Genomic DNA, 57,671 nt, shown 5'->3' on the forward strand with positions numbered 1-57,671 from the left:
GCCAGCGTGCGGCCGTGGAAGGCGCCTTCGAAGGTGATGACGCGGAAACGCTCGGCATGGCCGGTGACGAACTGGTAGCGGCGCGCCGTCTTGATCGCGCACTCCAGCGCCTCGGCGCCCGAATTGGTGAAGAACACCTTGTCGGCAAAGGTCGCTTCGACCAGCCGTTCGCCGAGGCGGCGCTGTCCCGGGATCTCATAGAGATTGGAGACGTGCCAGAGCTTGTCGGCCTGGTCCTTCAGCGCCGCAACCAGATGCGGATGACCGTGACCCAGCGAGTTGACGGCAATGCCGGCGGCAAAATCGAGGTATCGGTCGCCCTTTTCCGTCACCAGCCAGGAACCCTCTCCTCGCTCGAAAGCCAGGGGTGCACGGGCAAAGGTCTCGTAAAGCGCCGAACCGCTCATTATATGCTGCTCCGGTACTGAAAAAATAAAAGCCGCCCAAGCGGCGGCTATTGGCAGCTTATCGTGTTTTTCAGCCATGAAGTCAACGAAAAGCTCTTTTACAGCACCGCCTGGACCAACCTGTTTCAGCTGGCGGAATTTGAATGTCGAAAATCGCTGGCGCAGCCAAGTTGGGGAAAACTGCGAAATCCGATTCGTGTTGCAGTTGGGACTCTTGTCACCGAGTCAGCGCATCGGTAATTGTGAATGAGAAATAGCTAGATTTCGTACGGCGGATCCAATCACCCCAGATATGTGGTGCCCGCCCGGCGCGAGCCGGAACGATTTTGGATTCTGAAAACACCGGACGGTTCAAAGGAGCGCGGTCTTATGAACTGGACTGACGAGCGAGTAGAACTCTTGAGGAAACTGTGGTCGGAGGGTCTGAGCGCAAGCCAGATCGCGGCCCAGCTCGGCGGAGTGAGCCGCAATGCGGTCATTGGCAAGGTACACCGGCTGAAGCTGTCCGGTCGTGGTCGCACCACGGCCGCACCGGCACGGCAGAAGAAGGCGCCAGCCGCCAGCGGTGCTTCGTCGACGAAGTCGACGACACGCGCTGCCGCCAGCACCTCGCATCGCCATGTCACTGCCTCGATCGGCGCGACCGCGCTGCAGGTGCAGTTCGACGCCGAGCCGGTGGCGCGCCAGTATCTGCGCCCGGTGGAAAATGTCGTGGTGCCGATCTCGCGGCGCCTGCAGCTCACCGAGCTGACCGAGCGCACCTGCAAGTGGCCGAACGGCGACCCGCTGACGGAGGAATTCCACTTCTGCGGCAACGATGCCGGCGAAAGCGGTCCTTACTGCGCCTATCACTCGCGCATCGCCTTCCAGCCTGCCTCGGAACGCCGCCGGCTGCGCTGAAGGCAGGGAAACAAGGGATTAAGCATCAGGGCAGCAGGCGACCACGCCGCTGCCCTTTTTCTTTGTCCTGCTGCCTGTTGCCTTCCTGCCCTGGATCAATACGGGAGCCGCTCGTGAGCACAACAACCCAACTTGCGGTGATCGGGCGCGGCCTGATCGGGTCGGCAGCCGCGCGTCATCTTGCCAGGATGGGGCACGATGTTGCGCTGATCGGACCGGATGAACCGGCTGACTTTTCGCGCCATGATGGCGTCTTTGGCAGCCATTACGATGAAGGCCGGATCACGCGGCGGCTCGATTCCCAGCCGTTCTGGCTGCAGATGAACTGCGCCGCACTTTCGCGATATGACGAAATCGCCGCGGCGAGCGGTGTGGACTTCTATCACGAAGCCGGAGCCCTGCATGTCGGCCTCGCCGAGGACCCCGACGTCACGTCGATCGGCGACATCGCCGCCGCGGCAGGAATTGCCTGCGAGTCTTATGCGGGCAGCGCACTGGCGGAACGCTTTCCGTTCCTGAAGTCGACGACCGGCATGCTGGGATTCTTCGAACCCCACGATGCCGGATATATCAGCCCGCGCCGCCTGGTCCGGGCGCAGACGATCGCGGCCGAGCGCGCTGGGGCCAGGATCGTCAACGAAGCGGTCCTCGGCATTTCCGAGCATGGTTCCGGTGTGACGATCCGCACGCGATCGGGCGATATCGATGCCGAACGTGTTCTCGTCGCGGCGGGCGGACACACCCAGTCGCTGCTCGGCAGATCGTTCGGCGCGACCGTCTATGCACGAACCGTGGCCCTGTTCAGGCTCGACGCGGCCGAGGTCCGGCGCCTCGCCGGAATGCCGTCCATGCTCTGCATCGGCACCAAGGGCGACGATCCCTACATCCTGCCGCCGGTGCTCTATCCCGATGGCCAGTACTGGCTGAAGCTCGGCGGCGATCCGGTCGATATCGCGCTCGAAAGCGAAGCCGACATCAGGGACTGGTTCCGCTCGGGCGGATCGATACAAGTGGCCGACCGACTCGAGACGCAGATCCTCGAGCGCATTCGCAGCCTCACATTCGAGGAACGCCGCGTGGTGCCCTGCATGACCACCTACGGCAAGACAGGACTGCCCCACATCGGTCCGCTTTCCGATCGCGTATCGGTTGCCTTCTGCTGCTACGGCAGGAGCGCGAAATGTTCGGACGAACTGGGTCGGCTGGGTGGCATGGCCCTGCTCGGAGAGGTCAGGCCGGAACTGGCGCCCTGAAGGTCGGGAATTAAGGTAGCAGGGGATCAAGGCATTAGGCAGCAGGCGATTTCGCCGCTGCCTTTTTCATTGCCTACTCCCTTATTCCCTTATTCCCTTATTCCCTTATTCCCCCGCCATGCTTTCCCGCAGCCGATGCCGGCGGAAATTCAAGGCCACGGCGATCATCAGGACGATGCCGACGCAGATGAGGAGAACGGCGCTGCGCAGGCCGTCGGCGGTGGCGGCAAGACGCAGCGCACCGGTCAGCTCGCCGACGGGCGCATTGGCGATCGGCACCAGCATGGCAAGGCCGAGCGCATAACCGATCTGCTGGGCGGTGGAAGCCAGCCCCGACGCGATGCCCTGCTCGCGCTGCAGCACATCCGTCGCCACGGCGGCGAACATGATGGTGAATGTCGCGCCCATGCCGAGACTGAGGATCACCAGCGCGGGCAGCAGGGCCGGGAAGGTGCTGTGCGCCGACAGCACCGCGCCGTACATCAGCGTCCCGGCCAGCCCGACGACGAGGCTGCCGATCAGCGCCACACGCACGCCAAGCCGCGACGCCAGCGTGCCGCCGATCGACGAGCCGACGAAGATCCCGGCATAGGGCACGAGATAGGCCAACCCGGTCTGCAGCGCGCTGTATTGCAGCACGACCTGGAAATGGATGGTCAGGAAGTAAAGCAGCGAGCCGAAGGTGATCGTGTAGAGCAGGATGGTGGCGATGCCCGTCGTCAGGTTGCGGTTCCTGAGCAGGTGCAGCGGCAGCAGCGGGTCGCCGCTGCGGTATTCGACCGCCACAAAGATGGCAAGCAGGATGGCTGCCGCGGCCAGGCTGGCAAGGATCACCGGCGAGCTCCAGCCGGCTTCCGGCCCCTGCACCAGCCCGAAAACCAGCAGCGTTATCGCAGCCGTCGCAGTCGTCGCGCCCGGCAGGTCGAAATGCCGTGCCTGCGCCGAATGCCTGTCCGGATGGATCAGCATCAGGGCCAGGACGATGCCGATCAGCGAAAGCGGGACAACGACGAAGAACACCGCCCGCCAGCCCCAGGTTTCGGTGAGCACACCGCCGAGCAGGGCGCCGAGCGCCATGCCGCTGCCGCCGACGCCAGCCCATATGGCGATGGCGCGATTGCGCTGCGGCCCCTCATGGAACAGCGTGTTGATCAGCGACAGGGTGGCCGGGAACAGGAAGGCGCCGCCGATACCCTGGACCGCACGGGCGGCGACCAGCAGGGTGGAATTGCCGGCAAGGCCGCCGGCGAGCGAGGCCACCGCGAACAGCAGCAGGCCGAGGATGAACATGCGCCGCCGACCGAGCAGGTCGCTCGCGCGCCCGCCAAGCATCAGCAACCCGCCATAGGGAACGACGAAGGCACTGATGATCCATTGCTGGGACTGCGCCGAGAAGCCCAGGCTGCCGCCGATTTCGGGAAGCGCCACGAACACGATCGTATAGTCGATCGAGATGATCAGATGGGCGAAGGCGAGCAGGGCCATGACCGCAGGCAGGTTGCGCTTTTCCGGCATGGCCGTCTCTTTGTGGGTATCGGTCGACATTGCGTGCTCCATGAAATGAGCCGCGCTGCGTGAAGAGGAGCGCGTTTTGCCGACCGTTACCCCTCGTATCCGGAGCTTCACACCTAACAATTTCGCAGCGCCTCCCTACAATTCTGTATGCCGCTTTCGCAGACTCACGGAGATCACATGGATTGGGACGACCTGAAACTGGCGCTCGCCATCGCCCGGCATGGCTCGTTGACCGCGGCGGCGCGCGCGCTGGGTGTCAGCCAGCCCACCGTCGGCCGCAGGCTGGAGAGTTTCGAGCGGAAGATCGGCGTCAACCTCTTCGACCGCAGCCTGGAAGGCCTGAAGCCGACGACACTGGGCGCCGCACTTTTCGACAGCCTGTCGATGATGGAGGAAGGCGCGCTCTCCGTCGAGCGGCGCATCGCCTCGCGCAACACCGGACTGGAGGGCCCGATCGTGGTGACCAGCCTCGACTGGCTCGCCGATTTCCTGACCGCGCCGATCGTCGCCCGTTTCGCTGCCCTGCACCCGCTGGTGTCGATCGAGCTGCTCAACGACACAAGGGTCTTCAACCTGTCGCGCCACGAAGCCGACATCGCCTTCCGCTTCGGCAAGTTCGAGCAGGAGGACCTGGTGGTGCGCAAGGTGGCGGATGTCGCCTACGGGCTCTATGCGTCCAGCACCTATCTCGAACGCATGGGGCTGCCTGATATCGAGGCAGGCTGTCCGGACCACACGATCGTCATGCTGCACCAGGCGGCCGGGCATGTCTGCTACCGGGACTGGCTGGCGGCGCTCGCGCCCAACGCGCATGTGCTGATGCGGACGAATTCCGTGCAGTCGCATATCGCGACGGTGGAAGCCGGCATCGCCATGGGGGTGCTGCCGCGTTATGTGGCAGACCAGAGGGACGGCCTGATCCGCATCGAGACCGGCCGGCACGAGCCGGTGCAAAGCGTGCAGATGGGGGTGCATGCCGACATGCGCGACAATCCCCGCGTCCGCGCACTGCTGGACTTCGCCGCGCGGGAGTTCAGGCAGCTTTCCTCGCTGCTGGCCCCGGGGTGAGCAGCGCCAGCGTCTGTATCTCCCCCTTGCGGGGGAGAAAGCGATGTCAGCATCTTAGACGAGCACGCCCTTTAGGGCGGCGCAGGCTAAGTGCTAGAAATCCAAGAGAGGGGATTTGCCGGCACACCGCTCGCAGGCTGTTGTCCTCTGTCCCCCAAACACAGGCCTCTCAGCTGAAAATCCCCTCTCTTGGATTTTCTACGACTTAGACTGCGCCGCAAGGGGGGAGATAAGGTCGCGCATCCCGCCCCCATACGCTTTCGCATGCCCCCTCTGCGATGCTGGCGGATAGACGGCGGCGGGCCACTGTCTGCACGATAATCCTGATTGTCCCTTTTGCAGGATCCTGAAATGCGTCAGCCGAACCCGTCGCTGCTTGCCCGCAGCGCCCTCATTGCCGCCGCGATGACGGCCGCTGCCATGACAGCCACGCCGGCGTGGTCGGCCGCGTGCACCGTCAAGGTCGATCACGACGTGCCAGCCAGAATGCGCGATGGCACGACCCTGCTGGCCGATGTCTATCGCCCTAACGAAGCCGGCACCTATCCGGTGCTTTTGATGCGGCTGCCCTACAACAAGAGCGATGCGCAGGCCTTCGTCTATGCCCGGCCGGAAGCCTATGCCTCGCACTGCTACATCGTCGCCATCCAGGACGTGCGCGGCCAGTACAAATCCGAGGGCACGTTCTATCCGTTCCGCAACGAGGGTGCCGACGGCTATGACAGCGTCGAATGGGCCGCCGCCCTGCCCGGTTCGAGCGGCAAGGTCGGCATGTATGGCTTCTCCTATGTCGGCGCCACCCAATGGCTTGCTGCCGCCGAACGGCCACCGCACCTGGTGGCAATCGCGCCAGCGCAGACCGGATCCGACTATTTCAACGGCTGGACCTATGAAGGCGGGGCGCTGTCGCAGGCCTTCGTGCAGTCATGGCCGCTCACATCGGTGGCGTTGTCGGCGTCGCGGCGGCTCGGCAACCAGCAGGCGCTGAACGACATCCAGGCTGCCGCCGGCAGGCTTTCGTCGGTCTATGCCCAGTCGCCGCTGTCGCGGCTGCTGCCCGCGTCGCAATACGAAGACACGGTTGCGCCCTACTACGGCGACTGGATCACCCACAACACCTGGGATGCCTACTGGAAACCCTGGAGCATCCGCGCGCGCTATGACCAGGTCGCCGTGCCCGCGCTCAACCTCGCCGGCTGGTACGACGTCTTCCTGCGCGGCGGCGTGGAGAACTATTCCGGCATGCGGGAAAGAGGCGGCTCGGACGCGGCGCGTTCGGGACAACGCCTGGTCATCGGGCCTTGGAGCCACATGCCATGGCTGCAGAAGGTAGGCGAACTGGATTTCGGCGCCGAGGCGAGCAATCCGATCGACGCGCTGCTGCTGCGCTGGTTCGACCATTGGCTGAAGGGCGAGGCCAACGGGCTCGACGCCGACAAGCCGGTCCGCATCTTCGTCATGGGGGCCAATCGCTGGCGCGAGGCCGACAGCTGGCCGCCGGCGGAAGCCAAGACCGTATCGTTCTACCTGCAGAGCCGGGGGCAGGCCAACACCCGCTTCGGCAATGGCAGCCTGACGGCAGAGAAGCCCGAGGAGCAATTCCAGCAAAAGTGCGCAGCGGTTTTGCGTCCGGAATTGTGTGAAAACAAAGAACCAGAGCGTTTCCGCGTTTCCGTGAAAAACGGAAACGCTCTGGCCGAACAGGCGGCCGACCAGTACCGCTACGATCCCGCCGATCCGGTGCCGAGCGCCGGCGGGCACTCATGCTGTTCACCCGACAGTGCGCCGATCGGCCCGATGGATCAGGCGAACATCGAAGACCGTGCCGACGTGCTTTATTACGCAACGCCACCGCTGGAGCAGGACATGGAGGTGACGGGGCCGGTCACGGTCGAACTCTACGCGAGCTCGTCTGCCGTCGACACGGATTTCACCGCCAAGCTCGTCGACGTCCATCCCGACGGCAAGGCCTACAACCTCGCCAATGGCATCATCCGCGCCAGCATGCGCGAAACCCTCGAGCGCCGCACGCCGATCGAACCGGGCAAGGTCACCAAATATACCATCGACCTCGGGCCGACATCATCGCTGTTCCAGCGTGGCCACCGCATCGCGCTCGAAATCTCCAGCTCCAATTTCCCGCATTACGACCGCAATCCGAACAACGGCAAGCTCGACGGTACCGGAGCTCCTGTGGTGGCCGAGCAGCGGGTCCTGCACGACACCGCAAACCCCTCACGGCTGCTGCTTTCCGTCATGCCGAAACCGATCAGCGCTGCGCCGTGAGGCGCGGCGATTTCGCGAAACCTCAAGACAACCGGACCACGACACCATGAGAATAGATGTACACGCCCATGCCTGGAGCAGCGACTATCTGGACCTGCTCGAAGGTTTCGGCAGAAGCGAAGTCGCGGCATACCGCCAGCTGGGCGCCGGCGTGACCGACGATGAACTCGCCACCCGCTTCGCCATGCTCGATGCCGTCGGCATCGACCTGCAGGTGCTGACGGCGACGCCGCTTTCCCCGCATTTCGAGGATGAGGCAACCGCAATCGCGGCGGCGCGGAAGGTCAATGACGACTATGCGGCGCTCGTCAGGCAACACCCCAACCGGTTCCGGGCGATCGCTTCGCTGCCCCTCCCCCATATCGACGCTTCGCTTGCCGAGCTCGACCGGGCGATCTCGGAGCTCGGCATGCTGGGCGCCTGCATCACCACCTCGGTGCTCGGCCGTTCGATCGCCGACGCGCAATTCGAGCCACTTTACCGCGAACTCAACCGCCGGCAGAGCGTGCTGTCGGTGCACCCTGCCGGCCATGGCGCGCATTCGCCGCTGATCACGGAGCATCAGCTGACCTGGTCGATCGGCGCGCCGGTCGAAGACACGGTCGCCGCCATGCAGCTGATCCTGAAGGGCATCCCGAGCCGCTTCCCCGATATCAAGATCATCATCCCGCATTTCGGCGGGCTGCTGCCGCTGACGCTGGAAAGGATCGACCAGCACGTCGCCTGGGAGGCGCCCGGAACCCCGGAAAAGCCGAGCCTTGCCGCGCAACGCCTGTGGTACGACACGGTCGGACACGACCACGTACCGGCGCTGCGGGCAGCAGTCGAAACGTTCGGCGCCAATCGGCTGCTGTTCGGCACGGACTTCCCCTTCCAGCCCGGCGAATTCTTCGCAACCACCGTCGACTACATCGAGCGGGCCGGGCTGGCCCGGCGGGATGTCGAGGCGATCCTCGATCGGAATGCGGGACAGCTTTTCAAGCTGAGTGAGTAGCGAATAGTGAAGTAGCAGCGGGTGCTCGCTACCTCACTAATCACTACTCCCTCCCTCTACTCCGCCACGAACTCCACCTTGATGCGGTCCGGGTCCTCGACGAACAGGGCGTAATAGTCCTTGCCGCCATTGGCGAAGGGATATTTCTCGTCATAGAGGCAGTGGATTCCGTTCTCGATGCAGTATTGCCGGAGCGCATCGACGGCTTCCCTGCCCTTGACCTTGAAGGCGAGATGATTGAGGCCGACACCGCAGCGGTGGTAGCGGTGTTCCTTATGTTTCTCGGCGACCTGCACGAAGGTCAGGTAGCCGTCGTCGCCATGATCGAGCGTGAATCCGTCATCCCAATGGCCGGTTTCCTCATAGCCGATCCGGGCCAGGATGCTGGCCCAGAACGCATGCGAGGCCTTGATGTCGGAGACGTAGATTTCGACGTGGTGAAGCATGGGGGTCCCTAGGCAATAGGCAATCGGCAGTCGGCAGTCGGCAGTCGGAGGCAAACCAGCAAACGGGAGATGGTGCAGCCGTTGTCACCCTACTGCCGACTGCCTATTGCCGACTGCCTACATCTCACAGCCAGCCATTCTTCCTGAAGCGCCAGTAGAGGAAGACGCAGATGCCGGCGATCGCGGCCAGGACGGTCGGGTAGCCATATTCCATCTTCAGTTCCGGCATGTCGTTGAAGTTCATGCCGTAGATGCCGGCAAAAGCTGTCGGCACCGCCAGGATGGCGGCCCAGGAGGCGAGCTTCTTCGAGATCGCCGTCTCCTGGCTCTGGCCGACGAGCAGGCTCGCCTCGAAGGCAAAGGCCAGCACTTCGCGCAGGGAATCGATCTTTTCCTGCACCGTGCGGATGTGGTCGGTGACGTCGCGGAACAGCGGATGCATGTCGGCGTCGATCTGCGGCAGCTCGGAGCTGGTCAGACGGCGGCAGACCTCCACCAGGGGCAGTGCCGCGTTGCGCAGGCGCAGGAGGTCGCGCCGCAGCATGTAGAGGCGCTCGATCGCCTTGGCGTCCATGGGCTTGACCAGCACGCCGTCCTCGATCTCCTCGACCTCGTCCTCGATCTGCTCCAGCACCGGGAAGTAGTTGTCGACGATGAAATCGAGGATGGCGTAGAGGACGAAATCCTCGCCCTTGGCCAGCGACGTCGGGCAACTCTCCCAGTGCTGCCGCACCGTGGCGTAGGAGGTGGAAGGGCCGTGGCGGACACTGACCAGATAACCCTTGCCGATGAACAGATGCGTCTCGCCGAAGCTGACGCGCTTGTCCACCAGCTGTGCCGTGCGGGCGACAATGAACAGGGCCTCGCCATATTGCTCGAGCTTCGGCCGCTGATGCGCGTGCTCGGCATCCTCGATGGCCAGATCATGCAGGCTGAACTGCGCCTGCACGCGCCGCAACAGGTCGCGGTCGGGTTCGAGCAGGCCTATCCAGACGACATGGTCCTTCTTGCGGGACCATTCGCCGGCTTCCTCGATCGGGATATCGGCAACGCGTCGCCCGGCGACATAGACGCTCGATGCGACGATGCGGGAATCCTGCGGCCCCGGCGTGAAATCGCGAACATGGTCCATCGTCGCCTCCCGAGGAACCTCAGTCTTCGGCGTAGAGTGAACCTGGTGTGGCGGGATGGCAAGGGAATAGGCAGTCGGCAGTCGGCAGTCGGCAGTCGGCAGTCGGCAGTCGGCAGTCGGCAGTCGGCAGTCGGCAGTCGGCAGTCGGCAGTCGGCAGTGAGCCGTGCGTCAAACCACCAAATTCGCAATGGGTTTTATTTTCGACTGCCGACTGCCTATTGCCGACTGCCTACTTAGCCACTTCAGGCTGCTGCATCACCACCCGATCGGTCTTGTCTTCCTTCGGACGGTCGGCCGGCATCTGGTCGCCGGTGACGATGTAATAGATGGTCTCGGCGATGTTGGTGGCGTGGTCGCCTATGCGCTCGATGTTCTTGGCGCAGAACAGCAGATGCGTGCAGGAGGTGATGTTGCGCGGATCTTCCATCATGTAGGTCAAGAGCTCGCGGAACAGCGAGGTGTACATGGCGTCGATCTGCTCGTCGCGGTCGCGCACCAGGCCGATCTTGTCGACCGAGCGCGAGGCGTAGACGTCGAGCACTTCCTTCAGCTGGATAAGGGCGAGGTTGGCCAGCGCCTCCAGCCCGCGATAGAGGCTTGTGGCGTCGCGGCCGTCCGTCACCGACATCACCCGCTTGGCGACATTCTTGCCGAGGTCGCCGACGCGTTCGAGGTCGGCGGAGATGCGGATGGCGCCGACGATCTCGCGCAGGTCGGTCGCCATCGGCTGGCGGCGCGCGATGATGAGGATCGCCTTGTCGTCGATCTCGCGCTGGCCTTCGTCGAGCACGATGTCGTCGCGGATCACCTTCTGGGCGAGATCCTGATCGGCATTGACGAGGGCAGCCACCGCCTGTTCGACCATGCGTTCCGCGTGACCGCCCATGGCCGCAATGCGCTTGGCCAGGAACTTCAGTTCCTCGTCATAAGCGCTGACAATATGCACGGACTGCATGGGCATTGCCTTCTGGAATGTGCGGTGATTCGCTTGTCAATTGACTGCTGATACGCCAGCCATGTGACAGTACGACGAAACGCTTTCCCCAGAGATAGTCTGCATTTGCGCTAAAATCTAGTTTGCTGGCAAATGGACCGTGAAAGCAGCTCCTTTGCCGAGTTCCGAGCGGATCGACATGCGCGCGTGATGGCGGGTGAGGATGTGCTTGACGATGGAGAGGCCGAGGCCGGTTCCCTTCTGGGCGCGGCTGGTTTCGACATCGACGCGATAGAAGCGCTCGGTGATGCGGGGAATGTGTTCTTCGGCGATGCCGGGGCCGAAATCGCGAATGGTGACGTCGATGGTCGGCTCGGCGGCATTTCCTCCGGGCGCCACGCTGACCGCGACACGACCGCCGGACTGGCCGTACTTGCAGGCGTTCTCGAGCAGATTTTCGAACACCTGGAACAGTTCGTCGCGATCGCCCGGCACGGCGAGCTCACCGTCGGCGAAGTCGCGCTCGACGACGAGGTTGCTGTCCCTGGCCAGGGGGCTGAGGGAATCGATGACGCTTTCCAGCGTCTGGCGCAGATCCACCCGCGCGCCGGGCTTGAGATAGGGTTTCATCTCCAGCCGCGACAGCGACAGCAGATCGTCGATCAGGCGCGCCATGCGGCTGGTCTGGTTCTGCATGATCTGCAGGAACTGCTCGCGGGCGGCGGGATCGTTGCGGGCCGGCCCGCGCAAGGTTTCGATGAAACCCGAGATCGAGGCGAGCGGCGTGCGCAGCTCGTGGCTGGCGTTGGCGATGAAGTCGGCGCGCATGCGATCGATGCGGCGAGCCTCGCTCTGGTCCTTGAACACCAGAACGAACAGGTCGGTGCCGTGTCCGACGGAGGAAGCGCTGACCCGGTAGACGCGCTCGACCGGCAATTTTTCGAGATAGTCGAGTTCGTCGGAAGCGACCTTGCCGGAGACGACACTGTCGAGCAGCGCCTGCATTTCCGGCGCCCGGAACTTCAGCGGCAGCGACAGGCCGGGCGACATGCCGCCGAAAGCGACAAAGGCTGCGGCATTGGCATGCACCACCGTGGTGTTGCGGTCGAAGATGATGAGCGGATCGGCGACGGCGGCGGCCAGATATTCGCCGGAAAGGCGCTGCAGGCCTTCGGTTTCCACCTCCCTCGCCTTCTCGGCGATGCGCGCGCTAGGCTTGGCGCTGAAAAGCGCTGCAAACAGAAGCAGGACGGCCAGTGGCAGGGCCCAGGCCCGGCCCGGCCCGAAGCCGTAGGCGACCGTCACGGCCGCAAGACCCGCCAGCAGATACCAGCGTGCCTCCCACAGCCTGACCGTCAAGCTCGTCCTCGAATGGCGATCCTCACCCGCAACGTCGCTCATATGCACTCCAATCCATCCGGGCGGCCTACCGCAATTCCAGTAAAAGTTTGTGACGGTTTACCGTCCGGAATTGCATAATAAAGAATAGAGCGTTTCCGCATTTCCGTGAAAAACGGAAACGCTATCGTGCCAACTTCCCGCTGGACCCCATTACTGGCTCCCCATAGCATGAGTCTGAAAGTTGGAGAGGTTCGTATCGATGAAAAAAGAAAAGCCCACCGCCCCGGTTGCCAGCATTCCGATCCCGGAACCGCTGAAGATCCAGATCGACGGCAAGGAGCGTCTGTTCGACATCGATGCGCCGGAACTGCCGGAATGGATCGAGGAGAACAAGCTGTCGGCGGGCGGTTATCCTTACGACAAGAAGATGAAGAGCGAGGATTATGCGCAGACGCTGGAACAGCTGCAGATCGAACTGGTGAAGGCGCAGGCCTGGCTGCAGGCGACCGGGCAGCGGGTGATGGCGCTGTTCGAGGGCCGCGACGCCGCCGGCAAGGGCGGCACCATCTTCGCGCTGCACCAGTTCCTCAATCCGCGCAGTGCGCAGAACGTGGCGCTGACCAAGCCGACCGAGACCGAAAAAGGGCAATGGTACTTCCAGCGCTACGTCAACCATTTCCCGACCGCTGGCGTGCTCGTGTCGTTCGACCGCTCCTGGTACAACCGCGCCGGCGTCGAACCGGTGATGGGCTTCTGCACGCCACAGCAGCACGAGGACTTCCTCGACGAGGTGCCGCATTTCGAGAAGATGATCGTCAATGACGGCATCCATTTCTTCAAGATCTGGCTCGACATCGGCCGCGAAACGCAGCTGGCGCGATTCCACGACCGCCGCCACAGCCCGCTGAAGAACTGGAAGTTCTCGCCCATCGACATCGCCGGCGTGAACAAATGGGACGACTACACCAAGGCACGCGACGAGATGTTCAAGCGCACGCATGCCAAGCACGCGCCGTGGATCATCGTGCGTGCCAACGACAAGCGCCGCGCCCGCCTCGCCGTCATCCGCCGCATCCTGCTCAGCCTGCCCTATGAAGGCCGCGACCTCGAAGTCATCGGCAAGGAGGACAAGAAGATCATCGGCGAAGGGGCAGGATTTGTGAAGAAGTGAGTTCAGGCAACAGGGATTAGGGCATTAAGGGACCAGGGGAGTCGAAATACGCTTTTCGCGAAAACGCGCGCAATAATTAGAAAACATCGCCCCAATGCCCTTCTGCCTTACTCCTTTGTTCGCAGCCTCCCCTAAGTTCAGCGTTTCGGCCGTTAACCATATTTCATGAGTTATACCAGTTTCCACTGGAATTCCGGGGTCGACCATAAAGGTTAATTTAACTTTTAAGCGATTTTTCACGAATTAAACCATAGATCGACGCGTTCGCCGTATATTTCTTTAACGATATCAAGACGCTGTCGCAAAAACAGCGCGTGGGAACGCGTCGCATGGTTGGGGGCTGGATAGGCTGGCTGAGACAGAGGTTCGCTGCCGAACACGCGCCTGGCACCCCGCTGATCGTTCAGGGCAGGCGTCGCGCTCCGCGCCGCCGGGTGGTCTTCATCACGGCCGGTTTCGTCGCGGTCTACGCAGCGATGAGCGGCCGCCTCGTCTATCTGGGCATGCAGAACCCGCCGGAAAGCGGCGGCCCCGCCGTCCGCCCCACGGCATCCCGGCCGGACATCCTCGACCGCAACGGCGCATTGCTGGCAACCGACATCAAGATGTCTTCGCTGTTTGCCGAGCCGCGACGCATCGTTGACGCGGATGAGGTCATCGAAAAACTGTCGACAGTGCTTGCCGATCTCGACGTGGAGGACACCTATGCGAAGCTGAAGAGCGGCAAGGGTTTTGTCTGGCTGCGCCGCCAGCTCACCCCCAGACAGCAGGGCGACATCATGGCCCTCGGTCTGCCTGGCATCGGCTTCCGTACCGAGAAACGGCGCTTTTATCCCGGCGGACCCGTCACCTCCTACATTGTCGGACTGACCAATCTCGACAATCGCGGCATTTCCGGCCTGGAAAAATACATCGACGATCAGGGGCTGGCCGATCTGCAGCAGTTGGGCATGGCAACAGCCGCAAGCCTTACCCCGGTCAAATTGTCCGTCGACCTGCGCGTGCAGCACATCGTGCGTGACGAGGCGCTCCAGGCCATGACCCGCTTTCGCGCGCTTGCCGCCGGGGCTGTCGTGATCAATGCCAAGACAGGTGAAGTCGTCGCCATGGCGTCGGTGCCCGACTTCGACCCGAATGACCCGTTCGATGCCCAGAGCCCGGACAAGCTGAACCGCATGTCCGCCGGGCTTTACGAAATGGGTTCCACCATCAAGAGCTTCACCACAGCGATGGCGCTGGACTCCGGCAAGGTCGACCTCAACAGCACCTTCGACGCCAGCCAGCCACTTCGGATCGGACGCCAGATCATCAGGGATTTTCGCGGCAAGGGCAGAGTGCTGACCCTGCCGGAAGTCTTCCTCTATTCATCCAACATCGGTTCGGCACGCGAGGCGGATGTGGTCGGCATCGAGGGGCATCGCGAATTCCTGAAGCGCCTCGGTCTGCTCGACCGCACGCGCACACAATTGCCGGAGGTCGCCCAGCCCACCGAGCCGCGCGTATGGAAGAAGGTACATTCGATCACGGCAGCCTTCGGGCACGGTTTCTCGACAACGCCGTTGCAGACCGCCGTCGGCGTGGTTGCGCTGATGAATGGTGGCCGGCTGATGCCACCGACCTTCCTGCCGCGAAGCCTGCAGGAAGCCCTTGCTGTTTCCGAACAGGTGGTCAAAGACAGGACCAGCCGGGACATGCGCTACATCTACAAGCTGAATGGCGAAAAAGGGTCCGGCAGGTCCGCGGCGGTTCCCGGTTATCGCGTTGGCGGCAAGACCGGCACCGCGGAGAAGGTGGTCAATGGGCGCTATTCCAAGGACAGGAATTTCAACGCCTTCGTTGCCGCACTGCCCATGGATGATCCGCAATTCGTGATCCTGACCATCGTTGACGAACCGAAGCGGGAAAACTCAGACCGCGCGGCCACCGCCGGCTTCAGCGCAGGCCCAATGGCAGCCAACATCATCCGCCGCGCGGCACCAATGCTCGGCGTGATGCCGGAATTCACGGTCGAGGCGAAGGCAGAGGATATTCTGGTTGAGTGAGGTGGCGAATAGTGAGTAGTGAAATAGCGAGCAGCCAGTAGGGCAACAGGGTGCGGCGCTACAGGTGTTCCTCTGCTCCCCGTTGCCTGCTCGCCAAACAGGAGTTTCGATGTGACGCCGCGCGGTTTGGCCCTGACTGTTCTTCTGGCAACGCTGGTTTGCGGTCCGGCCGCGCGCGCGGCGGAGCCGCAGCCGCCGATGCTGTGGGACGCCAATGAGCGGCTGCCGAAACCGGACCTCACGAAACTGGCGCGCCTGCGTTTCCTGACGACCACCGATTTCCCGCCGTTCAACTTCCTGGACACGGCCGGAAAGCTGTCCGGCTTCCATGTCGATCTTGCCCGCGCCATCTGCGCCGAACTTGCCGTTGCCGACAAATGCCAGATCCAGGCGCTGCCCTGGGCCGAACTTGATGGCGCACTGACCAAGGGCGACGGCGAAGCGATCATGGCCGGCGTCGCGGTAACGCAGGAGAACCGTGAGAAGTATGCTTTCTCGCGCTCCTACCTGCAGTTTCCGGCACGCTTCGTCATGCCGAAGGCGAAGGCCGTGACCGAACCGCTTTACGAGAAGCTCAAGGGCAAGCGTGTCGGCGTGGTGGCAGGCTCCGCGCATGAACGCATGCTGCGTGACGATTTCCCGGAGGTGACCGCGGCGCCCTTCCCGACCGAGGCAGCGCTGTTTGCCGACATCAAGGCCGGCAAGATCGATGCAGCCTTCGGCGACGGCATGCGCTTCGGCTTCTGGCTGGCAGGCTCCGATGCCGCCGACTGCTGCCGCTTCGCCGGCGGGCCTTATCTGGCACCGGAGTATCTCGGCACGGGCCTCGCCATCGCGGTCAAGCCGGACGACAAGGACCTCGCTGCGGCATTGGACTATGCGCTGCAGCAGATCGCGCTGAAGGGCACCTTCGCCGAACTCTACCTGCGCTATTTCCCGGTGAGCTTCTACTGAGCCCCCGGGAACGCGGCCGTTCATCCGGCAAGCGCCAGGCCACCATACCGGCTGATTTCGCCTTCGATCTCCTTCACCAGCGTATCAAGGGCGGGATTGCGTACCTTGCGGCCACGGCGCACGACGTAGACGAGCGGGGGCGGCGGAGGCAGGCTGCCCGCGATGATCTGCATTTCCGGGCGCAGGTGCCGCTCGCTCAGCAGCGCAATCCCCATCGCCGCGTTGACCGCCGCGACGATACCCGCAGCGCTTGAGCACTCGAACACGGTCTCGAGCACGATGCCCGCGTCCTGGCCGATATCGAGCGCCCAGCGGCGATAGAAACATTCATCGTCAAAGGACAGGAAAGGTATCGGCCCGCCTTCCGGCAGATCGAGATCGTGATGCTTCACCCAATGGAGCTTCTCTTTCATGAGAACGAGATCGGTGGGGCGCACTTCATGCGCAAACACCTGGATGATCGCCGCGTCGATTTCGCCCCGCTCCAGCATCGATCTCAGCACCAGGCTCATGCGAACCCTGGTGCGGACGCTGACCTGCGGGTGAAGCCGGCGGAACCTGCCCAGGATGCGGGAAAGCGCCGTGCAGGTCGTGTCTTCGGTCAGGCCGAGCGCAATGCGTCCCGCGAGCGTCGTCTTCGACAGGCTGAGCAGCGCCTCGTCATGGAGCCCGAGGATGCGCCCGGCATAATCGAGCAGGTCGCTGCCTGCTGCGGTGAACGCGGTCGATCCCGGCGAACGGTTCAAAAGTTCGCAGCCAAGGCTCGTCTCCAGCCTCTTGATCTTGTGGCTGACGGCGGATTGGGAAAGGCCAAGCGCTTCGGCGGCACGCGTGACCCCGCCATGATGGCGGATGGCGAGCAGCGCCCGTAGCGCATCGATTTCCAAACGCCGGCTGTTGAGGTCGGTCATCTTGCTGGCTCGCAGTGCATCGCGACCATCTACGCATGACGGGCTCGGAAAGGCAATTTCTCATGACCCGATAGCCAACTCTGTCATGCATCGATCGAAATTTGTCATGAGCATCGGTTCGCCCATTGCTGATAGCTGCCGGCGAACAACCCGAATGACAGCCGATGATCGACCAGCCGCAGACCCTGCCCGTCCAGAACCGAAACCGGTTTGTCTGGCCATTGATGGCCTCGCTCCTCATCCTGGCATGGAGTTCCGGCTTCGTCGGCATCCGCTATGCGAACGAAGAGGCAAGCGTCGTGACCATCCTGTTCTGGCGCACGCTCCTCTCGGGCTTGATCCTGCTGCCGTTCGCCCTGGCCATCGGTCCGAGGATGACGCCTCGCGCGGTACTCGACCAGATGTGGTTCGGAGTGATGTCCGTCTTCCTCTATCTCGGCGGCTTTGCCCTGGCGATCGAGCAAAGGGTTCCGACCGGTCTTGTCGCACTGACGTCCGATCTGCTGCCGCTGGCAATCGCTGTGCTGTCGCAGCCGGTGCTGGGCGAACGGCTCGGCGCGCGGCAATGGCTGGGCACGGCAATCGCGGTTGCAGGGGTGCTGGTCGTATCGTTCGACAGCCTGAGTTTCGGCACCGCGCCGGTCTGGGCATATGGCCTGACGATCGGTTCGATGCTCGTCTTCGCACTGGCATCCGTTCTGCACAAACGGCGGCGGACCGGACACATGCCGGTTCACCAGAGCCTGTGTATCCATACGCTGACGGGCGCGGCGCTGTTTGGCGCCTGCGCGCTGCTCACGGGCAGCATCGCGCCGCCGATGACCAGGACCTTCGCCATCGGGATGGCATGGCTGGTCCTGATCGCGACCTTCGCAGCCTATTCCGTCTACTACACGGCGCTGCGGCTGTTTCCGGCGGCGAAAGTCAGCGCAGCGATCTACCTCAGTCCGCCGGTGACGATGCTGTGGTCATGGGCGCTGTTTTCAGAACCGTTGACGGTCACGATGTTCGCTGGCCTGGGGGTTACGCTTGTCGGCGTCTGGATGACGTCACGCGGCTGAAAGTCCCAGACCCCACGTCGAGACACCATCTTCGGCGGCGGCATGCGTCTGGGGCGCAATTCCGGACGGAAAACCGCTACGCACTTTCCCGAGAACTGCTCTGGGTCTGGGTGAGCTTCAGCGTGCCAGATGCAAGGCCGAGTTCGCGTTCGCTCGCATCGATGACCATCTCGCTCAGGATACCCAGGCGGGATCGCGAGAAGCTGATGACGTGGCTGGCGAAACTGTCGAGCAGGGCGGAAATGTGGATGGCGGCCGTCCTGGGATCGTGCGGGCGGAAATCGCCCTTCTCGACGCCTTCCCTGATCACCTTCTCCAGCTCGTCGTCCCAGCTGTCCAGAAAACGTACCACGACATCGCGCAGCAATGGCTGATCGCGCCCCAGCAGGCAGGCGTGCGCCCAGAGCAGATATTGGCTGTCGCGCTCTTCGTCGAGGTTCAGACGCAGGAACATGCGCATGCGGCCAACCGATGTTTCCTGCGCGCGGACCGTCTCGAACATGTCACGCATCTGGGCTGTCATCGCCTGCTCGAATGCCTCCGCCAGAAGCAGCTCGACCGTAGGGAAATAGTGGCTGACCAGTCCCGGCGTGACACCTGCGGCCCGCGCCACCTGCCTGAGCGTGACACCGCCAAATCCCGTCTCGCCGGCCAAACGGCTGGCAATCGCGACGATCTCGCTTCTGCGTTCGCTCGGTATCTTTCTTTGTCTTGTCTGCGGTTTCATCTCGCCGTGCCGAACAGCAGCACCAATTGGTCCGACGATCAATAACAAAGGGAAAAACCCAATGGCAAGCCAAGGTGACAAGCTGGCCAATCCTTGCCAACCCGAAATCCGCGAGACCCCTATTGAACACATGAACAATAGTCGGTAGCTATTGGTCAAAAGACCAATAAGGGAGGGATCGTGGTGGGAACACGGGCGAAGGAGATACAGACCGGCGGCGTCGACCGTTTTGGGATGATCGAGACACGCGGCATTGACTATGTGCCCAGGGCGGAGCGCCATGGGCATCCACGCGAACTGTTCTCGATCTTCGCCACGGCCAGCATCAGCTACAGCAACATCATTGTCGGCGGCCTGCTGCCGATGTTCGGCCTCAGCCTCTGGCAATCCATCCTGGTGGTGTTGCTCGGGAACCTGACCTGGCTGCTCGTCGGCATACTGGCATGCAGCGGTCCGAGTGCCGGTACGCCATCGACGATGATCACACGCTCGATGTATGGCGTGCATGGAAACAAGATCAATGTGGCCTGGACGTCCTGGGCGATCTGCCTGGCGGCGCAGGCGGTCTGGCTCATCTTCGCGGTGCAGACGGTTCTTGCGCTTTTCGCCCTGTTCTCCGTGCCGACTCCACCGATGGCGCAGTTCCTGATCCTGTGCGCGATCGCACTGCTGACGCTGACGATCAGCGTCTACGGCCACGCCACCATCGCGCGCCTGTCCGGGCTGTGCGCCACGGTCCTGGCGGTGGGGCTGGTGCCGCTCGTGGCGTCGCTGGCGCCACACATCACCATGCCGTTGGAGGCAGCGTCGACCCCGTTTTCGCCCGTCGCCTTTTCCACGGCACTGGTGCTCATCGCGTCTCAAGGCATATCGTGGTGCAACAGCGCCGACTACGCACGCTATCTGCCGGCCGAGACGTCGCGATCCGCCATCATCTTCTGGACCGCGCTCGGTGGCGCCGTGCCGGCCGTCCTGCTCCAGATTTTCGGCGTGCTGGCAAGCTCCGCGATCGACATGACAAATTTCCAGCTGGCGCTTGCCGCAGTCCTGCCGGCATGGTTCTACCCTGTCTTCCTGCTGCTTTTCCTGACGGGCACCGTCTGCGGCAGCGCACTGGTCGCCTATGCCTCGGGACTGGCCTTGCAGGCCATGGGCGTGAAGATCCGCCGGGCCAGAAGCGTGGTCGTGGACGGTCTCGTGGCAGTCGCAATCACCTGCTACGCGCTTTTCGTTTCGGACCTGACCAGCACGATCACCAGCGTGCTGGAGATGATCGTGGTTCCCCTGGCACCCGGGATGGCGATCTACCTGACCGACATGGCGCTGCGCCGCAACCGCTACGACGGGCCCGGGCTCAACGACGACACCCCGGCGGGTCCTATCTGGTATCGCAATGGTTTCAACTGGACCGGCCTGTCGGCCCAATTCGCCGGATCGGCGGCTGCGCTGCTCTTCCTGAACACGCCGATCTTCACCGGTCCGCTTGCCAACGCATTGGGCGGACTGGATCTCTCGATCCCGGCCGGCATGCTGGTGGCTGCGATGGTCTATGCGGTCACCTTCCAGCGTGGCCGCGTGGGCATGCGGGCGACCGCCCTTCCCCAGCAAAGCTGAGCTGGAGTCAGGCACGTGAGCGGCAAGGCGGATCTGATCGTCTTCAACGGACGCATATTGACGATGACCGGTGCGTGCACACCGGTTCAAACGGCAGTGGCGGTTGCCAACGGGAAAATCTGCGCCATTGGCACGGACGACGATGTGTTTTCCATGCGCATGCCGACAACGACACTGGTCGACGCGCGCGGCGGTTCCATCCTGCCGGGCTTCAACGAAAACCACATGCATCTCTTCTTCGGAGCGACGAAGCTTTCCCATCTCAATCTGTCCGAGGTGACGGGCTATGAAGCCCTGGCGAAAGCCACAAAGGCCTTCGCGGCGATGCATCCGGATCTGCCGCTGATTTCCGGCGTCGGGGTCGCCTACGACGTGCTTGGCGACGGCAGAAAGCTCGACCGCCATATCCTCGACAGTATTCTTCCGGAGCGGCCAATCCTGCTGGCGGCACCGGACTTCCATGCCGCCTGGGCCAAATCCGCCGCATTGAAGCAGGCCGGCATCTTCCACGGCGCACGGCTGGCGCCGGGCAATGAGATCGTGATGGAGCCGAGCGGCACGGCGTCGGGGGAATTGCGCGAGAATGATGCGATCAAGCCAGTCGAAGCGCTTGGCGGCGGTCGCGAAACGCTGGCACTGCACGGCATCGAACCATCCCCCACACCTTCAGAACGAGCCCTCGACAAGGCGATCCTGCGCCGCGGCCTCGACCATTGCGCACGGCTTGGCATCACCAGCATCCAGAACATGGACGGCAATTTATACCAGGCCGAACTTCTCGAGGAACTGTACAGGGAAGGTCATCTTTCGTGCCGGGTCAGGCTGCCGTTCAGCTTCGTGCAGTCGATGGATGTCGCAAGCCTGGAAAAGGCCGACTGCATGCACCAACGCTACAGGTCGGACTGGCTACGCTCGGGTCAGGTCAAGCTGTTCATGGACGGCGTCCCGGAATCCTGGACCGCGCTGATGCACGATGACTACGCTGACAAACCCGGATGGCGAGGCGAGCCGCGCTTTACCGAAGAGGGCTTCAACGCCGTTGTCAGGGAAGCAGACCGACGCGGCCTGCAGATTGCCGTGCATGCCATTGGCGACGAAGCCGTCCACCGGGTCCTGAACGGTTTCGAAGCGGCACGTCACCGCAACGGTGCACGCGACAGCCGCCACCGTGTCGAGCATGTCGATATCGCGCTGGATGACGATGTCGATCGGTTTGCCCGTCTTGGAGCGATCGCCTCGTTCCAGCCGCTGCACGCGCCGGGACATGGCCTGCCGAGTGAACCTGTTCTCAGCCGTTTCGGCCGCAACAACTGGCGGCGCGCCTATGCCTGGAAGCGCTTCCGCGATGCCGGCGTCGGCATGGTGTTCTCGTCGGACTGGCCCGTCGTGTCGGTGGATCCGCTGCAGTCGATCCATTGCGCCATGACATGTCCACCACTGGCGGACGATCTGCCCGACAACCGCCAGACATTGGATCAGGCACTCGCGGCCTACACATGCGACGCAGCCTATGCCGAGTTCACCGAGAACCGCAAAGGCCGGCTGGCGGTGGGTTATCTCGCGGACATCGCCGTCCTCGACAGGGACATCACGGCGGTCGAGCCGGAGGCGATCGCCGGAATGCGCTGCCTCGCCACGATCTGCGGCGGGCACATCACACACCGCGATCCCGCGGTATGATCGGCACAGGCCGTAAAGCACCCGCGCACGAAAACCGCCCGTCCGACTAGGTCAGCATGCGATGCCTTGCCTTGGCCGAGCGCTCGATGGCGGCGACGGTGAGCGTGTCGAGGTCGAGCGCGCGGCGGATGAGCTGCAGCACGCGCACCTCTTCCATGCGCATTTCGAGATCGACGGCGGCAACTTCGAAGGCTGCCGCATAGGCGGTGTCATGCAGCCGTTCCGGCAGGGCCTTGGCCGCCTTGGCGAGAACGCCGTCGAGACCGTCCTTCTCGTGCAGCAGCTTCTGGCACTTCTGCGCGATCGCAACCAGCTTGTTGTGGCTGAAATCCTCGAAGACCGGCCATGAGCTGACCACGCTGCCGATCCGCGCGAGTTCCACGTCGGTCATGTCGCGGTCGGAAGCCGAGGTGATCACCATCAGGTGGATCAGGGCTTCATGCGGATTGAGGCCGGGCATCATGTCTCCATTCGGTTTGCCATTGGCTGGCTCGAAACCAGCAACAGTAACTGAGCTAGGAACGAAGAAAGGCAGCAACAAGGAAAAATACCCGAAATCGTCGGCGTCGTTTGATAGCATGGCAAGAAGCTTGGTTTTCAGGAGACTGCGCGAATGATGCGAGCTTTCGATCCCGACAGGGTGCTTTCCCTGCCGCTGATGGCGAACCTGGCGACGGTTGCCGATGACGGCGCGCCGCGCAACGCGCCGGTCTGGTTCATCTGGGAAGAGGGCGTGCTGTGGATGCTCGGCGACGAAGGCGGCAGCTCGGTCGCCCGCCTGCAGAGGGACCCCCGATGTGCGGTGGAGATCGTGCATTTCGACAATGCCGCCGGCGTGCTGCTGCATTGCGGCCTGCGCGGACCGGCCACGATCGAGGCGTCGTCGCCGGCCCGGTTTCGTCGCCTGCTCCTGAAATATCTCGGCCCGCAGGAACACTGGAATGAGTGGTTCATCGCCACCATCGCCAAGACCGAGGACCCGGCGAACCGGATGATCAGGCTGGTTCCCGATAGCATCTTCACCAACAATGTATCGTTTTTCAGGACCGGCCCGGACTATGCCTGGTCATGACAGGCGTTCGGGTCGAAAACCATCCAAGCTCCAACAGGAGGAAACGTGGCCATACAGCATGATCCCGACCTCATCCGCGGGCTGGAGGAGGAACTGTTCAGGCAGAGTGTTCGCGCCTCCCCGGCGGCGGTCGGCGCGCTTCTGACGGACGACTTCGTGGAGTTCGGCCGATCCGGGCGGGTCTACGACAAGAAAGAGATCGTGCTCAGCCTTGCCGCGGAGGCAGGCGACCCTCCCCTGGAACTGGTGGCGAGCGGGTTCGAACTGAAATCCCTTGCCGACGATGTCGTCCTGCTGACCTACAGGACACGCAGGCTCGACGGCGATCGGCCCTTGCACACACTGCGAAGCTCGATCTGGAAATTTTCCGACGGCACCTGGCGGATGATGTTCCACCAGGGCACGCCGACGAGCGAGACCTGAATGCAACCGGAACCTCTCCCGCGACCGGATCCGGCGTTGCAGCCTCTCGATAGCGCAAGTGCCCTGATATTCGAGGCGGAGCACTGGCTGATCACGCACAGGCTCAACTCGGCATTGCCGGGCTATCTGATGGTAGGAGCCAGGACCGCGACGCCCGATCTGTCAGGATTGTCGACGGAAGCCCTGTGCGATCTCGGTCCACTCCTTGCGAAGGCGCAGACAGCCCTTCGTGGGTTGGCCGCCCGGCGGGTCTACATCGGCAGATACGGCCATGATTCCGGCTGGCCGGTGCATTTCCATGTCATCCCCATCTATCCATGGGTCGAGGAGCTGTTCTGGGGCGATGCCAGATATCGTGCCCTGGAAGCCTTTGCCGATCCGTCGATGGAGTCCGGCACCGATGGCGCCGAACTCACCCTGTTCGTCTGGCGGGAGTTCTGCGAACGAAGAGACCCGCCACCGATCCCCGGCCCGTCGGTTGCCGAGGCGATTTCACAGCTTCGCAAGCTGAAGTGGTAACAGGCTTGCAAGCCGCAACCGTGACTTCACGGGTGCCAGCTCTCCTCTCCCTCTCCGTTGTAGAAGAGGGTGCCTTCTGGCGTGCTGTCAGCACCCGGGTCCGCGCGCTTCATCTTGGCGAGGCTGTCCTTCGGCGGCTTGTTGCCGGCCGCATCCATCGAGAACTTCAGGTTGGGATCGTCCGGCGCGCGGCCGACGGCCGTCATCGCGGGGTCGGACCAGTGATACGTCTCACTCATGACATCCTCCTCTGTTGGCGGCGGGCCTCGCCCGGAAACCGGCTTCCCACGACCCCTGCCTTTTCGACGAGCAGATCAGCCTCGCCGACGCTTTGCGTCGCGCGGATGCGGACGGGGATCGACTTGTAGGCCGGCGTGCGGCTTTCCGGATCGTGGTGCTCGAGAGCGACAAGCGGCTGCGCTTCGGGATAGTAGGCAGCGCAGCATCCGTCGGGCAGGTTGTATTCGACAAGCGTCAGCCCGCGCACGATGCGATGATCGCCGGCATGGTCGAGCGCGGTCAGGATGTCGACGACGTCGCCCTCCTCGAAGCCGAGACGCTCCAGTTCGCGCCTGTTGATGAACAGCACGTCACGACGTCCGAACACGCCACGGTAGCGGTCATCGAGCGCATAGACCGTGGTGTTGAACTGATCGTGGGACCGCAGCGTGGTCAGGTTCAACACCGCAGGGTCGGTTGTCGAGACATCTTCCTGCAGGCCGGGTGCGACCAGGAAATTGGCCTTGCCGGTTTCAGTCTTCCACACGCGCTGTGCGGCCGCATTGGGCAGGTTGAACCCGCCGGGAACCGCGACCCTGGCATTGTAGTCGCGGAAATCCGGGAAGACGGCTTCGATCTTGTCCCTGATCAGGTCGTAGTCGGCGGCCATTGCGTCCCAGTCCACGGCGCCCTTCCCTTTCAGGGTCGCTTTGGCGATCTGCGCGACGATCCAGGGCTCCGACCTGACATTGTCGCTCGGCGGCCTGATGAAACCACGCGAGGCGTGAACCATCGACATGGAATCCTCGACCGTCACGAACTGCTGGCCGCTCGCCTGTTCATCGATGTCGGTGCGGCCGAGGCAAGGCAGGATGAAGCTCTCGCGGCCGACCAGCAGATGCGTGCGGTTGAGCTTGGTGGTGATGTGGGCGGAAAGGTCGAGCTTGCGGAACGCCTCGGCACAGGCCTGCGGGTCCGAAGAGGCGATGGCGAGATTGCCGCCCAGGCAGATCACCGCCCTGGAGGAACCGTCGCGCATCGCCGCGATGGCATCGATGACGGAATGGCCGTGCGCCCGTGGCGGCTCGAAACCGAACACCTGCCCGAGCCGGTCAAGGAAGGCTTCGCCCGGACGTTCCCAGATGCCGACGGTGCGGTCGCCCTGGACATTGCTGTGTCCGCGCAGCGGGCAGAGCCCGGCGCCGGGCCTGCCGATATTGCCTTTCAGCAGCAGCAGGTTGACCAATTGCTGGACGTTGCTCGTGCCGGTCCTGTGCTGGGTGATGCCCATGCCGTAGCAGATGATGGTGGCCTTCGATCGTGCGTAGGCCTCCGCCACGCTCTCCAGGTCCGCCCTGGAGAGACCGCTGGCCTTCTCGATGTCGGCCCAGCCTGTGGCCGCCACATCGTCGGCAAAGCCGTTGAAGCCGAATGTGTGTTCGTCGAGGAAGCCGTAGTCGAGGATCGGCTCAAGTCCGGCGGGCTGCGTCACCTGGTCCATCGCCAGCAGCGCCTTGCAGATGCCCTTGATCGCCGCGGCGTCGCCGCCGACCTTGACCTGGAAATAGGTGTTGGCGATGGGGGTCGAGGTCAGCGTCACCATTTCCACGACCGACTGCGGCGACTCGAACCGCTCCAGCGCCCTTTCCTTCAGCGGGTTGAGGACGATGATCTTGCCGCCCCGCTTCTTCACCTGCCGCAAGGTGGCCATCATGCGCGGGTGGTTGGTGCCCGGATTGTGACCGATCGACAGGATCAGGTCGGCATGGTCGAAATCCTCCAGGCTGACCGTGCCCTTGCCGACACCGATGGACTTCGGCAGGCCCACCGACGTGGCCTCGTGGCACATGTTGGAGCAGTCGGGAAAATTGTTGGTGCCGTAGAGCCGGACGAACAATTGATAGAGGAACGCGACCTCGTTGGAGGCGCGTCCGGACGTATAGAACTCGGCCTGATCGGGATGGTCGAGCGCATTGAGGCCGGCGGCGATACCGGCAAACGCCTCGTCCCAGCCGACGGGCTCGTAGTGATCCGTATCGGGATTGTAGCGCAGCGGGTCGGTGATGCGGCCCTGGTCCTCCAGCCAGTAGTCGGATTTCTTCCACAGCTCGCGCACGCTGTGCTGCCTGAAGAAATCGGGGCCGATGTCTTGGTGGTCGCCTCCCAGGCGACCGCCTTGGCGCCGTTCTCGCAGAATTCGAAGGACGCGGTGTGCTTGGGATCGGGCCAGGCACAGCTTGGGCAATCGAAGCCGTCAGGCTTGTTCTGGCTCATCAGCGCGCGTGCCCCGCGCGCGACCACCTGCTGGTCCTTGAGGGCGAGAGCCACCGCTTTCAGCGCACCCCAGCCGCCGGCCGGCCCCTTGTAGTCGGTTATGCCTTCGGGACGTTTTTTCGTCATTCAAGATCTCCAGGGGGCGGGCCTTGTCTTCCGCTCCGGGTTTTCAGTCACCTGATCATTTCGGCCACGGCATCTGCTCGCCTTGCTACGGGCCCTCCGATCCTACCTCGGCATTTTCCTGCTTCGGTTTCGAGTTGCCGCCGGCCTTCGCCTTCTTCGGCTCCGGCGACGGAGACTTGCCGGCATCCGGTGCCGCCGGGCGCGTCACCTTGAAGGCGACACCGGTTCCCTCCGCGTAGCTGCAGTCGACCGTATCGCCTTCCTGGACCCGGCCCGACAGCATCTCCTTGGCCAGCGGCGCTTCGAGGACGCGGCGGATTTCGCGCCGCAACTCACGCGCGCCGAACTGCGGCTGATATCCCTCTTCGGCCAGATGGCCGACAAGGCTCTTGTCGAAGCTCAGCGTGATGCCCTGGCCGAGCGCGACCTGGCGAACGAGGTTGAGCTGCAGTTCCACGATGCTGCCGATCTGCGTCCTGGAGAGCGGATCGAAGATGATGATCTCGTCTATCCGGTTCAGGAACTCCGGCCGGAAATGCTTGCGCAGCACCGCCATGACATCATCGCGCACCGCCTCCGACGAGATCGAACCGGCGAGGCTCGGACGGCCCATGATGACATCGGAAGCGAGATTGCTGGTGGCGATGATCATGGTGTTCTTGAAGTCGATGACGCGGCCCTTGCCGTCGGTCAGCCGGCCATCGTCCAGCACCTGCAGCAGCACGTTGTAGACGTCGGCATGCGCCTTTTCGATCTCGTCGAACAGGACGACGCTATAGGGACGGCGGCGGACACGCTCCGTCAGCTGGCCGCCCTCGTCATAGCCGACATAGCCCGGCGGCGCGCCGATCAGGCGGGAGACGGCGTGGCGCTCCATGTATTCGGACATGTCGATGCGGATGACGGCATCCTCGTCACCGAAGATGACCTCGGCCAGCGCCTTGGCGAGTTCTGTCTTTCCGACACCCGTCGGTCCGAGGAACAGGAAGGTCGCGATCGGCCGGTTGCCCTGCTTCAGGCCGGCCCTGGCCAGCCTGACCGCGTCGGAAACCGCCTGGATTGCCTGGTCCTGCCCGATGACACGCTGGTGCAGCCGCTCCTCCATTTTGAGCAGCTTTTCCTTCTCCTCCTGCGTCAGCTCGTTGACCGGGATGCCCGTCAGCTTGGAGACGATGTCGGCGATGTCGCTGACCTGCACGTCGGCGCTGCTCGACCCGATCTTCTGCTTCCACTGGTCGGTCTTGTCTTCGAGGTCCTTTTCCTGCCTGGCGATCTTCGCCTCGATGTCCTTGGCCTTGTCGAACTGCTTGCGCGACGTCGCGTAGGCCTGCTCGCGCTTGAGCTGGGCGAGCTCCGCTTCCGCCTCCTGCAGGTCGGCCGGACGCGATGTGGTCGACAGGTGCACCCGTGCCGCCGCCTGGTCGATCAGGTCAATCGCCTTGTCGGGCAGGAAACGACCGGTGATGTAGCGGTCGGACAGTTCGGCCGCGGCGACCAGCGCCTCATCCTGGATGATGACCTTGTGGTGCGCCTCCATGCGGTCGCGCAGGCCGCGCAGGATGTTGATGGTCTGGTCGACCGTCGGCTCCGGCACCATGACGGGCTGGAAACGGCGTTCGAGGGCTGCATCCTTCTCGATGTATTTCTGGTATTCGTTCAGCGTGGTGGCGCCGATCAGGTTCATCTCGCCGCGCGCCATCGCCGGCTTGAAGGTGTTGGCGATGTCGAGGCCGCCCTCGCCGCCGCCCTGTCCGGCACCGACGATGGTGTGGACCTCGTCGATGAACAGCACCAGCTCGTCCTGCTTCTCGGCGATCTCGTCCATCACCTGCTTGATGCGCTCCTCGAATTCGCCCCGGTATTTGGAGCCGGCGACCAGGGAATTGATGTTGAGCTCGATGAGCCGCTTGCCGCGCAGGACCTCCGGCACCTCGTTGTTGATGATGCGCTGCGCCAGCCCTTCGACGATCGCCGTCTTGCCGACGCCGGGCTCGCCGATCAGCACCGGATTGTTCTTCTTGCGGCGTGCCAGCACCTCGATCGTGGTCTCGATCTCCTTCGAGCGGCCGATCACCGGGTCGAGCTTGCCGTCGCGCGCCATCCGGGTGAGGTCGCGGCTGAACTTGTCGAGGTTGGGGGTGTTGGTAGGCGTGTCGACCTTGCCGTCCTCAGCGCCCTTGCCGACGACTTTCACGGACTGCTGGCGCAGTGCCTGGGCCGTCAGGCCGTATCGCTTGAGCAGCGTTCCGGCATAGCTGTCCGGCACCTCGGCCAGCCCGATCAGCAGGTGTTCGGGGCCGACATAGCTGTGGCCGAGTTCGCGCGCGGCGGTGTAGGCCCGCGCCAGCGCGCTCTTGACCCTCGGCGACACACCGACTTCTCCCTTGGGGTCGGCCTTGTCGCCTGATTGTTCGGGACTGTATTTATCGATCTCCGCCTGCAGATCTGCGGGCGATACCTTGAACTGCTTCAGGATGGTCTGGACGACATCGCTTTCGGGCAGCACGTAGAGCAGATGCTCGGTGTCGACTTCTCGGCGGCCGCTCTGGGCCGCCCGCTCGGCAGCCCGCTGCAGCATCTCCTTGGCCTGCTCGCTGAACTGCTCGATGTATTGCCGCTCGCCGGTCGTATCGGGTGCCGAGCCGCCACGGCGCGTGTTGAAGGCACCGGGAGAACTGTCCGCCAATCCGTCGGAGCGGTTGAAGAAATCCCCGAACGGGCTGTTGCCGAAGAGGGATTCGAAGGGCGAAAGATATTTCTGGTGACGCGTCAGCTGCCCGTAGTCGTATTCGCAGACATCCAGGTCTTCACGGGCTCCGTCCCTGACGACGGTGACACGGATTGCGGCCGGACGAACGCCACAGATCTCGCATAGCTTGGCTGCCATTGGATTACCCCTTGCCGGTTTCTGTTCCGAGCACGAAATCTTGCCTTTGGTGATGCCTTTGCCGTTGCTCGAAGCCCCATCGGGCAACCGCTGAACTCATTCTCCTTTGAAAATACGCTGTCGGCGCCGGCACTGGCATCCCAGCGCAGGCGAAGACAAGGCACGCTGTTCCGCAAGACGAACCCAGCGCCATCAAAAACGGGGGAACGAGAACCCTTGGCTGTCCGCTTCCAGCCCGGCCCGTGGTCTCTTCCTCGTCTGGAACATTTCCGGCGAAAATCGCCTTCAATGCCCCATCTCCTTGTTTGTAGGCAATTCCGGACGCAAACCGCTGCGCACTTTTGCCGGAATTGCTCTAACCGCCCCTGCATCCTGCCCATGATGGCGCGGCGACGCAACGCCAAAACGCGCTCGAAGCGAAAAACCTGCCGCATGCCGATTGGCGGCAAGGCTTTGGCCGAACGTCAAAATTGGGCCTCAGAGATAAACCACGCTGGTCGGAACAGTTCGGTTCGCGGCTGTCACCGCGCAGTGCTTTCAGGGGGATGGCTATGGTCGACGTATCGGGAAGATTGCGCATTGCGGTGCTGTTCGGCGGGCGCTCGGCCGAACATGATGTTTCGCTGCTTTCCGCTGCCAATGTGATGAAAGCCCTGGCCCCGGAAAAATACGATCCGGTTCCGATCTTTGTCACCCGCGATGGCCAATGGCTGCTGAGCGCCTACGAAAACGGCACGCTGGCGACGCCATCCAGCGGCACCGAGCTCTGCCTGCTGGCAGGAAGACACGGACGGGCGATCGCCCTGCCCAAGGACGACGTGCCCTACGAGGCACCCAAGATCGACATATTGTTTCCGGTCCTGCACGGCCTTCCCGGGGAAGACGGGGCGGTGCAGGGACTGGCCGAGGTGGCCGGCGTGCCGCTGGCCGGTTGCGGCATAGCGGGCTCGGCCAACGCGCTCGACAAGGACCTCGCCAAACGACTGTTCAACACCGCGGGCGTACCTGCCGCGCGCTCGGTCACCATCCGTCGCGGCGCCGCACCGGCCTTCGATGGATTGGAAAAGGCGCTCGGGCTGCCGATCTTCATCAAGCCGGCCCGCCAGGGTTCGTCTGTCGGCATCAACAAGGTCTCGACACAGGCGGAGTATGAGGCAGCCCTGTCCGAGGGTTTCCGCCATGACGACAAGCTTTTGGCCGAGGAGTTCATTCGTGGCCGCGAGATCGAATGCGCGGTACTGGAGAACCCCGACGGCACGCTGTTCGTGTCGCGAACCGGAGAGATCACCCCGGCCGAAAGCCATGGCTTCTATACCTATGATGCCAAATACATCGACGCCGACGGGGCGGCATTGAAGGTTCCGGCAGACATCCCCGGGGATGTCGAGGACGAGATCCGCGCCCATGCGGCGACGGCGTTTCGTGCGCTCGGCTGCGACGGCATGGCACGCGCCGATTTCTTCGTCACGGCGGACAGGCGCATCTTCATCAACGAGTTGAACACCATCCCCGGCTTCACCGACATCAGCATGTATTCCAAGGTGATGGGCGCCAGCGGGGTCAGCTACCCCGAGATCATCGACCGGCTGGTGGCGCACGGCATGGCGCGCGCGGGCCGCGCTTTGTGAGGGCTGGGGCGCGGAGCATTTTCGGCGAATGCCTCTCGTCCCCGCAGCAAGACAACCACATAGGTTGCTAGAGCCCCTCTCCGTCTCGGCTTCGCCGGCGGCAAAGCCGCCGTAGCCGAGCCACCTCTCTCAGGCCTCGGACATGCGCACCACGACCTTGCCCTTGGCGCGCCCGGCCTCCAGATAGGCGAATGCCTCGCCGATCGCAGCGAAGGGGAACACCCGGTCGATGACCGGCTCAAGCTTCTTCCGTTCGATCAAGTCGCCAAGCTCGGCAAGCTCGCTGCCGCTCGGATGCATGAACAGATAGCGATAGGAGACGCCGTGTTTCCTGGCTTCGGCACGCAGGCTGAAGGATGCGAGCCAGAACAGCGTGGCCAGCCCCATGCCCCGGCCAAGGTCCTTCAGTGCGGTGTGGGGCTCCGGCATGCCGGCGATCGAAACCACCTTGCCGCCGCGCTTCACCACCGAAAATGTCTGCCTGAGTGTCTCACCGCCGAGCAGATCGAAGGCGCCATCCATGTCGCGCACATGGTCCTCGAACTTCTGCGTGGTGTAGTCGATGACGACATCGGCGCCCAGCCGCTCGACGAGCGCCCGGCCGCGTGGCGACGCCGTGGTGGTGACTTCGGCGCCCAGATGTTTGGCCAGTTGAATGGCGAAGGTGCCGACGCCGCCCGCCCCGCCGGGAATGAAGATGCGGCTGCCCTTCCTCACGCCGAGCTCGTCGCGCAGCGCCTGCAGCGCGGTGAGCCCGGCCAGCGGAACGCCGGCGGCGCTTTCGAAATCCAGCCATGCCGGCATGAGTGCAACGAGATCGGCGGGAACGACCGCATGGTCCGCGAAGGCGCCCATGGCAGCCTTCGGCATGCGGGCGAAGATCCGGTCTCCCTTCGCGAACGATGTCACGCCCTCACCGGGTTCCTCGACGACGCCGGCCAGCTCGTTGCCCATGACGGCCGGCAGCGGATACCGCTGGATGACCTTCAGCTTGCCTTCGCGCGTCTTGAAATCGACCGGATTGAGACCGGCAGCATGAACACGCACCAGCACTTCGCCACGGGCGGGGCGCGGCCGCGGCATCTCGCGCAGCTCGGCGGCTTCGGCACCGCCATATCGCGTCAGAACAAAGGCCTGCATTGCGCACCCCATCGATCGTCGGCTCCTGCGCACTTCTAGCATGCGACGGGCTGGCCCAGAATGTCGGCAACATGTGATCAAGTGCCGGCCGGGACGGATCAGCCTCGCCGGATCATCAGGAAGGCCAGCACGGCAATTGCGCCGGCGGCGACGGCGAGGGCGAGCGAAGGGATGACCCCGATCCGGATCATGCCGAATGCCAGCGCGAACGGGGCGACTGCCGAGACGACGAGGCGCGCGGAATTCACCCTGCCCTGCAGCCTGCCATAGCCCTCGCTGCCGAACAGATGAAGCGGCAGCGTGCCCGAGACGATGCTGAGCAGCCCGTTGCCCAGGCCGAACAGGATGGCGAAAGCCATGGCACCGGCAACCGATGGCGCCGTCAGGGCGAGGACCAGCACACCCAGGGGCATCAGGGTCGCGGCGATGACGGCCAGCACCACCGGCGATAGGTTGCGCCCGAACCCCATGTTGATCAGGCGGCTCACCACCTGCGACGGACCGAACAGCGTTCCGATGAACGCCGCCGACGCCCCGAGACCAAGGCCCGAAAGCAACGGCACCATGTGCACCAGTATGCCCGCGCCGACCAGTGACTGCAGCGCGAAGCCGGCCACCATCAGGACGAAGCCTGACCGCCTGCCGCCTTCAGGCAATCGCCCAAGGACGGGAACTGGCGCCGTCGACATGGCGGCCCGGCTGCGGGCCAGCCCCGCCGACAACCATCCGTGCAGCGGCAGGCAGACGACCAGATTGAGCGCGGCAAAGACCAGATAGACTTCCTGCCAGCTCAGCTGCCGGTGCAGCGCGCTGGTGATCGGCCAGAAGACGGTCGAAGCAAAGCCGCCGATCAAAGTGAGATAGGTGATGCTGCGGGCCGCGACATGCGGCTGCAGCTGCACCAGGAGCGCAAAGGCCGCGCCGTACTGGACGAGGTTCGAGGCGAGTTCGAGAGCGATCAGGGCCGCGACGAAAACGGCACCGTTCGGAGCCGCGGCGCAAGCGGCAAGCGCTGCCGCGGCGAGCAGCGAGCCGGCCGACATCATGCGCCCGGCGCCATGGCGATCGATCAGCCGCCCGAACCAGGGCGCCGCGAACCCACCCGCCAGCAGCGCCGCCGACAATGCGCCGAACACCCATTCCGTCGACCAGCCGAGATCGCGGGCCATATCGGGCGCGAGGATCGAGAAGCTGTAATAAAGCGTGCCGTAGGCGATGATCTGGGTGAGGCCGAGGGCAAGGACGGCCGCGACCGGAATCCGCTCGCCGACTGTATTCACGGCTGGCCCTTGGCTGGATGGTGCACGACCTCGCCGTCTTCCTTGGTGAAGGTGGCAACGGGATTGGCGAGCAGGTCGAGGACGGCTTCGGACGGTCGGCAGAGCGCCGTGCCTTTCGGCGTCTCCACGATCGGCCGGTTGATCAGGATCGGGTGCGCCAGCATGAAGTCGATCAGTTCGTCGTCCGACCATTTGCCGTCGGCCAGGCCGAGTTCGCCATAGGGCGTGCCCTTCTCGCGCAGCAGCTGCCTCGGCGTGACCCGCATGGCCGCCAGCAAATCCAGCAGCCGCTGCCGCGATGGTGGCTCGATGAGATATTCGATGACCGTGGGATCGTCGCCGCTGGCCCTGATCATGGCCAGGGTGTTGCGGGACGTGCCGCAGGCCGGATTGTGATAGATGGTGACGGTCATCGCGCCTTTCCGGTTTCCGCGGCAGGAGCAGGCTTCAGGCCCCGCTCATACCAGCCTTTGCTGCGGTTCACGATCCAGACGACCGACAGCATCACCGGCACCTCGACCAGCACGCCGACGACGGTGGCGAGTGCGGCACCCGAGTTGAAGCCGAACAGGCTGATGGCCGCGGCAACCGCCAGTTCGAAGAAATTGGAGGCGCCGATCAACGCCGAGGGACCGGCGACGCAATGCTGCTCGCCGCTGATGCGGTTGAGCAGATAGGCGAGCCCGGAGTTGAAATAGACCTGGATCAGGATCGGCACGGCCAGCAGCGCGATGACCAGCGGCTGCGCGATGATCTGCTCGCCCTGGAAGCCGAACAGCAGAACCAGCGTTGCCAGCAATGCGACGAGAGAGACGGGCTGCAGCGTCGCGAGCAGCCGGTCGAGTGCCTGCTGCCCGCCTTTGACCAGCAGGCGCCGGCGCACGAACTGGGCGGCCACGACCGGGATGATGATGTAGAGCACGACGGAAAGCACCAGCGTGCCCCATGGCACGGTGATCGCCGAAAGGCCGAGCAGCAGGCCGACGACCGGGGCGAAAGCGACCACCATGATGGCATCGTTCAGCGCCACCTGCGACAGCGTGAAATGCGGTTCGCCCTTGGTCAGGTTCGACCAGACGAAGACCATGGCGGTACAGGGCGCGGCGGCCAGGATGATCAGCCCGGCAATGTAGGAATCGATCTGTCCGGCAGGCAGATAGGGCCGGAACAGCCAGCCGACGAACAACCAGCCGAGCAGCGCCATCGAGAACGGCTTGACCGCCCAGTTGATGAACAGCGTCACGCCGATGCCGCGCCAGTGGCGGCCGACTTCGCCGAGCGCGGCGAAATCGATCCTGAGCAGCATCGGCACGACCATCAGCCAGATCAGCACCGCCACCGGCAGGTTGACGCTGGCGATCTCGGCCGAGCCGACGAGTTGGAACAGGCCCGGGAAGAGATGGCCGAGCAGGACGCCCGCGACGATGCACAGGCCGACCCACAGGGTCAGGTAGCGTTCGAATGTGCTCATCGCTCAGGCTGCCGGCGCGTTCTGCTGCAGGACTGCCGGTGTCGCGCCCTCGGTCGAACCGATCCGTTTCAGATGATGCTGAAGGGCGAGCTGATCGATCGAGGCGTGCGGCAGGTTGAGGAAAGCGTCGATACGGTTCTTCATGTAGCGCGCGGCGGTGGAGAAGGCGCGTTCCCTGTCGATATCCGAGCCTTCGACGGCAGCCGGATCCTCGATGCCCCAATGCGCGGTCATCGGATTGCCCGGCCAGACCGGGCAGGCTTCGCCGGCGGCACTGTCACAGACGGTGAAGACGAAATCCATCTCCGGTGCGCCGGGCACGGCGAACTCGTCCCAGCTCTTGGAGCGGAACCCATCGGTGGGGTAATCGAGTGCGGCAAGCACCCTGAGCGCGAACGGGTTGACGGCGCCCTTCGGCTGGCTGCCCGCCGAATAGGCCCTGAACCGGCCGGCCCCTTCCTTGTTCAGGATGCTTTCCGCCAGGATGGAGCGGGCGGAATTGCCGGTGCACAGGAACAGTACGTTGTAGATGCGGTCGCTCATTGAACAATGTCCTTGGACGGGGTGCAGCAGGCAGCTGCGGTGACGACAGGGGCGCAGACTTCCGGATGGCCGCCGCAGCAATCCTCCATCAGGAACCGGATCAGGCCGGCCAGCGCCGTATATTCGGCGCTGTAGATGATCGAGCGCGCATCGCGCCTTGCGGTGGCAAGGCCTGCCCGCTCCAGTTCCTTCAGATGAAACGATACGTTGGAGGCTGACACTTCGGACTTCTCGGCAATGGCACCGGCGGCGATGCCGTCCGGGCCGGCCACGACCAGCATGCGCAGGATGCGCAGGCGGGTCTCCTGCGACAGGGCACCGAAAGCTGCGAGGGCTTGACGTTCATCCATATTTCAATAATCCTAAAAATATCGAAATGAGGATTAGCGCAGATGAATGCGATTGGCAACGTCAATGTTTCAACCGACGAAATCACCCTCGGTGAATTGCTGGAGGCGCTCGGACAACACCCGTCGAGCCTGCTCACCTTCCGCCATGAAGGCCGCCCGCTGCGCAAGGGCTATCACGTGACGGAGGTGAAGGCCGGCAGCTTTGCCGGGCTCGACTGTGGCGCCAATCCGGAAGCCTGGACGGAAATCTTCGTGCAGCTCTGGAATGTCGATGACGCACCCGAACAGATGACGGCCAGGAAGTTCGCCGCCATCATCGGCAAGGTCGCCGACCACCTTTCGCTCGACAGGAGTGCCCGACTGACCTTCGAGGTGAGTGATGGTATCCAGCCGATGCAATTGCATCGCGCCGCCGCCCCGGCGATAGGCGGCGATGAGATCGTCGTGGAGCTGTCGCCGCGCCCGGCAAGCTGCAAACCGCGCGACCGCTGGCTGGCTGAGCAGCAGGCCGCCAGTTCCTGCTGCGGACCGGCAGATTCGCGGTGTTGCCCGTAGCGACATCAAGGAAAAATGCCCGAAATCGTTGACGCTCCGGTGCTGCGCGGAGCACCTTGCGCATGATCTTGGTCCGAAAAGTCTTCAACTTTTCGGGATCATGCTCTAGAGCATGCCGTCCGGCAGCGTGGCCGGGCTTGTTTTCAGGGCATCCATAATGGCCATATCCAATTCGATCGATCTCAATCCCGAACTCCTTGCCGCCGCCGTCGAGAGCAAAGCATGGCCGTTCGAGGAAGCCAAAAAGATCGTCGAACGCTACAAAGGCCGTGAATTCCCGGAGACCGTGCTGTTCGAGACCGGCTACGGCCCGTCCGGCCTGCCGCATATCGGCACCTTCGGCGAGGTGGCGCGCACGACCATGGTGCGCCATGCCTTCCACGTGTTGACCAGGGGTGAGGTGAAGACCAAGCTTTTGTGCTTCTCCGACGACATGGACGGCATGCGCAAGATCCCGGAAAACGTGCCGGACCGCGCAGCGCTCGAGCCTTACCTGCAGATGCCGCTCACCGTCGTGCCGAACCCGTATGGAGGCGACTACAAGAGCTTCGGCGACCACAACAACACGATGCTGCGGCGCTTCCTCGACACGTTCGGCTTCGACTACGAATTCGCCAGCGCGACGGAGTATTACAAGTCGGGCCGCTTCGACGACATACTGCTGCGCGCGGTCGAAAAATACGACGCCATCATGAAGGTGATGCTGCCGACGCTCGGCGAGGAACGCCAGGCGACCTACAGCCCCTTCCTGCCGATCTCGCCGCAGAGCGGCCGCGTGCTCTACGTGCCGATGAAGCATGTCGACGCCAAGGCCGGCACCATCACCTTCAACGACGAGGACGGCACCGAGACGACGCTGCCGGTGACCGGCGGCAAGGTGAAGATGCAGTGGAAGCCGGATTTCGGCATGCGCTGGGCAGCGCTCGGCGTCGATTTCGAGATGTTCGGCAAGGACCACCAGACCAATGCCGGCATCTACGACAAGATCTGCAACATCCTCGGTGGCCGCGCACCCGAGCATTTCGTCTTCGAGCTGTTCCTCGACGAGCACGGCCAGAAGATCTCGAAGTCGAAGGGCAACGGCCTGACCATCGACGAATGGCTGACCTATGCGCCGACCGAGAGCCTCGGCCTCTACATGTACCAGCGGCCGCGACAGGCGAAGAAGCTCTATTTCGACGTCATCCCGAAGGCGGTGGACGAGTATTATTCCTTCCTCTCCGCCTATCCGCGCCAGGAATGGAAGGAGCGGCTCGGCAATCCGGTCTGGCACATGCATGACGGCCATCCGCCGGTCATCGACATGCCGGTCTCGTTCGCGCTGCTGCTCAACCTGGTCAGCGCCTCGAATGCCCAGAACAAGGACGTGTTGTGGGGCTTCATCTCGCGCCATGCGCCGGGCGTGACGCCATCCACGCATCCCGAGCTCGACAGGCTGACCGGCTACGCGATCCGCTATTTCGACGACTTCGTGAAGCCGACCAAGGTCTACCGCGCCGCCGACGATGTCGAGCGCGACGCGCTGGCCAGGCTGTCGGACATGCTCGCCGCGCTGCCGGCAGGTGCCAATGGCGAGGCGATCCAGAACGGCGCGCTCAATGTCGCGCGCAAGATCGAGCGCTACCAGGATCACAGCAAACAGAGCCCGGAAGGCGGACCCGGCGTATCGGTCGCCTTCTTCCAGATGATCTACCAGGTGCTGATCGGCCAGGAGCGCGGCCCGCGCTTCGGCTCCTTCGCCGAACTCTACGGCATCGCCGAGACGCGCGACCTCATCGCGCGGGCGCTGGAGGGAAAACTCGCAGCGTAGGATCGCTGCCGGACGCCGGTCCGGCGGGCGCCTGCCAGATCGAGGGTGAGTTGTTCGACGCCTGACCGTTCTGTGCGGGCGGGGCGTCGAGGCCCGAACTGTCGATGATCGAGCTCGGCACCGCTTCCGGCGCAGAGACGGGCGGCGGTGCCGGCGGCAGGCCGGTGCCCTCAGGCGCCTTGCCGAAGATGCCCCGCTTCTCCGCCTTCGCCTTTTCGCCGGCCTCCGCGTAGGGGCCGCCGGCTGTGGGCCGTGCCCAGCCATTGCTCACCAGCCACTCGCCGACATCGATCTTGCCGATATGGCAGGAGGCGGAGATCAGGTCACGCCCGCCTTCCGGCGGCACCACGCAGTTGACGGCACGCTGGCGGATGAGGGCGCGGAAGGCCCCACGCGCCCGCACGCCGCAGGGCCATGTTTTGCCTGCTTCATCGGTGCAGGTCTCGTCCTCCGGCATGATGTCGACGCCCGTGACGGCGACCGAATAACCCTTGGCCTCGATGCGGCCCGCGGCCGGAGCCACCGCCTGGTACAGCGGCGTGCCTTTCCACTTGTCCGGCATAGGCGGCTTCTTCGGCTGCGCCTGCGAAAGCTTGCTCAGCGGCGCGCGCGGCTCGATGCGCTGCAGGGCGCCCGGATCGCCCGGCGGCGCCGCCATCATCGGGTCGATCGCGCGTGATGCCGCCTGCGCCTGCTGCTGGATGGTCTCGGCCGACGGCGTTGCCTGCTCGGGCGCCGGTGGCGAGGACTCGGACTGTGATGATACCGACGGTTCGAGGCCTTGTACCTGGCCGGACTGCTGCGGTGCAGCCGGTGGCTGCCCGGGTTCCGGCGGCGGAGCAGCATCGTTGTCCGTTCCGGTCTGCTGGTCGGCAGGAGGGTCGCCCAGCATGTCGAGCGTCGGCACGTCCTCGTTCGTTATCTCGACCTTGGCGCCTTCCCCGGTGATGCGCCCGCCGGCGACGATGGCCGCGGCGGAAGCGCCGAGCATCAGGATGGCAATAACTGCTGGAAGCGGTCTCATGCCGCCATCCTACTGGCTTGCCCAGACGATGCGGGCCACCCACTCCACCTCGACCATCTGCAGGTCGCGGTTGGGGTGATCGGGGTTCAGCGAAAGCAGCGAGATGGTGCGCGCCGTCTGGCGCTCCAGCACCTTGGCCATGACCTCGCCGGAGCCGGTCTTGACGACGACACGGTCACCCCGGCGCACAGTGGCACCCGGCTCCACGATCAAAACGTCGCCATTGCGGTAAAGCGGCAGCATCGAATCGCCCTGGACCTTCAAGGCATAAGCCGTATCGGTGGATTGTGCCGGCAATTCGACCAGGTCCCAGCCCTGTCCAACGGGGAAGCCGGCATCGTCGAAATAGCCGCCGGCGCCGGCCTGTGCGAAACCGACCAGGGGCACCGCGGCGCCCGAACCGTGCGGGCGGGCGGGCGATTGCCTGTCCTGGATCAGCCCCATGAATTCGTCGAGCGTCGCGCCCGTGGCTTCCATGATCTTGGCGAGCGACTCGGTCGAGGGCCAGCGCGGGCGCCCGTCCGAAGACTGCCGCTTCGATTTGTTGAAAGCCGTCGAGTCGAGGCCGGCGCGCCTGGCGAGACCGGAGGCCGACAGGGAATAACGCTCCGCCAGGGCATCTATCGCGGCCCAGACACGATCATGCGAGAGCACGGTCCGCTCCCTTCGAAGAGGAAAAAATACCTTTTCTTGATAAGGGTGGAGGCTCGCGATGTCCAGCCTCGGCGAGGCATTGCAGGAACGGATTCCACTTATTCGGCGTCGACCTTCGCCATATGCTGCCCCGGCAGGGTCGCATCACGCCGGGACATGTTGCCGATCCGCCCGCGCAATATGCCGATCTGCTCCAGTGTCAGGCGCGTCCATTCCAGCACTGGCCACAGTGTCAGGCGCACGACATCGTTTTGCGGGACATCGTTTGCCCCCATGGGCGCGGTGCAGGGGCCGGGCACATGATAGGTGCCGAAGACCCGGTCGAAGAAGGGGAACACATTGGCGAGGTTCTTGCCGTAGGCCTCGGGAACGTTCGCGTGGTGCCAGCGATGAAAACGCGGCGAAGCGATCAGCAGCCGGAACGGTCCGTGATCCCAATCGACATCGACGTGAACGTAGATCGTATGCAGCACCAGGATGACGGCGCCCATGCCGATGGCGTCGGCGGGAAGGCCGAGCCATGTCAGCAGGATGGTGTAGGACCCCCACATGACCAATGTCTCGAGCGCATGGATGCGATAGGCCGACAGCGCATTCACATGCGGGTCGGAATGATGGATCGCATGCACCGGCCACAGCCATTTCATGTGCATGAGGCGGTGGTTCCAGTAGTTGGCGAAGTCATGCGCCACGATGGCGATGATCATGAGAGCCCAGACCGGAAAAGCGGACCAGGCCGATGTCGGGATGCTTGGAATGCCTGCCAGCGCATAGAGCGCCTTGATCTGGTCCGAAAGCAGCCAGATGGTCGGCGCCAGAACGAGATTGATGTTGAAGATGGCGATCGTCGCCGCCACGCTTTGAACCGCAAGCCGGGACCATGAAAGCCGCCATCCCTTGCGCGCGATGTCGAGGACCAGCAGCAGCACCAGGAATGCGAAGACGCATTGATTGGCGGGCGATCTGACCGCCGTTGGCCAGACCCCGATCATCGTCTTCAGGAATTCGACGATCTGCTCCACGCCCGCCTCCCGTCGCAACAGCGTGTGCCGCGAAACCAGCCTCGGAGCGCAATTCTAGCGGGTCTTGCTTAAGGGCATCTGAATGTAGCGGACGGCTGGCAGTCGGCTTCGGCTGGAGGCAAAGGGACTGGATCGAAAGTCGCACGCATTGACAATTTTTTTTGTCAATGTCAGTCTGGATTGATGATCGAAGTGGAAGTCATCGAAACCGCCGTTGCGGCCACAGCCGCCCTCGACCCGATCCGATCCCGGCTTCTGGCGGAACTCACGCAACCCGCTTCCGCGGCAACCCTGGCTTCGCGTCTGGGTCTGGCACGTCAGAAGGTGAACTATCACCTGCGCGCGCTAGAGGATCACCACCTCGTCGTTCCGGCTGCGGAACGCCAGTGGGGCGGGCTTACCGAACGGCTGATGATCGCAACCGCTTCCTCCTACGTCGTTTCACCAGCAGCACTGGGACCGATCGGAGCCGATCCTTCACGGAACCAGGATCGGCTTTCGGCCGACTACCTCATTGCGCTCGCAGGGCGTGCCATCCGCGAGGTCGGAGATTTGCTGCGCAAGGCCCGTGGAAAGGGGAAGCGGCTTGCCACCCTGTCGATCGACACAACCATCCATTTCCGGTCCCCCGCCGACCGGGCAGCCTTTGCGGCCGATCTGGCCAACGCAGTTGCCGCGCTGGTGGCTCATTATCACGACGACACGGCACCGGGAGGACGTCCACACCGGCTCGTGGTGGCGGCCTACCCCGCCCCCGGCGATGCCACGACCTGAAAGGAAGTTCGATGCCGATCAAGAAGGACGAAACCGGCAAGCGCTGGGTCGAGATGGAGTTGAGCGTGCCCGGCACGCCCGAGCAGGTCTGGCAGGCGATCGCAACAGGTCCTGGCTATACGGCCTGGTTCACCCCGGCCACCATCGACGAACGCATCGGTGGTGCGATCCGCTTCGACATGGGCGAGAACGGCGAGTCCAATGGAGAGGTGACACTGTGGGAGCCACCCTTCCGGTTCGGTTATGTCGAACGCGACTGGGCAGAGGGTGCGCCATCGCTCGCAACGGAAATCACGGTGACGGCCAGATCGGGAAACCGCTGCATCGTGCGCATGGTCCATTCGCTGTTCGCCTCGACGGATGACTGGGATGACCAGATGGAAGGCTTCGAGAGCGGCTGGCCCGGTTTCTTCGACGTCCTGCGCCTTTATCTCTCACTTTTCTCCGGCAAGAAAGCGGCGGTATCTGCCGCGATGGCGCATGTGGAAGCGCCCCAGCTTGATGTCTGGAAAGGTCTGATTGATGGCCTTGGCCTCGCCGGTGCCAACGCCGGCGAGACAAGAACGGCTTCGCGAACGCCGGAGCCACTGTCGGGCGTTGTCGAGCGTGTGCAGCAGGGCGACAAGGAGCGTTATGTGCTGCTGCGCCTGACGCAACCGTCGCCCGGTATCGCGTTGATCGGAACCTATGGCATCGAAGATGCCACCACTGCCGGCATTACCTTATACCTGTATGGCGACGACGCCGGACAACGCGCCGCAGCAAGCGCGCCGGGATGGAAGAATTGGCTTCGCGATACCTTCGGGCAGGCTCCGCATTGAAAGAAGGCCGCCATCAAGATGGCAAGAAATGGCTGGACAGCAAGTAACAGCCAGAGCACTGCAACGAGAACATGATCCCGAAAAATGGGAACTGGTTTTCGGAACAGATCACGCTCCGAGATCGGGGGGTGATTCAACCAGGCGCCGTCCCGATCCAGGACGTGATCCTACTGCCCCTTTCCGAACATCAGTTCCGTCATCTTGGCCTGATCCGCTTTTGCCCCCGCCTCGTCACCGGTCCGGCGACGGGCGTCGGAACGGAAACCATAGAGGCCGGGGTCTTCGGGCGTGAGCCGCAGGGCAGCGTCGAAATCAACCAGGGCGCGCGGCGTGTCGCCCTTGTTGACGTAGGCAATGCCGCGATTGGTCAGCGCGTGCACGTTGAGGGGATCGAGCGAAAGGGCGCGGTCGAGGTCGGCCAGTGCCGGGTCCGGTTGCCCGAGCCAACCCAGGATGGAGGCACGGGTGACAAGGAATTCCGGCTGTGAGGGATCGATACGGAGAGCTTCGTTGAGATCTTGCAGCGCCGCCGTGAGGTCGCGCGCATAGAGCAGGTTTGCCTTGCCGCGCCGCCAATAAGCGGTGGCAAGATCCGGCGCCAGGGTGATGGCGCGGGCATAGTCGGCCAAGGCCCGGGCGTAAGCAGCGTTCTGGCCCGGCGCATGGAGATCCGCCCGGTCCAGCAGCGCCTCCGCGAGGGCATTGCCTTCAAGTGAAGAGGCGTCGACCAGCCGGTCGCAGGCGGCCCGAGCCAGTTCGTTGCGCTGGAGAATGACATCGACGTCGCCCGGCTGCGCGGGGCTCTCGGCACTGCCGTCGCGGCATAGCTGGATCAGCTTCGCCATCGGCGTTGCCGCGTCAAGCGCCAACACCTTGGGGACGTCGCTTCCAGCCTCGGCGGCAGCAATGCCGGCCATCGCAAAACCAACGGCCGCGTACATCGTCGGGGCATGAAATCGAGCGGACATAATCCAGTTCCTTTGCACGACAGCTTCGGTTCGGCAGCACCCAAAAGCAAGAAGACATAAGGCACGGTAAGGTCGCCCGGATAAGACGCCAGAGCATGATCCCGAAAAGTTGCAGGCTTTTCGGATGAAGATCATTTGCCGAAACAAGGGGATAGAGCGGAATACCGCTTCATCTCCATTCCACCTTAGCCGCCCTTAGCCGCTGCGCGCAAACCTTGGTGAGAGGCCATGAAGGCTTTCTCGGCTTCCGTCGGCGCGCGCGGGGACGCATCGTAGCCGAGCGCCTCGACCAGATCCTGGATGTCGACGAAATGCCGGGCCTTGCGGTCATAGACGCCGGCGGTTGTCTTCATCAGGGCCGCGGTCTCGCCGTTTTCCAGCACGAAGCGATGCGCGCCGAGCACCTGGGTGCCGTCCCAGGTCTCGATCGAGGACACGACCTGGAAATTGCGCCATAGCTTGATCTCGCGCACATAGACGGTCTGCAGCCCGCCCAGCATCGGCGCCCAGCCCCGCTTCCTCGCCAGCGCGATCAGGCCAGCGCGGATGAAGATGTCGATGCGGCCGAGATCGGCCAGCATCATGTAGCGCGCATTGTTGAGATGGATATTGAAGTCGATGTCGGTCGGCAGGCACCGGAAAGTGAGCCGGCTTTCATCCCCGACGCGGTAGGCGCCGCGCGACTTCGCCGTCAGCGCCATGCGCGCAAAACGTGCCCAGACATACATGTGCTTACTTCCTTCCTTCTCCCCTTGTGGGAGAAGGTGGCCGATCCCCGGCGGCGCAGCCGCCAAGGGGTGAGGTCGGATGAGGGGTGCTGGAAGAAACGAGGCGCTTCAATGCCGGACCTTCATTTCAAATTTTTCCCTAACCCCGTCAAAATCGCATCCCGTCCAACACCCCTCATCCGACTCGGCGCTGCGCGCCGAGCCACCTTCTCCCACAAGAGGAGGAGGAAGGTTGACCGCCTTACGCGGCTTCCTTGACTTCGCCCTTCGCATAGGGGTCGAAGCGCTGGTAGAAGGTCTCGCCCTTCTCGGCCATGTCAAGCAGCAGCTTCGGCGCCTTGAACTGCGCGCCGTACTTCTTCTGCAGGCCCTTGGCGATCTTCACGAAAGCCTTGGCGCCGATGCCGTCGATGTATGACAGCGCACCGCCCGTGTAGGGAGCGAAGCCGAAGGCCAGGATCGAGCCGACATCCGCCTCGCGCGGATCGGTGACGATGCCTTCTTCCATGACGCGTGCCGCTTCGAGCGCGATGGTGACCAGCAGGCGCTGCTGCACCTCCTCGTAGTCGACCTTGTTGGGATCGAGCTGCGGGTAGAGGTCCTTCAGGCCCGGCCACAGCTTCTTCTTGGCCGGCTTCGGCGGATAGTCGTAGAAGCCCTTGGCGTTCTTGCGGCCGAGGCGCTCGTGCTTGTCGACCAGCGTGTTGATCAGCGCGAACTGGTCCTTGTCGACGGCCTTCTCGCCGAGGTCGCGGATGGTCTGCTTCATGATCTTCTGCGCCAGGTCGATCGCCGTCTCGTCGGTCAGCGCCAGCGGGCCGACCGGCATGCCGGCCGCCTTGGCGGCATTCTCGATCATCGGTGCCGGGATGCCTTCGATCAGCATCTGGAAGGCTTCCGACATATAGCGCAGCACGCAGCGGTTGACGTAGAAGCCGCGCGTGTCGTTGACGACGATCGGCGTCTTCTTGATGGCGCGCACATAGTCGATCGCGGTGGCGATCGCCTTGTCGCCGGTCTTCTTGCCGAGGATGATCTCGACCAGCATCATCTTGTCGACCGGCGAGAAGAAGTGCAGGCCGATGAAGTTCTTCGGCCGCGACGAGTTCTTGGCCAGCCCGGTGATCGGGATGGTCGAGGTGTTGGAGGCGAAGATCGCCGACGACTTCAAAACGGCCTCGGCCTTTTCGGTCGCGGCCTTCTTGACTTCCGAATCCTCGAACACCGCCTCGATGACCAGATCGCAGCCGTTGAGATCGGCATAGTCGGCCGTCGGCGTGATCAGCGACAGCAGCTTTTCCTTCTCCTCGGGCTTGGCGCGGCCCTTCTTGACCTGCTCGGAGATCAGGGTGTCGGAATGCGCCTTGCCCTTCTCGGCCGACGGCAGGTCGCGGTCGAGCAGCACGACCGGGATGCCGGCCTTGGCGGTGACATAGGCGATGCCGGCGCCCATGAAGCCGGCGCCGAGCACGCCGATCTTCTTGAACTTCGCATCCGGGATGCCTTCGGGACGGCGTGCGCCCTTGTTGAGTTCCTGCAGCGACACGAACAGCGAGCGGATCATCGCCGCCGCTTCCTTGGTCTGCAGGATCTCGGTGAAGTAGCGGGTCTCGATCTTCAGCGCGGTGTCGAAAGGCACCAGCAGGCCTTCATAGACGCATTTCAGGATCGCCATGGCCGCCGGATAGTTGCCATAGGTCTCGCGGCGCAGGATGGCGATGGCCGGCGGCCACAGGTTCGCGCCGGCGACAGAATAGACCGGGCCGCCAGGCAGCTTGAAGCCCTTCTCGTCCCAGGGTGCGACCGGCTTCAGGCCGTTGCGGATCATCGCCTTGGCGGTCTCGATCAGCTTGGCCGGCTCGGCGATCTCATGGATCAGGCCCATGGCCTTCGCCTTCTGCGCGGTCAGGTTCTTGCCGGAGGTCAGCATCTCCAGCGCGCCCTGCGTATCGGTCAGCCTCGGCACGCGCTGCGTGCCACCGGCACCCGGGAAGATACCGACCTTCACTTCCGGGAGCGCCATCTTGACCTTGTCGGAATCGGCGGCGACGCGGCCATGGCAGGCCAGCGACATCTCGAAGGCGCCGCCCATGCAGGTGCCGTTGATGGCCGACACCCAAGGCTTGCCGCAGGTTTCCAGCTTGCGGAACAGGCCGGTCATGAAGCCGACATTGGTGAACAGCGTCTGGGTGGCCTTTTCCTGGTCCTTCACCTTCTCCTTGGCGAAGAGGCCCAGCATCTGCTGCAGCATGGTGAGGTCGGCGCCGCCGGAGAAGGTCTCCTTGCCCGAGGTGATGACCGCGCCCTTGACCGCGGCATCGGCCACGACCTGGTCGATGATGGCGTTCAATTCGCGCATCACCTCTTCGGTGAACACGTTCATGGAACGGCCGGGCATGTCCCAGGTGACGAGCGCAATACCGTCGCCGTCGATGTCGACCGAAAAGTTCTTGTAGCTCATTGTCTTCTCCTACCGGCCGAAATCAGACGCGCTCGATGATCGTGGCGGTGCCCATGCCGGCGCCGATGCACAGCGTCACCAGGGCGGTGTTGAGGTTGCGGCGCTCGAGCTCGTCGAGCACGGTGCCGAACACCATGGCGCCGGTGGCGCCGAGCGGATGGCCCATGGCGATGGCGCCGCCATTGACGTTGATCTTGTCGTGCGGGATGTCGAAGGCCTGCATGTAGCGCAGCACGACGGACGCGAAGGCTTCGTTGAGCTCGAACAGGTCGATGTCCGACAGCTTCATCTTGGCGCGCTTCAACAGCTTCTCGGTGACGTCGACCGGACCGGTCAGCATGATCGCCGGCTCGGAGCCGATGTTGGCAAAGGCGCGGATGCGGGCGCGCGGCTTCAGGCCCATCGCCTTGCCGCCCTTCTTCGAGCCGAGCAGCACGGCGGCGGCGCCGTCGACGATGCCCGACGAGTTGCCGGCATGGTGGACGTGGTTGACCTCTTCCAGCTCCGGATAGCGCTGCACGGCAACGGCGTCGAAGCCGCCCATTTCGCCGGGCATGACGAAGGAGGGGTTCAGCGAGGCCAGCGACTGCATGTCGGTCGACGGGCGCATGTGCTCGTCATGGTCGAGGATGGTGAGACCGTTCTGGTCCTTGATCGGCACGACCGAGTTCTTGAAATAGCCCTTCTGCCAGGCATTGGCGGCGCGCTTCTGGCTCTCAACCGCATAGGCGTCGACGTCATCGCGCGAAAAGCCATGCTTGGTGGCGATGAGGTCGGCCGAGATGCCCTGCGGCACGAACCAGCCGGGGAAGCCGACCGAAGGGTCCATGAACCAGGCGCCGCCAGAGGCGCCCATGCCGACACGGCTCATCGATTCGACGCCGCCGGCGATGACGATGTCGTCGGCGCCCTGCGCGATCTTGGCCGCGCCCAGATTGATGGCGTCGAGGCCGCTGGCGCAGAAGCGCGACAGCTGCATGCCCGGCGCCTTGGTGTTGTAGCCGGCCTCGAAGGCGGCGGCGCGCGGGATCACCGAACCGGCCTCGCCGACCGGGTCGACGCAGCCGAAGATGATGTCGTCGACCGAGCCGGTGTCGAGCTCGTTGCGGTCGCGCAGCGCTTCCAGCACCTTGGCGCCGAGACGCACCGCCGGCACCTCGTGCAGCGATCCGTCCTTCTTGCCCCTGCCGCGCGGCGTGCGCACGGCGTCATAGACATAAGCGTCGGCCATATTCGTGCTCCTTACTGTTTAGATCGGCTGCTCAAGGCGCCGATCGGGTATGTCGTGACCGGCTGCTCAGAGCGAGCGGCCGATCAACATCTTCATGATCTCGTTGGTGCCGCCGTAGATGCGCTGCACGCGGGCGTCGCGATACATGCGGGCGATCGGGTATTCGTTCATGTAGCCATAGCCGCCATGCAGCTGCAGGCACTCGTCGACGACCTTGCACTGCAGGTCGGAGAGCCAGTACTTGGCCATCGAAGCCGTGACCGGGTCGAGCCCGCCATTGAGATGGCGCTTGACGCAGTCATTGTAGAAAACGCGGCCGATGGTGGCCTCAGTCTTCAGCTCGGCCAGCTTGAACTGGGTGTTCTGGAACTCCACCACCGCCTTGCCGAACGCCTTGCGGTCCTTGACGTAGTCGACGGTGACAGCGAGCGCGCGCTCGATCATGCCGATGGCCTGGGCGCCGATCAGCAGGCGCTCCTGCGGCAGCTGCTGCATCAGCTGCACGAAGCCCTGGCCTTCCTCATGCCCGAGCAGATTGGCCGTCGGCACGCGCACGTCGTTGAAGAAGAGCTCCGATGTGTCGTTGGCCTTGAGGCCGATCTTGTCGAGGTTGCGGCCGCGCGTGAAACCCTCGACCTCGTCGGTCTCGACGACGATCAGCGAGGTGCCCTTGGCGCCCTTGGTCGGATCGGTCTTGGTGACGACGATGATGAGATTGGCGTTCTGGCCGTTGGTGATGAAGGTCTTGGACCCGTTGATCAGGTACTGGTTGCCATCCTTCTCGGCCCGCGTCTTGATGCCCTGCAGGTCGGAGCCGGCACCCGGCTCGGTCATGGCGATGGCGCCGATCAGCTCGCCGGTCGCCATCTTCGGCAACCACTTCTTCTTCTGCTCTTCCGAGCCGTAATGCAGGATGTAGGGGGCGACGATGGCGTTGTGCAGCGCGATGCCGAAGCCGTCGACCCCGACATGGCCAAGCGCCTCGGCGATCACGCTTTCATGCGCGTAGGTGCCACCCGAGCCGCCATACTCTTCCGGCATCGAGGCGCAGAGCAGGCCGGCGGCACCGGCCTTTTCCCAGGCGGAACGGTCGACGATCTCGTTCTTCTCGTATGCGTCGTAATGCGGTGCGATCTCTTCCGACAGGAAGCGGATCGACATGTCGTAGAGCATGGCGACCTCGTCGCCAGCCCAGCCGGCCTTCGGCAAGGACAGGATGTCGGCGGGGTTGGTTGCCATGAACTGCTCCCTGTTGACCGCTTTTATATAGGGCGTCTGTTCAAGCCTGAACAGACGCCGGCACCGTTCAGAACGCGTCTGCCGGCAGCGCCATCATGGAATCGGCACCGGACGAGAGACGGGCGAGGTGCGCCGCCGTCTCCGGCATGATGCGATCCATATAATAGCGCGCCGTGACCAGCTTGTTGTCATAGAAAGATGACGAGCCGTTGGCGCCCTCGGCGAGCTTGGCCTGCGCGGTCTTGGCCATCTGGCCCCACATATAGCCGAGCGTGACGAGACCGAAGAGATGCAGGTAATCGGTCGAGGCCGCACCGGCATTGTCGGGGTTCTTCATGCCGTTCTGCATCAGCCACATGGTGGCGGCCTGCAGATCGTTGAGACCTTTCTTCAGCGCCTTGGTGAACGGCGCCAGCTTCTCGTCGGCGCGGTTTTCCTCGCAGAATTCGCCGACTTCCTTGAAGAAGGCCTGGATGGCGCGACCGCCATTGGCGCCGAGCTTGCGGCCGACGAGGTCGAGCGCCTGGATGCCGTTGGCACCTTCATAGATCATCGCGATGCGGGCATCGCGCACGAACTGGCTCATGCCGTGCTCTTCGATATAGCCATGGCCGCCGAACACCTGCTGCGCCATCACGGCATGCTCGAAACCCTTGTCGGTGAGCACGCCCTTCACCACCGGCGTCATCAGGCCCATATGGTCGTCGGCGGCCTGGCGGTCGGCATCGTCACCGGAGCGATGGGCGATGTCCGACTTCAGCGCGGTCCACAGCGTGAAGGCGCGGCCGGCCTCGTTGAAGGCGCGCATGGTCATCAGGTTGCGGCGGATGTCCGGGTGCACGATGATCGGGTCGGCCTTCTTGTCGGGCGACTTGGCGCCCGAGATCGAACGGCCCTGCAGACGCTCCTTGGCGTAGGCGACGGCATTCTGGTAAGCGACTTCCGACTGCGCCAGGCCCTGCAGGCCGACGCCGAGGCGCGCCTCGTTCATCATCGTGAACATCGCCTTCAGGCCGCCATTGGCCTCGCCGAGCAGCACGCCTTCCGCCTCGTCATAATTCATGACGCAGGTGGAATTGCCGTGGATGCCCATCTTCTCTTCGATCGAACCGCAGGAGGCCGCGTTGCGCTCGCCCGGATTGCCGTCGGCATCGAGCTTGAACTTGGGCACGATGAACAGCGAAATGCCCTTCACACCTTCCGGCGCGCCCTCGATGCGGGCCAGCACCAGATGGATGATGTTGTCGGACATGTCGTGCTCGCCGGCCGAGATGAAGATCTTCTGGCCGGAAATCTTGTAGGTGCCGTCGCCGTTCGGCACGGCCTTGGTGCGCAGCAGGCCGAGATCGGTGCCGCAATGCGGCTCCGTCAGGTTCATGGTGCCGGTCCATACGCCTTCGATCAGCTTCGGCGCGAAGGCGGTCTTCTGCTCGTCGGTGCCATGGGTGAGGATGGCGGCGATCGCGCCCTGGGTGAGGCCAGGATACATCAGCAGCGCCAGGTTGGCCGAGACCATGTATTCGGCAACCGCGGTGTGCACGGCATAGGGCAGGCCCTGGCCGCCAAATTCGGCAGGGGCCGCAAGGCCCATCCAGCCGCCTTCGCAATATTGGCGATAGGCTTCCTTGAAGCCTTTCGGCGTCGTTACCGAGCCGTCGTCATGGCGCACGCAGCCTTCCATGTCGCCGACACGGTTGGTCGGCTGGATGACGTTTTCGGCCAGCTTGGCGCCTTCGGCGAGGATCGCTTCCAGCACGTCGCCGGATGCATCGGCAAAACCGGGGAGGTTGCTGTAGCGCTCGAAACCGAGCACCTCGTTCAAGACGAACAATGTATCGCGGACAGGCGCCTGATAGATCGGCATTGCGTCTTCCTCCACAAAATCAACGCGACGAGGCCCGCACCAAAACGGCTTTCGGGCCGACTGTGAGATCTGGATAACAAATATTGACGTTTGCGTAAACGTCAATTTGCGCAGGTGGTCACTTTTTTAGGAGGGTTTTCGACAGGAGCGGGAACATGTCTCGCGCACCAAGCGGGCCAGCTAGCCAGGTCTGCGCAAAAGCCTCCCAAGGTCACGGCTCCTGCCCTTGGAGCACATCGTTTCGTGTGCTCTAACTGCCAGACAGTTAACTGTGATGGATCGATGGCAATCGAAATCGAGGAAGTGCTCGGACGCTCGGAGCAAGGCATTACCGAGCCATATATATGCCGCAGCCTTGAAGGCGACCTCTACTACGTGAAGGGAAAGGGGGCGAACTACGATTCACTCATTAAGGAATGGATCGCAGGCTGCCTAGGGAGATTTCTAGGCCTACCGATTCCGACATTTAGCCTGATGGAAATGCCACGCGAGTTGTATGAATTGGGTCGCCACAATCTTCTGAAGGATCTTGGATACGGCACACTGTTTGGTTCAAAGCAGATGCCGGACGTAAATGAACTGTCATTCCTGAACATCGCAAAACTTGATGATAACCTCAAACGAGATATAGCCGCCTTCGATTGGTGGATAATGAATGGCGACCGAACTCTGACTGAAACAGGAGGAAATCCCAATATCCTATGGTCCGAGGTGGACAGCCGCCCCTACATAATTGATCACAATTTGGCGTTTGATCGAACTGTAACCCTTCATTCACAGCTGGATAGCCATATATTTGCCGCGTCACTAGCTGAGATTTGCGACACACCGGCACTCCAAACTCACTACAATCAGAGGTTCGGAGAGGCATTAGTTAAATTGCCGGGTATCATCCAGGACATCCCGGAGCGGTGGCACTACCTTGATGACGCTTTAACGGCTGAAAGCCCCTTCCATATCGATGTGATCGAAGAAGCCTTGACCCGCTACCCAATGAAGCCCTTTTGGAAACGAACATGAAAAAGCATGCAGTCAGCTATGCGATTATCCGTTTCCAGCCTCACGTTGAGACGGAGGAATTCGCGAATATCGGCATCGTCTTGGTTGCCCCTCGGCTGAGCTTTTTAGACTTTCGCATCGAAACCCGACGGATCGGAAGGATCACCAATTTTTTCGACACTGTCGAACATGCCAAAATACGTACCATCCTCAGACACTCCCACGATGAACTCAAGAGAATTAAAGATCTCTCTGGCCATAAGGGCGATGGACAAACACGATTCGAATTCGAGTTATCCGATAACGCAGAGCATCTTTTTCTCGCCCTCACAAAGGACCGGGAAGGCGTCATCCGCTTTAGTGACGTTCGCTTTGCAATGACGGATAACCCGCGCCGAAAAATAGACGAGCTTTTTGACTACTACGTCAGAAGAAACTTTGCGGGCTCGATCTACAAAGAAGGCCTTCTTGAAAGACATGTTAGAAGTGTTCTTCGCATGCGGGAGATCGGAAAGAATTTCAAGAAAAAAGAATTTTCCGATGGAGTATATTCAGCAACATTTCCTTTTGTTGAGATCTCAGATCAGAAACCGATAAAAATACTTAAGCCAATATATCTTGGGCAGGAAGATCCTACAAGAATAATCGACCACAGTAACAAATGGATATTTACAATAAATCGTCTACGAAATTTCCTTCCTAAAGATGTTGTATTTGCTGTCGAAGGCCCGAAAGGAAATCGGCTGCAAGGAAAGGCGTTTAGCGAAGCGACGGAGCAATTGAGACTAAATAACATTACTGTCGTGGACGCTAGGAACGAGGTCGAACTCGTTGGCGCGATCCAGTAAGCTCCCAACCCACCAATTGATACATCACCGCAAGGTGAAGTTGTATCAACAATGAGAAAGACGTGCCGCTGAGCGACACGTCTTTTTCATTGTTAAACCTGAGCAGGCGCGAACGCCTGCGATCAGTTCGCGGCGGCCGAGGTCGAGGCGGCGCGTTCGGCGACCATCTGGCGGACGGAGTTCATGGCGCCGCTCAGCTCGTTGATGGCGTCGTCGATCAGAGCGCGCTGCTTCTGCAGGCGCACGAGCTGTTTTTCAGACTTCTCCAGCGCCAGGCGCAGCTGCTTGGTGTTGGTGCCGGTCGGATCGTAGAGATCCATCATCTGCTTGACCTCGCGCAGCGAGAAACCGACCTTGCGGCCGAGAAGGATGAGCTTGAGGCGCACGCGGTCGCGATGCGTGTAGAGACGGGTGGCGCCGTCGCGCTCCGGCTTCAGCAGGCCCTTGTCTTCATAAAAGCGCAGCGTGCGCAGCGTGACGCCATATTTCTTGGCCATCTCGCCGATGCGCACCAGCTCTTCGGAGGTTTCGTTCGACATAATGTTGGAGTTGCCGGCTGCTTCGCCAGCGGTGTTCATCTGCACAGTCATCGACATTTCCCGTTCAGGCCCCTGCTATGGCGCGCGGCATTGGCTGCCTGGCTTCGCCCGTGGCGGAAGCGCTAGGGGGCTTTGCTTCCTGGTTTCGACATAAATTCGTAAGCGCTACCGCATTGCACAACTTACGTTTACGTAAAGGTATACCGATATCGTCGCGGAAATGCAAGTGGGGGTGCCGCTACGCCATCTGCCCGGCAATTCCAGCAAGGCACCGAAAGCTTTTCTCAACGAATCCTGAAGCTTCTTAAGCTTGGTTAACGGGTTGTTTACCATGCTGGGCGAAAGGTGCGGCTGTCGGTCCGTGTCCATCCTGTCTCGCTTTTCACACGGGTTTTCATCGAAGCGCGAGCCTGCCCGGGAACAATCTTCCACTGGCCAAGCCGTCTTCGGACCCGACTGGGTGGTTTGGGGAACTGCTGGCCGCGGCCAGCCAAATGCGAAACGGGCGCTCGATGAACAACAAGCGGTCCTATCTCGACAATCTGAACGCCGGGCGGCAGCGCCGGAGCTATGCCTCGCTGGAAGAGCTCAACCGCTCGATGGAAGCGCTGGAGCAGCGGCTCGACCGCAACCGCGAGGAGCCGGCCCGCCGGGAAGAGCCGCGCTACGGCCGCAGCCAGCCCTATGCCGACCGCTATGATGCGCCGCGCCAGCGCGGCTACGAGGACCAGCGCCCACGCGAGCGCGACTATGAAGGTGCGCGCGGCTATCAGCGCCCCTATGAAGAACCCCGCCCCTACCGCCAGCGCAGCGAGCGGCCCTACCAGTCGATCGCCCGCGACATCGAGCGCATGCGCGGCCAGGAGGACGGCGTGGCGATGGTGAGCAAGATTGCCGGTGAGCTGCGCGGCCTGCGCGAGGAATTGCGCCAGCAGATGAGCCAGCAGGTCAGCTCTGGCCTGCAGCGCGAATTCCAGGCGCTGCGCAAGGATATCCAGCGCGCCGCGCAGGAAGCCCCCTCTTCCCGCGACAGCGCCGAGCTCGGCCTCGAATTCGAACGCCTGTCCGGCGCCATCCGCGGCCTGGCCGAAAAGAGCGACGACAAGGGCGTGCACCTGCTCAGGCTCGAACTGGAGCAGGTCCGCAACGCCATGGACACACTGGCGCGCGAAGAAAGCGTGCAGGCGGTGGACCGGCGCTGGCAGGAATTCGACCAGCGCTGGTCGGCCTTCGAGAACCGTTTCGACGGCAATGCCGGCAAGCGTGACGGCGTCGATGTCGCAGCCCTCGCCGAACGGCTCGAACAGATCGGCGCTGCCGTCAACAAGCTGCCGGAATCGCTGTCGCTGCGCTCGCTGGAAGAAAAGGTGCGCACGCTGGCCGGCGCCGTCGACCATTTCGCCAGCCAGCAGGGCCGCCGCGGCGGTGACGTCTACGGCATGATCGACGAGCGGCTGGACGAGATCTCGCGCGCCATCGTCGCCTCCACCGTCGCAGCCCAGTCGAGCGCCTTCGACCCGGCCCCGTTCGAGCGCATCGAACAGCGCATCGCGGCCCTTGCCAGCCAGATCGAGGAAGTGGCCGACGAGCGCCCGCGCGGCGAGGTGATGGACCACCTCTTCCATGGGCTGGAACAGCGCTTCGAAGCGCTGTCGGGCATCATCGAGCGCCGACAGGACGACGCCATCCAGCAGGGCAACATGCTGTTCCGCGACCTCGAGCGCCGGCTGGACGATGTTGCCGACCGCATCGAGCGCCGCGCCCCAGAGCCGGACAATTCCGGCATCATGGACGCCATCGACGCGCGTTTCAGCGCGCTGGCGCAACGCCTGGAAAGCCGCAGCACCGATATCGCCGGCCAGGATGCGATCCGCAGCCTGGAAAGCCGTCTCGACGACATCTCCAGCCGCCTCGACTCCAGCTCGGTGCAGGCAGCCGGCATCGATCCGGACCTGCTGCGCAGCCTGGAAGCCCAGGTTTCCGGCCTGGCAACACATCTGTCGCGTCCGGGCACGCCGCTGCCGGAATTCGAGGACATCGCGCCCCGCATCGAGAAGATCGAGGAATCGATCGCAACCAACCGCGACACCATCCTGGAGACGGCAAGGCAGGCCGCCGAAAACGCCGTGCGCGCGCTCGGCCTTTCGAACGGCGACACGGTCACCGTTGCCGGGCTCGCCGGCGACCTCAAGACGCTGGAAGACCTGACGCGCCGCTCGGACGAGCGCAACACCAAGACCTTCGAGGCGATCCACGACACGCTGCTCAAGATCGTCGACCGCCTCGGTTCGCTGGAGGGCGCCCCGCCGATGGCGTCGCCGAAGATCACCGTGCAGGATACGCCGACGCTCGACATGGACGAGCCGCTGCCGTTCCTGAACGAACCCGAGGCGCCCGCCATGCGTGGCGGCGCGCGCACGCCGGCGCAGGCGGCAGCCGATGCGGCACGCGCAGCGCTCGGCGCTGAAGCCATTGCCGCGGATTCGGAAATCTCGGGCCAGAACAAGTCGATGTTCGGCGGTATCGCGCGCGCCTTCAAGATGCGCCGCGAAAACGAAACGACGCAGCCGACGGCGCTCGCAGGCAGCGCCGAGGTGCCGACGGTCGACCTCGACGAACCGCTGGAGCCGAAGCTGCTCAATCGCCCGCTCGAACCGGGCTCGGGGGCGCCGGACCTCGGCGCCATCATGAAGCGGGTGCGCGACGAACGCGGCCAGCCCGCCAGGCAGAACACGACCGACGCCTCGAAGGCCGATTTCATCGCCGCCGCGCGCCGCGCCGCACAGGCAGCGGCCGCCGAAGCGGAAGCACTCAAGCAGCAGTCGGGCAAGGCGGGCGGCGTCAAGTCGTTCGGCCTCGGCAACCTGCTGAAAGCCCGCCGCAAGCCGATCCTGATGGCGGCCGCGGCGATCATGCTGGCGCTCGCCGGTCTCCAGCTCGGCAAGGCCTTCCTGTCCGATCCCGAGCAGGTGTCGTTCAACGAGGTCGCCCCGACGACGATCGAGGAAAAGACCGACGTCGCGACGGCGCCCGTCCAGCAGGCTCCGGTGATGGCAGAAGCCCCGGCACTGCCGATCCCGGCCGACGCGCCGCCGGTGCGCAGCGTCGACAACAGGGATGCAACCGAACCGGCATCCGCCGGCCTGGCAGCCCCGGAACCAAGATCCAAGGACGACGTCGCGACCCCGCAGGCCACCGACGCGCAGGCTGCGCCGGAAACCGCGGAGACGAAGGCCGAGGCCGCCCCGGCAACGCATGCGCTGATCGCCGCGCCGGTGACGCTGCCGACCGTCGACGTGCCGGGCATGCCGAAGTCCGATGTCGCCACCGAAGACAAGACCGGCGCCGTCCAGGCCGCCTCGACCGGACCGTCGGCGAGCGGCATCGAAATCCCGCAGGCCATCGGCCCGGCGGCGCTGCGTGACGCGGCGGCGGCCGGCGATGCCAAGGCGCTGTTCGAAGTGGGCTCGCGTTATGCCGAAGCGCGCGGCGTCAGGGAAGACATGGCCACCGCCGCCAAATGGTATGGCGAAGCGGCCGAACGCGGCTTCGCCCCGGCCGAGTACCGCATCGGCAACTTCTACGAGAAGGGCATCGGCGTCGAGCGTGACATCGCCAAGTCCAAGGAATGGTACCGCCGCGCCGCAGAGAAGGGCAATGCCAGCGCCATGCACAATCTGGCGGTGTTGTTTGCCATGGGTGCCGACGGCGCCGCCGACAATGACGCCGCGACCCGCTGGTTCAGCCAGGCCGCCGACCTCGGCA

General features: G+C 63.4%; 48 protein-coding genes and 2 pseudogenes (2 of these 50 only partly in view). 22 read left to right on the forward strand and 28 right to left on the reverse strand.

Features of this window, described 5'->3' with window-relative positions; genetic code table 11:
- Positions 1-407, reverse strand: partial view of an aspartate aminotransferase family protein gene (locus tag C1M53_RS05815; RefSeq protein WP_129411373.1) — the 5' end (the start) only. 790 nt of this gene lie to the left of the window's left edge; 407 of the gene's 1,197 nt are visible here — the first part of the coding sequence; it begins with the start codon at positions 405-407; its stop codon lies off the left edge, out of view.
- Positions 408-776: 369 nt separating this feature from the next.
- On the opposite strand from C1M53_RS05815, the gene C1M53_RS05820 reads away from it, so the two are divergent.
- A complete protein-coding gene (locus C1M53_RS05820) occupies positions 777-1,307 on the forward strand; it encodes a GcrA family cell cycle regulator (RefSeq protein ID WP_129411374.1) in 531 nt (176 codons plus the stop codon).
- Between the two features lie 113 nt (positions 1,308-1,420).
- Complete coding sequence (locus C1M53_RS05825; RefSeq protein WP_129411375.1) at positions 1,421-2,560, forward strand: FAD-dependent oxidoreductase; 1,140 nt, start codon at positions 1,421-1,423, stop codon at positions 2,558-2,560.
- Positions 2,561-2,665: 105 nt separating this feature from the next.
- Here the strand turns inward: C1M53_RS05825 and C1M53_RS05830 are convergent, their stop codons facing one another.
- Positions 2,666-4,105 carry an MFS transporter gene (locus C1M53_RS05830; RefSeq protein ID WP_207213070.1) on the reverse strand — a complete coding sequence of 480 codons (1,440 nt, stop codon included), beginning with the start codon at positions 4,103-4,105 and terminating at the stop codon, positions 2,666-2,668.
- Between the two features lie 147 nt (positions 4,106-4,252).
- Between C1M53_RS05830 and C1M53_RS05835 the strand changes: the two genes are divergently transcribed.
- The 3 genes from C1M53_RS05835 to C1M53_RS05845 all read left to right on the forward strand — a co-directional run bounded on the left by C1M53_RS05835 (position 4,253) and on the right by C1M53_RS05845 (position 8,423).
- Complete coding sequence (locus tag C1M53_RS05835) at positions 4,253-5,143, forward strand: LysR family transcriptional regulator (protein WP_165358055.1); 891 nt, start codon at positions 4,253-4,255, stop codon at positions 5,141-5,143.
- A gap of 351 nt (positions 5,144-5,494) precedes the next feature.
- Entirely contained in the window at positions 5,495-7,429 is a 1,935-nt protein-coding gene (locus C1M53_RS05840) for a CocE/NonD family hydrolase (protein WP_129411377.1), read from the forward strand.
- A 46-nt stretch (positions 7,430-7,475) separates the two neighbouring features.
- Complete coding sequence (locus C1M53_RS05845; RefSeq protein WP_129411378.1) at positions 7,476-8,423, forward strand: amidohydrolase family protein; 948 nt, start codon at positions 7,476-7,478, stop codon at positions 8,421-8,423.
- A gap of 56 nt (positions 8,424-8,479) precedes the next feature.
- On the opposite strand, the gene C1M53_RS05850 is transcribed toward C1M53_RS05845, so the two are convergent.
- From C1M53_RS05850 to C1M53_RS05870, 4 genes are all read right to left on the reverse strand, one after another.
- Positions 8,480-8,869, reverse strand: coding sequence for a VOC family protein (locus C1M53_RS05850; protein ID WP_129411379.1), 390 nt, complete (start codon positions 8,867-8,869; stop codon positions 8,480-8,482).
- 124 nt (positions 8,870-8,993) lie between these two features.
- Positions 8,994-10,001, reverse strand: a complete 1,008-nt coding sequence (locus C1M53_RS05855) for a magnesium and cobalt transport protein CorA (protein WP_129411380.1) — start codon at positions 9,999-10,001, stop codon at positions 8,994-8,996.
- Positions 10,002-10,231: 230 nt separating this feature from the next.
- Positions 10,232-10,957: a phosphate signaling complex protein PhoU gene (phoU, locus tag C1M53_RS05865; protein ID WP_129411381.1), complete on the reverse strand. Its 726-nt coding sequence runs from the start codon at positions 10,955-10,957 to the stop codon at positions 10,232-10,234.
- Positions 10,958-11,074: 117 nt separating this feature from the next.
- Positions 11,075-12,337, reverse strand: a complete 1,263-nt coding sequence (locus tag C1M53_RS05870) for an ATP-binding protein (RefSeq protein WP_129411382.1) — start codon at positions 12,335-12,337, stop codon at positions 11,075-11,077.
- A 199-nt stretch (positions 12,338-12,536) separates the two neighbouring features.
- Between C1M53_RS05870 and ppk2 the strand changes: the two genes are divergently transcribed.
- The 3 genes from ppk2 (at position 12,537) to C1M53_RS05885 (ending at position 16,444) form a co-directional block, all read left to right on the forward strand.
- Positions 12,537-13,448: a polyphosphate kinase 2 gene (gene ppk2 / locus C1M53_RS05875; RefSeq protein WP_129411383.1), complete on the forward strand. Its 912-nt coding sequence runs from the start codon at positions 12,537-12,539 to the stop codon at positions 13,446-13,448.
- Positions 13,449-13,777: 329 nt separating this feature from the next.
- Positions 13,778-15,490, forward strand: a complete 1,713-nt coding sequence (locus tag C1M53_RS05880) for a penicillin-binding protein 2 (protein WP_129411384.1) — start codon at positions 13,778-13,780, stop codon at positions 15,488-15,490.
- Positions 15,491-15,688: 198 nt separating this feature from the next.
- On the forward strand, positions 15,689-16,444 hold the full coding sequence (locus C1M53_RS05885) for a transporter substrate-binding domain-containing protein (RefSeq protein WP_129416041.1): 756 nt from the start codon (positions 15,689-15,691) through the stop codon (positions 16,442-16,444).
- Between the two features lie 20 nt (positions 16,445-16,464).
- On the opposite strand, the gene C1M53_RS05890 is transcribed toward C1M53_RS05885, so the two are convergent.
- Positions 16,465-17,355: a LysR family transcriptional regulator gene (locus C1M53_RS05890; RefSeq protein WP_129411385.1), complete on the reverse strand. Its 891-nt coding sequence runs from the start codon at positions 17,353-17,355 to the stop codon at positions 16,465-16,467.
- Positions 17,356-17,519: 164 nt separating this feature from the next.
- Here C1M53_RS05890 and C1M53_RS05895 point away from each other — a divergent pair, with 164 nt between their 5' ends.
- Positions 17,520-18,416: a DMT family transporter gene (locus C1M53_RS05895; protein ID WP_129411386.1), complete on the forward strand. Its 897-nt coding sequence runs from the start codon at positions 17,520-17,522 to the stop codon at positions 18,414-18,416.
- Positions 18,417-18,492: 76 nt separating this feature from the next.
- Here the strand turns inward: C1M53_RS05895 and C1M53_RS05900 are convergent, their stop codons facing one another.
- Positions 18,493-19,143: a TetR family transcriptional regulator gene (locus C1M53_RS05900; RefSeq protein ID WP_165358056.1), complete on the reverse strand. Its 651-nt coding sequence runs from the start codon at positions 19,141-19,143 to the stop codon at positions 18,493-18,495.
- 180 nt (positions 19,144-19,323) lie between these two features.
- Here C1M53_RS05900 and C1M53_RS05905 point away from each other — a divergent pair, with 180 nt between their 5' ends.
- Together C1M53_RS05905 and C1M53_RS05910 are read left to right on the forward strand one after the other, a co-directional pair.
- Entirely contained in the window at positions 19,324-20,757 is a 1,434-nt protein-coding gene (locus C1M53_RS05905; RefSeq protein ID WP_165358057.1) for a cytosine permease, read from the forward strand.
- A 15-nt stretch (positions 20,758-20,772) separates the two neighbouring features.
- Positions 20,773-22,437, forward strand: coding sequence for an amidohydrolase (locus C1M53_RS05910; protein ID WP_165358058.1), 1,665 nt, complete (start codon positions 20,773-20,775; stop codon positions 22,435-22,437).
- 46 nt (positions 22,438-22,483) lie between these two features.
- On the opposite strand, the gene C1M53_RS05915 is transcribed toward C1M53_RS05910, so the two are convergent.
- A complete protein-coding gene (locus C1M53_RS05915) occupies positions 22,484-22,897 on the reverse strand; it encodes a tellurite resistance TerB family protein (protein ID WP_129416043.1) in 414 nt (137 codons plus the stop codon).
- Between the two features lie 153 nt (positions 22,898-23,050).
- On the opposite strand from C1M53_RS05915, the gene C1M53_RS05920 reads away from it, so the two are divergent.
- From C1M53_RS05920 to C1M53_RS05930, 3 genes are read left to right on the forward strand one after another with little or no spacing between them, the layout of a single operon-like run.
- Entirely contained in the window at positions 23,051-23,509 is a 459-nt protein-coding gene (locus tag C1M53_RS05920; protein WP_129411389.1) for a pyridoxamine 5'-phosphate oxidase family protein, read from the forward strand.
- Between the two features lie 45 nt (positions 23,510-23,554).
- The gene (locus tag C1M53_RS05925) at positions 23,555-23,932 is read left to right on the forward strand and encodes a DUF4440 domain-containing protein (protein ID WP_129411390.1); all 378 of its coding nucleotides are present in this window, start codon (positions 23,555-23,557) and stop codon (positions 23,930-23,932) included.
- Entirely contained in the window at positions 23,933-24,451 is a 519-nt protein-coding gene (locus tag C1M53_RS05930; protein WP_245488464.1) for an HIT domain-containing protein, read from the forward strand.
- 26 nt (positions 24,452-24,477) lie between these two features.
- On the opposite strand, the gene C1M53_RS05935 is transcribed toward C1M53_RS05930, so the two are convergent.
- From C1M53_RS05935 to C1M53_RS05945, 3 genes and pseudogenes are all read right to left on the reverse strand, one after another.
- The gene (locus C1M53_RS05935; protein ID WP_129411391.1) at positions 24,478-24,690 is read right to left on the reverse strand and encodes a hypothetical protein; all 213 of its coding nucleotides are present in this window, start codon (positions 24,688-24,690) and stop codon (positions 24,478-24,480) included.
- Positions 24,687-27,070 (reverse strand): annotated as a pseudogene (locus C1M53_RS05940) (FdhF/YdeP family oxidoreductase). The gene C1M53_RS05935 and the pseudogene C1M53_RS05940 overlap by 4 nt, the downstream one beginning before the upstream one ends.
- An 85-nt stretch (positions 27,071-27,155) precedes the next feature.
- Positions 27,156-29,957, reverse strand: coding sequence for an ATP-dependent Clp protease ATP-binding subunit (locus C1M53_RS05945; protein ID WP_129411392.1), 2,802 nt, complete (start codon positions 29,955-29,957; stop codon positions 27,156-27,158).
- A gap of 551 nt (positions 29,958-30,508) precedes the next feature.
- Between C1M53_RS05945 and C1M53_RS05950 the strand changes: the two genes are divergently transcribed.
- Positions 30,509-31,585 carry a D-alanine--D-alanine ligase family protein gene (locus C1M53_RS05950; protein WP_129411393.1) on the forward strand — a complete coding sequence of 359 codons (1,077 nt, stop codon included), beginning with the start codon at positions 30,509-30,511 and terminating at the stop codon, positions 31,583-31,585.
- A gap of 129 nt (positions 31,586-31,714) precedes the next feature.
- On the opposite strand, the gene C1M53_RS05955 is transcribed toward C1M53_RS05950, so the two are convergent.
- From C1M53_RS05955 to C1M53_RS05980, 6 genes are all read right to left on the reverse strand, one after another.
- Positions 31,715-32,725 (reverse strand): NADP-dependent oxidoreductase, encoded by a 1,011-nt coding sequence (locus C1M53_RS05955; RefSeq protein WP_129411394.1) that lies wholly within the window; start codon positions 32,723-32,725, stop codon positions 31,715-31,717.
- Positions 32,726-32,823: 98 nt separating this feature from the next.
- Entirely contained in the window at positions 32,824-34,005 is a 1,182-nt protein-coding gene (gene arsK / locus C1M53_RS05960; RefSeq protein ID WP_129411395.1) for an arsenite efflux MFS transporter ArsK, read from the reverse strand.
- On the reverse strand, positions 34,002-34,418 hold the full coding sequence (gene arsC, locus C1M53_RS05965) for an arsenate reductase (glutaredoxin) (RefSeq protein WP_129411396.1): 417 nt from the start codon (positions 34,416-34,418) through the stop codon (positions 34,002-34,004). The genes arsK and arsC overlap by 4 nt, the downstream gene beginning before the upstream one ends.
- The gene (gene arsB, locus C1M53_RS05970) at positions 34,415-35,476 is read right to left on the reverse strand and encodes an ACR3 family arsenite efflux transporter (protein WP_129411397.1); all 1,062 of its coding nucleotides are present in this window, start codon (positions 35,474-35,476) and stop codon (positions 34,415-34,417) included. The genes arsC and arsB overlap by 4 nt, the downstream gene beginning before the upstream one ends.
- A gap of 3 nt (positions 35,477-35,479) precedes the next feature.
- Complete coding sequence (locus C1M53_RS05975; protein WP_129411398.1) at positions 35,480-36,019, reverse strand: arsenate reductase ArsC; 540 nt, start codon at positions 36,017-36,019, stop codon at positions 35,480-35,482.
- On the reverse strand, positions 36,016-36,369 hold the full coding sequence (locus C1M53_RS05980) for a metalloregulator ArsR/SmtB family transcription factor (protein ID WP_129411399.1): 354 nt from the start codon (positions 36,367-36,369) through the stop codon (positions 36,016-36,018). Before C1M53_RS05980 ends, C1M53_RS05975 begins: the two co-directional genes overlap by 4 nt.
- A gap of 42 nt (positions 36,370-36,411) precedes the next feature.
- Between C1M53_RS05980 and C1M53_RS05985 the strand changes: the two genes are divergently transcribed.
- Together C1M53_RS05985 and C1M53_RS05990 are read left to right on the forward strand one after the other, a co-directional pair.
- On the forward strand, positions 36,412-36,924 hold the full coding sequence (locus C1M53_RS05985) for a DUF6428 family protein (RefSeq protein WP_129411400.1): 513 nt from the start codon (positions 36,412-36,414) through the stop codon (positions 36,922-36,924).
- Positions 36,925-37,081: 157 nt separating this feature from the next.
- A complete protein-coding gene (locus C1M53_RS05990) occupies positions 37,082-38,734 on the forward strand; it encodes a lysine--tRNA ligase (protein WP_129411401.1) in 1,653 nt (550 codons plus the stop codon).
- A gap of 121 nt (positions 38,735-38,855) precedes the next feature.
- Here the strand turns inward: C1M53_RS05990 and C1M53_RS05995 are convergent.
- The 3 genes and pseudogenes from C1M53_RS05995 to C1M53_RS06005 form a co-directional block, all read right to left on the reverse strand.
- A pseudogene (locus C1M53_RS05995) lies at positions 38,856-39,758 on the reverse strand (thermonuclease family protein); the annotation flags it as partial.
- 9 nt (positions 39,759-39,767) lie between these two features.
- The gene (locus tag C1M53_RS06000; protein WP_129411403.1) at positions 39,768-40,412 is read right to left on the reverse strand and encodes a helix-turn-helix transcriptional regulator; all 645 of its coding nucleotides are present in this window, start codon (positions 40,410-40,412) and stop codon (positions 39,768-39,770) included.
- A 98-nt stretch (positions 40,413-40,510) separates the two neighbouring features.
- Positions 40,511-41,434 carry a sterol desaturase family protein gene (locus C1M53_RS06005; protein ID WP_129411404.1) on the reverse strand — a complete coding sequence of 308 codons (924 nt, stop codon included), beginning with the start codon at positions 41,432-41,434 and terminating at the stop codon, positions 40,511-40,513.
- Positions 41,435-41,617: 183 nt separating this feature from the next.
- Here C1M53_RS06005 and C1M53_RS06010 point away from each other — a divergent pair, with 183 nt between their 5' ends.
- Both C1M53_RS06010 and C1M53_RS06015 read left to right on the forward strand, forming a co-directional pair.
- On the forward strand, positions 41,618-42,208 hold the full coding sequence (locus C1M53_RS06010; protein WP_129411405.1) for a helix-turn-helix domain-containing protein: 591 nt from the start codon (positions 41,618-41,620) through the stop codon (positions 42,206-42,208).
- Between the two features lie 11 nt (positions 42,209-42,219).
- Complete coding sequence (locus tag C1M53_RS06015; protein WP_129411406.1) at positions 42,220-43,029, forward strand: SRPBCC domain-containing protein; 810 nt, start codon at positions 42,220-42,222, stop codon at positions 43,027-43,029.
- Between the two features lie 167 nt (positions 43,030-43,196).
- Here C1M53_RS06015 and C1M53_RS06020 read toward each other — a convergent pair whose 3' ends face one another.
- From C1M53_RS06020 to C1M53_RS06045, 6 genes are all read right to left on the reverse strand, one after another.
- Complete coding sequence (locus C1M53_RS06020; protein WP_165358059.1) at positions 43,197-43,997, reverse strand: tetratricopeptide repeat protein; 801 nt, start codon at positions 43,995-43,997, stop codon at positions 43,197-43,199.
- A gap of 185 nt (positions 43,998-44,182) precedes the next feature.
- Positions 44,183-44,725 (reverse strand): thioesterase family protein, encoded by a 543-nt coding sequence (locus C1M53_RS06025; protein ID WP_129411408.1) that lies wholly within the window; start codon positions 44,723-44,725, stop codon positions 44,183-44,185.
- Positions 44,726-44,966: 241 nt separating this feature from the next.
- Entirely contained in the window at positions 44,967-47,186 is a 2,220-nt protein-coding gene (locus C1M53_RS06030; protein ID WP_129411409.1) for a 3-hydroxyacyl-CoA dehydrogenase NAD-binding domain-containing protein, read from the reverse strand.
- A gap of 22 nt (positions 47,187-47,208) precedes the next feature.
- Positions 47,209-48,417, reverse strand: a complete 1,209-nt coding sequence (locus C1M53_RS06035) for an acetyl-CoA C-acetyltransferase (RefSeq protein ID WP_129411410.1) — start codon at positions 48,415-48,417, stop codon at positions 47,209-47,211.
- Between the two features lie 66 nt (positions 48,418-48,483).
- Positions 48,484-49,656, reverse strand: coding sequence for an acyl-CoA dehydrogenase family protein (locus C1M53_RS06040; RefSeq protein ID WP_129411411.1), 1,173 nt, complete (start codon positions 49,654-49,656; stop codon positions 48,484-48,486).
- A 67-nt stretch (positions 49,657-49,723) separates the two neighbouring features.
- Positions 49,724-51,520, reverse strand: a complete 1,797-nt coding sequence (locus tag C1M53_RS06045; RefSeq protein ID WP_129411412.1) for an acyl-CoA dehydrogenase C-terminal domain-containing protein — start codon at positions 51,518-51,520, stop codon at positions 49,724-49,726.
- 282 nt (positions 51,521-51,802) lie between these two features.
- Here C1M53_RS06045 and C1M53_RS06050 point away from each other — a divergent pair, with 282 nt between their 5' ends.
- Complete coding sequence (locus C1M53_RS06050) at positions 51,803-52,540, forward strand: HipA family kinase (protein ID WP_129411413.1); 738 nt, start codon at positions 51,803-51,805, stop codon at positions 52,538-52,540.
- A complete protein-coding gene (locus C1M53_RS06055) occupies positions 52,537-53,367 on the forward strand; it encodes a DUF3037 domain-containing protein (RefSeq protein ID WP_129411414.1) in 831 nt (276 codons plus the stop codon). Before C1M53_RS06050 ends, C1M53_RS06055 begins: the two co-directional genes overlap by 4 nt.
- A 122-nt stretch (positions 53,368-53,489) precedes the next feature.
- On the opposite strand, the gene C1M53_RS06060 is transcribed toward C1M53_RS06055, so the two are convergent.
- Positions 53,490-53,957, reverse strand: coding sequence for a MerR family DNA-binding transcriptional regulator (locus C1M53_RS06060; protein WP_165358060.1), 468 nt, complete (start codon positions 53,955-53,957; stop codon positions 53,490-53,492).
- A 461-nt stretch (positions 53,958-54,418) separates the two neighbouring features.
- Between C1M53_RS06060 and C1M53_RS06065 the strand changes: the two genes are divergently transcribed.
- A protein-coding gene (locus C1M53_RS06065) for a peptidoglycan-binding protein (protein ID WP_129411415.1) crosses the window boundary here: on the forward strand, positions 54,419-57,671 show its 5' portion. The gene runs 470 nt beyond the window's last position; 3,253 of the gene's 3,723 nt are visible here — the first part of the coding sequence; its start codon is at positions 54,419-54,421; the stop codon falls past the right edge of the window.

Origin of the sequence: Mesorhizobium sp. Pch-S (assembly GCF_004136315.1) — a bacterium.
In the GTDB taxonomy this organism is placed as follows: domain Bacteria; phylum Pseudomonadota; class Alphaproteobacteria; order Rhizobiales; family Rhizobiaceae; genus Mesorhizobium.

Coding starts and splice junctions, on each gene's coding strand:
- C1M53_RS05820 (WP_129411374.1), top strand. CDS start 777: ATGAACTGGACTGACGAGCGAGTAGAACTCTTGAGGAAACTGTGGTCG.
- C1M53_RS05830 (WP_207213070.1), bottom strand. CDS start 4,105: ATGTCGACCGATACCCACAAAGAGACGGCCATGCCGGAAAAGCGCAAC.
- C1M53_RS05835 (WP_165358055.1), top strand. CDS start 4,253: ATGGATTGGGACGACCTGAAACTGGCGCTCGCCATCGCCCGGCATGGC.
- C1M53_RS05840 (WP_129411377.1), top strand. CDS start 5,495: ATGCGTCAGCCGAACCCGTCGCTGCTTGCCCGCAGCGCCCTCATTGCC.
- C1M53_RS05845 (WP_129411378.1), top strand. CDS start 7,476: ATGAGAATAGATGTACACGCCCATGCCTGGAGCAGCGACTATCTGGAC.
- C1M53_RS05850 (WP_129411379.1), bottom strand. CDS start 8,869: ATGCTTCACCACGTCGAAATCTACGTCTCCGACATCAAGGCCTCGCAT.
- C1M53_RS05855 (WP_129411380.1), bottom strand. CDS start 10,001: ATGGACCATGTTCGCGATTTCACGCCGGGGCCGCAGGATTCCCGCATC.
- phoU (WP_129411381.1), bottom strand. CDS start 10,957: ATGCAGTCCGTGCATATTGTCAGCGCTTATGACGAGGAACTGAAGTTC.
- C1M53_RS05870 (WP_129411382.1), bottom strand. CDS start 12,337: ATGAGCGACGTTGCGGGTGAGGATCGCCATTCGAGGACGAGCTTGACG.
- ppk2 (WP_129411383.1), top strand. CDS start 12,537: ATGAAAAAAGAAAAGCCCACCGCCCCGGTTGCCAGCATTCCGATCCCG.
- C1M53_RS05880 (WP_129411384.1), top strand. CDS start 13,778: ATGGTTGGGGGCTGGATAGGCTGGCTGAGACAGAGGTTCGCTGCCGAA.
- C1M53_RS05885 (WP_129416041.1), top strand. CDS start 15,689: ATGCTGTGGGACGCCAATGAGCGGCTGCCGAAACCGGACCTCACGAAA.
- C1M53_RS05890 (WP_129411385.1), bottom strand. CDS start 17,355: ATGACCGACCTCAACAGCCGGCGTTTGGAAATCGATGCGCTACGGGCG.
- C1M53_RS05895 (WP_129411386.1), top strand. CDS start 17,520: ATGATCGACCAGCCGCAGACCCTGCCCGTCCAGAACCGAAACCGGTTT.
- C1M53_RS05900 (WP_165358056.1), bottom strand. CDS start 19,143: ATGAAACCGCAGACAAGACAAAGAAAGATACCGAGCGAACGCAGAAGC.
- C1M53_RS05915 (WP_129416043.1), bottom strand. CDS start 22,897: ATGCCCGGCCTCAATCCGCATGAAGCCCTGATCCACCTGATGGTGATC.
- C1M53_RS05920 (WP_129411389.1), top strand. CDS start 23,051: ATGATGCGAGCTTTCGATCCCGACAGGGTGCTTTCCCTGCCGCTGATG.
- C1M53_RS05930 (WP_245488464.1), top strand. CDS start 23,933: ATGCAACCGGAACCTCTCCCGCGACCGGATCCGGCGTTGCAGCCTCTC.
- C1M53_RS05935 (WP_129411391.1), bottom strand. CDS start 24,690: ATGAGTGAGACGTATCACTGGTCCGACCCCGCGATGACGGCCGTCGGC.
- C1M53_RS05945 (WP_129411392.1), bottom strand. CDS start 29,957: ATGGCAGCCAAGCTATGCGAGATCTGTGGCGTTCGTCCGGCCGCAATC.
- C1M53_RS05950 (WP_129411393.1), top strand. CDS start 30,509: ATGGTCGACGTATCGGGAAGATTGCGCATTGCGGTGCTGTTCGGCGGG.
- C1M53_RS05955 (WP_129411394.1), bottom strand. CDS start 32,725: ATGCAGGCCTTTGTTCTGACGCGATATGGCGGTGCCGAAGCCGCCGAG.
- arsC (WP_129411396.1), bottom strand. CDS start 34,418: ATGACCGTCACCATCTATCACAATCCGGCCTGCGGCACGTCCCGCAAC.
- arsB (WP_129411397.1), bottom strand. CDS start 35,476: ATGAGCACATTCGAACGCTACCTGACCCTGTGGGTCGGCCTGTGCATC.
- C1M53_RS05975 (WP_129411398.1), bottom strand. CDS start 36,019: ATGAGCGACCGCATCTACAACGTACTGTTCCTGTGCACCGGCAATTCC.
- C1M53_RS05980 (WP_129411399.1), bottom strand. CDS start 36,369: ATGGATGAACGTCAAGCCCTCGCAGCTTTCGGTGCCCTGTCGCAGGAG.
- C1M53_RS05985 (WP_129411400.1), top strand. CDS start 36,412: ATGAATGCGATTGGCAACGTCAATGTTTCAACCGACGAAATCACCCTC.
- C1M53_RS05990 (WP_129411401.1), top strand. CDS start 37,082: ATGGCCATATCCAATTCGATCGATCTCAATCCCGAACTCCTTGCCGCC.
- C1M53_RS06010 (WP_129411405.1), top strand. CDS start 41,618: ATGATCGAAGTGGAAGTCATCGAAACCGCCGTTGCGGCCACAGCCGCC.
- C1M53_RS06015 (WP_129411406.1), top strand. CDS start 42,220: ATGCCGATCAAGAAGGACGAAACCGGCAAGCGCTGGGTCGAGATGGAG.
- C1M53_RS06020 (WP_165358059.1), bottom strand. CDS start 43,997: ATGTCCGCTCGATTTCATGCCCCGACGATGTACGCGGCCGTTGGTTTT.
- C1M53_RS06025 (WP_129411408.1), bottom strand. CDS start 44,725: ATGTATGTCTGGGCACGTTTTGCGCGCATGGCGCTGACGGCGAAGTCG.
- C1M53_RS06030 (WP_129411409.1), bottom strand. CDS start 47,186: ATGAGCTACAAGAACTTTTCGGTCGACATCGACGGCGACGGTATTGCG.
- C1M53_RS06035 (WP_129411410.1), bottom strand. CDS start 48,417: ATGGCCGACGCTTATGTCTATGACGCCGTGCGCACGCCGCGCGGCAGG.
- C1M53_RS06040 (WP_129411411.1), bottom strand. CDS start 49,656: ATGGCAACCAACCCCGCCGACATCCTGTCCTTGCCGAAGGCCGGCTGG.
- C1M53_RS06045 (WP_129411412.1), bottom strand. CDS start 51,520: ATGCCGATCTATCAGGCGCCTGTCCGCGATACATTGTTCGTCTTGAAC.
- C1M53_RS06050 (WP_129411413.1), top strand. CDS start 51,803: ATGGCAATCGAAATCGAGGAAGTGCTCGGACGCTCGGAGCAAGGCATT.
- C1M53_RS06055 (WP_129411414.1), top strand. CDS start 52,537: ATGAAAAAGCATGCAGTCAGCTATGCGATTATCCGTTTCCAGCCTCAC.
- C1M53_RS06060 (WP_165358060.1), bottom strand. CDS start 53,957: ATGACTGTGCAGATGAACACCGCTGGCGAAGCAGCCGGCAACTCCAAC.